53 protein-coding genes and 2 pseudogenes (2 of these 55 only partly in view) are annotated in these 56,567 nt (G+C 69.9%); 18 read left to right on the forward strand and 37 right to left on the reverse strand.

What is annotated here, in order from left to right; translation table 11 throughout:
* Both AB0M48_RS06400 and AB0M48_RS06405 read left to right on the forward strand, forming a co-directional pair.
* On the forward strand, positions 1-1,407 hold the 3' portion of the coding sequence (locus AB0M48_RS06400; RefSeq protein ID WP_363836323.1) for a wax ester/triacylglycerol synthase family O-acyltransferase. 204 nt of this gene lie to the left of the window's left edge; only the last 1,407 of its 1,611 coding nucleotides appear in the window; its start codon lies beyond the left edge, outside the window; its stop codon occupies positions 1,405-1,407.
* Between the two features lie 14 nt (positions 1,408-1,421).
* Positions 1,422-1,961: a hypothetical protein gene (locus AB0M48_RS06405; RefSeq protein WP_363836324.1), complete on the forward strand. Its 540-nt coding sequence runs from the start codon at positions 1,422-1,424 to the stop codon at positions 1,959-1,961.
* On the opposite strand, the gene AB0M48_RS06410 is transcribed toward AB0M48_RS06405, so the two are convergent.
* Genes AB0M48_RS06410 through AB0M48_RS06420 form a run of 3 tightly spaced genes read right to left on the reverse strand, consistent with a single transcriptional unit; the run spans position 1,871 to position 4,213 of the window.
* Positions 1,871-2,785 (reverse strand): alpha/beta fold hydrolase, encoded by a 915-nt coding sequence (locus tag AB0M48_RS06410; protein ID WP_363836325.1) that lies wholly within the window; start codon positions 2,783-2,785, stop codon positions 1,871-1,873. The genes AB0M48_RS06405 and AB0M48_RS06410 overlap by 91 nt on opposite strands.
* A 43-nt stretch (positions 2,786-2,828) precedes the next feature.
* Complete coding sequence (locus AB0M48_RS06415) at positions 2,829-3,638, reverse strand: hypothetical protein (RefSeq protein ID WP_363836326.1); 810 nt, start codon at positions 3,636-3,638, stop codon at positions 2,829-2,831.
* On the reverse strand, positions 3,635-4,213 hold the full coding sequence (locus AB0M48_RS06420; protein ID WP_363836327.1) for a sigma-70 family RNA polymerase sigma factor: 579 nt from the start codon (positions 4,211-4,213) through the stop codon (positions 3,635-3,637). The genes AB0M48_RS06415 and AB0M48_RS06420 overlap by 4 nt, the downstream gene beginning before the upstream one ends.
* A 71-nt stretch (positions 4,214-4,284) precedes the next feature.
* Between AB0M48_RS06420 and AB0M48_RS06425 the strand changes: the two genes are divergently transcribed.
* Positions 4,285-4,812 (forward strand): hypothetical protein, encoded by a 528-nt coding sequence (locus AB0M48_RS06425; RefSeq protein WP_363836328.1) that lies wholly within the window; start codon positions 4,285-4,287, stop codon positions 4,810-4,812.
* 93 nt (positions 4,813-4,905) lie between these two features.
* Here the strand turns inward: AB0M48_RS06425 and AB0M48_RS06430 are convergent, their stop codons facing one another.
* Together AB0M48_RS06430 and AB0M48_RS06435 are read right to left on the reverse strand one after the other, a co-directional pair.
* Entirely contained in the window at positions 4,906-5,766 is an 861-nt protein-coding gene (locus AB0M48_RS06430; protein ID WP_363836329.1) for a patatin-like phospholipase family protein, read from the reverse strand.
* 45 nt (positions 5,767-5,811) lie between these two features.
* Positions 5,812-6,909, reverse strand: a complete 1,098-nt coding sequence (locus AB0M48_RS06435; protein WP_363836330.1) for an alkaline phosphatase family protein — start codon at positions 6,907-6,909, stop codon at positions 5,812-5,814.
* Between the two features lie 49 nt (positions 6,910-6,958).
* Between AB0M48_RS06435 and AB0M48_RS06440 the strand changes: the two genes are divergently transcribed.
* Entirely contained in the window at positions 6,959-9,289 is a 2,331-nt protein-coding gene (locus AB0M48_RS06440) for a Tex family protein (protein WP_363836331.1), read from the forward strand.
* A gap of 53 nt (positions 9,290-9,342) precedes the next feature.
* Here AB0M48_RS06440 and AB0M48_RS06445 read toward each other — a convergent pair whose 3' ends face one another.
* Positions 9,343-10,581, reverse strand: a complete 1,239-nt coding sequence (locus tag AB0M48_RS06445) for an ABC transporter substrate-binding protein (RefSeq protein WP_363836332.1) — start codon at positions 10,579-10,581, stop codon at positions 9,343-9,345.
* A gap of 202 nt (positions 10,582-10,783) precedes the next feature.
* Between AB0M48_RS06445 and AB0M48_RS06450 the strand changes: the two genes are divergently transcribed.
* Complete coding sequence (locus AB0M48_RS06450; RefSeq protein WP_363836333.1) at positions 10,784-11,647, forward strand: NAD-dependent epimerase/dehydratase family protein; 864 nt, start codon at positions 10,784-10,786, stop codon at positions 11,645-11,647.
* Positions 11,644-13,182, forward strand: coding sequence for an NAD(P)/FAD-dependent oxidoreductase (locus AB0M48_RS06455; protein WP_363836334.1), 1,539 nt, complete (start codon positions 11,644-11,646; stop codon positions 13,180-13,182). The genes AB0M48_RS06450 and AB0M48_RS06455 overlap by 4 nt, the downstream gene beginning before the upstream one ends.
* On the opposite strand, the gene AB0M48_RS06460 is transcribed toward AB0M48_RS06455, so the two are convergent.
* The 8 genes from AB0M48_RS06460 to AB0M48_RS06495 all read right to left on the reverse strand — a co-directional run bounded on the left by AB0M48_RS06460 (position 13,176) and on the right by AB0M48_RS06495 (position 18,666).
* Positions 13,176-14,039 carry an ABC transporter ATP-binding protein gene (locus AB0M48_RS06460; protein WP_363836335.1) on the reverse strand — a complete coding sequence of 288 codons (864 nt, stop codon included), beginning with the start codon at positions 14,037-14,039 and terminating at the stop codon, positions 13,176-13,178. The genes AB0M48_RS06455 and AB0M48_RS06460 overlap by 7 nt on opposite strands.
* Before the next feature lie 25 nt (positions 14,040-14,064).
* Complete coding sequence (locus AB0M48_RS06465; protein ID WP_319986978.1) at positions 14,065-14,442, reverse strand: GntR family transcriptional regulator; 378 nt, start codon at positions 14,440-14,442, stop codon at positions 14,065-14,067.
* A 35-nt stretch (positions 14,443-14,477) separates the two neighbouring features.
* On the reverse strand, positions 14,478-15,449 hold the full coding sequence (locus tag AB0M48_RS06470) for an ABC transporter permease (RefSeq protein WP_363836336.1): 972 nt from the start codon (positions 15,447-15,449) through the stop codon (positions 14,478-14,480).
* Complete coding sequence (locus AB0M48_RS06475) at positions 15,446-16,180, reverse strand: ABC transporter ATP-binding protein (protein ID WP_363836337.1); 735 nt, start codon at positions 16,178-16,180, stop codon at positions 15,446-15,448. The genes AB0M48_RS06470 and AB0M48_RS06475 overlap by 4 nt, the downstream gene beginning before the upstream one ends.
* A gap of 51 nt (positions 16,181-16,231) precedes the next feature.
* Positions 16,232-16,669 (reverse strand): SRPBCC family protein, encoded by a 438-nt coding sequence (locus tag AB0M48_RS06480; protein WP_363836338.1) that lies wholly within the window; start codon positions 16,667-16,669, stop codon positions 16,232-16,234.
* 21 nt (positions 16,670-16,690) lie between these two features.
* On the reverse strand, positions 16,691-17,320 hold the full coding sequence (locus AB0M48_RS06485) for a DUF4041 domain-containing protein (RefSeq protein ID WP_363836339.1): 630 nt from the start codon (positions 17,318-17,320) through the stop codon (positions 16,691-16,693).
* Positions 17,321-17,395: 75 nt separating this feature from the next.
* The gene (locus AB0M48_RS06490) at positions 17,396-18,154 is read right to left on the reverse strand and encodes an LLM class flavin-dependent oxidoreductase (protein ID WP_363836340.1); all 759 of its coding nucleotides are present in this window, start codon (positions 18,152-18,154) and stop codon (positions 17,396-17,398) included.
* 41 nt (positions 18,155-18,195) lie between these two features.
* Complete coding sequence (locus AB0M48_RS06495; RefSeq protein WP_266040609.1) at positions 18,196-18,666, reverse strand: hypothetical protein; 471 nt, start codon at positions 18,664-18,666, stop codon at positions 18,196-18,198.
* A 143-nt stretch (positions 18,667-18,809) separates the two neighbouring features.
* Between AB0M48_RS06495 and AB0M48_RS06500 the strand changes: the two genes are divergently transcribed.
* A complete protein-coding gene (locus AB0M48_RS06500) occupies positions 18,810-19,361 on the forward strand; it encodes a hypothetical protein (RefSeq protein WP_363836341.1) in 552 nt (183 codons plus the stop codon).
* Here the strand turns inward: AB0M48_RS06500 and AB0M48_RS06505 are convergent.
* The gene (locus AB0M48_RS06505) at positions 19,351-22,185 is read right to left on the reverse strand and encodes a BTAD domain-containing putative transcriptional regulator (protein ID WP_363836342.1); all 2,835 of its coding nucleotides are present in this window, start codon (positions 22,183-22,185) and stop codon (positions 19,351-19,353) included. The two genes, AB0M48_RS06500 and AB0M48_RS06505, sit on opposite strands and share 11 nt — an antisense overlap.
* 192 nt (positions 22,186-22,377) lie before the next feature.
* Positions 22,378-22,872: a G/U mismatch-specific DNA glycosylase gene (gene mug, locus AB0M48_RS06510; RefSeq protein ID WP_363836343.1), complete on the reverse strand. Its 495-nt coding sequence runs from the start codon at positions 22,870-22,872 to the stop codon at positions 22,378-22,380.
* A gap of 37 nt (positions 22,873-22,909) precedes the next feature.
* Between mug and AB0M48_RS06515 the strand changes: the two genes are divergently transcribed.
* Positions 22,910-23,188, forward strand: coding sequence for a hypothetical protein (locus AB0M48_RS06515; RefSeq protein ID WP_363836344.1), 279 nt, complete (start codon positions 22,910-22,912; stop codon positions 23,186-23,188).
* A gap of 43 nt (positions 23,189-23,231) precedes the next feature.
* Here AB0M48_RS06515 and AB0M48_RS06520 read toward each other — a convergent pair whose 3' ends face one another.
* The 4 genes from AB0M48_RS06520 to AB0M48_RS06535 form a co-directional block, all read right to left on the reverse strand.
* Positions 23,232-23,543 carry a hypothetical protein gene (locus AB0M48_RS06520; protein WP_363836345.1) on the reverse strand — a complete coding sequence of 104 codons (312 nt, stop codon included), beginning with the start codon at positions 23,541-23,543 and terminating at the stop codon, positions 23,232-23,234.
* Positions 23,544-23,553: 10 nt separating this feature from the next.
* Positions 23,554-24,012: a hypothetical protein gene (locus AB0M48_RS06525; RefSeq protein ID WP_363836346.1), complete on the reverse strand. Its 459-nt coding sequence runs from the start codon at positions 24,010-24,012 to the stop codon at positions 23,554-23,556.
* Between the two features lie 74 nt (positions 24,013-24,086).
* On the reverse strand, positions 24,087-25,763 hold the full coding sequence (locus AB0M48_RS06530) for a 5'-nucleotidase C-terminal domain-containing protein (protein WP_363836347.1): 1,677 nt from the start codon (positions 25,761-25,763) through the stop codon (positions 24,087-24,089).
* A 65-nt stretch (positions 25,764-25,828) separates the two neighbouring features.
* Entirely contained in the window at positions 25,829-26,311 is a 483-nt protein-coding gene (locus AB0M48_RS06535; protein WP_363836348.1) for a hypothetical protein, read from the reverse strand.
* Between the two features lie 109 nt (positions 26,312-26,420).
* Between AB0M48_RS06535 and AB0M48_RS06540 the strand changes: the two genes are divergently transcribed.
* From AB0M48_RS06540 to AB0M48_RS06560, 5 genes and pseudogenes are all read left to right on the forward strand, one after another.
* Positions 26,421-27,146: a response regulator transcription factor gene (locus AB0M48_RS06540; RefSeq protein ID WP_363836349.1), complete on the forward strand. Its 726-nt coding sequence runs from the start codon at positions 26,421-26,423 to the stop codon at positions 27,144-27,146.
* Positions 27,124-28,545 carry a HAMP domain-containing sensor histidine kinase gene (locus tag AB0M48_RS06545; RefSeq protein ID WP_363836350.1) on the forward strand — a complete coding sequence of 474 codons (1,422 nt, stop codon included), beginning with the start codon at positions 27,124-27,126 and terminating at the stop codon, positions 28,543-28,545. Before AB0M48_RS06540 ends, AB0M48_RS06545 begins: the two co-directional genes overlap by 23 nt.
* 18 nt (positions 28,546-28,563) lie before the next feature.
* A pseudogene (locus AB0M48_RS06550) lies at positions 28,564-30,283 on the forward strand (glycosyltransferase family 39 protein).
* Between the two features lie 281 nt (positions 30,284-30,564).
* Positions 30,565-30,969 carry a hypothetical protein gene (locus tag AB0M48_RS06555; protein WP_363836351.1) on the forward strand — a complete coding sequence of 135 codons (405 nt, stop codon included), beginning with the start codon at positions 30,565-30,567 and terminating at the stop codon, positions 30,967-30,969.
* On the forward strand, positions 30,966-32,774 hold the full coding sequence (locus tag AB0M48_RS06560) for a glycosyltransferase family 39 protein (RefSeq protein WP_363836353.1): 1,809 nt from the start codon (positions 30,966-30,968) through the stop codon (positions 32,772-32,774). The genes AB0M48_RS06555 and AB0M48_RS06560 overlap by 4 nt, the downstream gene beginning before the upstream one ends.
* Before the next feature lie 3 nt (positions 32,775-32,777).
* Here AB0M48_RS06560 and AB0M48_RS06565 read toward each other — a convergent pair whose 3' ends face one another.
* From AB0M48_RS06565 to AB0M48_RS06600, 8 genes are all read right to left on the reverse strand, one after another.
* Complete coding sequence (locus AB0M48_RS06565) at positions 32,778-33,551, reverse strand: SGNH/GDSL hydrolase family protein (RefSeq protein WP_363836356.1); 774 nt, start codon at positions 33,549-33,551, stop codon at positions 32,778-32,780.
* 53 nt (positions 33,552-33,604) lie between these two features.
* Positions 33,605-34,777, reverse strand: a complete 1,173-nt coding sequence (locus AB0M48_RS06570) for a hypothetical protein (protein ID WP_363836359.1) — start codon at positions 34,775-34,777, stop codon at positions 33,605-33,607.
* A gap of 285 nt (positions 34,778-35,062) precedes the next feature.
* Positions 35,063-36,862: an aspartate--tRNA ligase gene (aspS, locus tag AB0M48_RS06575; protein ID WP_363836363.1), complete on the reverse strand. Its 1,800-nt coding sequence runs from the start codon at positions 36,860-36,862 to the stop codon at positions 35,063-35,065.
* Positions 36,863-36,928: 66 nt separating this feature from the next.
* Positions 36,929-37,291, reverse strand: coding sequence for a hypothetical protein (locus AB0M48_RS06580; protein WP_363836367.1), 363 nt, complete (start codon positions 37,289-37,291; stop codon positions 36,929-36,931).
* Entirely contained in the window at positions 37,288-38,319 is a 1,032-nt protein-coding gene (locus AB0M48_RS06585; RefSeq protein ID WP_363836370.1) for a hypothetical protein, read from the reverse strand. The genes AB0M48_RS06580 and AB0M48_RS06585 overlap by 4 nt, the downstream gene beginning before the upstream one ends.
* A gap of 62 nt (positions 38,320-38,381) precedes the next feature.
* Entirely contained in the window at positions 38,382-39,560 is a 1,179-nt protein-coding gene (locus AB0M48_RS06590) for a S8 family peptidase (RefSeq protein ID WP_363836373.1), read from the reverse strand.
* Between the two features lie 110 nt (positions 39,561-39,670).
* On the reverse strand, positions 39,671-40,744 hold the full coding sequence (locus AB0M48_RS06595; protein WP_363836375.1) for a S8 family peptidase: 1,074 nt from the start codon (positions 40,742-40,744) through the stop codon (positions 39,671-39,673).
* A gap of 76 nt (positions 40,745-40,820) precedes the next feature.
* Positions 40,821-41,981 carry a S8 family peptidase gene (locus tag AB0M48_RS06600; protein WP_363836377.1) on the reverse strand — a complete coding sequence of 387 codons (1,161 nt, stop codon included), beginning with the start codon at positions 41,979-41,981 and terminating at the stop codon, positions 40,821-40,823.
* A gap of 180 nt (positions 41,982-42,161) precedes the next feature.
* Here AB0M48_RS06600 and AB0M48_RS06605 point away from each other — a divergent pair, with 180 nt between their 5' ends.
* Positions 42,162-43,067 carry a hypothetical protein gene (locus AB0M48_RS06605; protein WP_363836379.1) on the forward strand — a complete coding sequence of 302 codons (906 nt, stop codon included), beginning with the start codon at positions 42,162-42,164 and terminating at the stop codon, positions 43,065-43,067.
* Here the strand turns inward: AB0M48_RS06605 and AB0M48_RS06610 are convergent.
* The 8 genes and pseudogenes from AB0M48_RS06610 to AB0M48_RS06645 all read right to left on the reverse strand — a co-directional run bounded on the left by AB0M48_RS06610 (position 43,007) and on the right by AB0M48_RS06645 (position 52,315).
* The gene (locus tag AB0M48_RS06610) at positions 43,007-43,810 is read right to left on the reverse strand and encodes an alpha/beta hydrolase (RefSeq protein WP_363836381.1); all 804 of its coding nucleotides are present in this window, start codon (positions 43,808-43,810) and stop codon (positions 43,007-43,009) included. The two genes, AB0M48_RS06605 and AB0M48_RS06610, sit on opposite strands and share 61 nt — an antisense overlap.
* Positions 43,811-43,823: 13 nt before the next feature.
* Positions 43,824-44,963, reverse strand: coding sequence for an acyl-CoA dehydrogenase family protein (locus tag AB0M48_RS06615; RefSeq protein ID WP_363836384.1), 1,140 nt, complete (start codon positions 44,961-44,963; stop codon positions 43,824-43,826).
* Entirely contained in the window at positions 44,960-46,807 is a 1,848-nt protein-coding gene (locus AB0M48_RS06620) for a biotin carboxylase N-terminal domain-containing protein (RefSeq protein WP_363836386.1), read from the reverse strand. The genes AB0M48_RS06615 and AB0M48_RS06620 overlap by 4 nt, the downstream gene beginning before the upstream one ends.
* Positions 46,808-46,812: 5 nt before the next feature.
* Entirely contained in the window at positions 46,813-48,363 is a 1,551-nt protein-coding gene (locus tag AB0M48_RS06625; RefSeq protein ID WP_363836389.1) for an acyl-CoA carboxylase subunit beta, read from the reverse strand.
* Positions 48,363-49,475, reverse strand: a complete 1,113-nt coding sequence (locus AB0M48_RS06630) for an acyl-CoA dehydrogenase family protein (RefSeq protein WP_363836391.1) — start codon at positions 49,473-49,475, stop codon at positions 48,363-48,365. The genes AB0M48_RS06625 and AB0M48_RS06630 overlap by 1 nt, the downstream gene beginning before the upstream one ends.
* Positions 49,472-50,955, reverse strand: a pseudogene (locus AB0M48_RS06635) (acyclic terpene utilization AtuA family protein). Before AB0M48_RS06635 ends, AB0M48_RS06630 begins: the two are co-directional and overlap by 4 nt.
* Positions 50,956-51,002: 47 nt before the next feature.
* Positions 51,003-51,737 (reverse strand): TIGR03084 family metal-binding protein, encoded by a 735-nt coding sequence (locus AB0M48_RS06640; RefSeq protein ID WP_363836394.1) that lies wholly within the window; start codon positions 51,735-51,737, stop codon positions 51,003-51,005.
* Entirely contained in the window at positions 51,734-52,315 is a 582-nt protein-coding gene (locus AB0M48_RS06645; protein WP_363836397.1) for a TetR/AcrR family transcriptional regulator, read from the reverse strand. The genes AB0M48_RS06640 and AB0M48_RS06645 overlap by 4 nt, the downstream gene beginning before the upstream one ends.
* Before the next feature lie 81 nt (positions 52,316-52,396).
* Here AB0M48_RS06645 and AB0M48_RS06650 point away from each other — a divergent pair, with 81 nt between their 5' ends.
* The 3 genes from AB0M48_RS06650 to AB0M48_RS06660 are packed head-to-tail and all read left to right on the forward strand — an operon-like array spanning position 52,397 to position 54,037.
* Positions 52,397-53,128, forward strand: coding sequence for a putative protein N(5)-glutamine methyltransferase (locus AB0M48_RS06650; RefSeq protein WP_363836399.1), 732 nt, complete (start codon positions 52,397-52,399; stop codon positions 53,126-53,128).
* Positions 53,129-53,147: 19 nt separating this feature from the next.
* Positions 53,148-53,492 carry a nuclear transport factor 2 family protein gene (locus AB0M48_RS06655; protein WP_363836402.1) on the forward strand — a complete coding sequence of 115 codons (345 nt, stop codon included), beginning with the start codon at positions 53,148-53,150 and terminating at the stop codon, positions 53,490-53,492.
* A gap of 17 nt (positions 53,493-53,509) precedes the next feature.
* Positions 53,510-54,037 (forward strand): DUF4865 family protein, encoded by a 528-nt coding sequence (locus AB0M48_RS06660; protein WP_363836405.1) that lies wholly within the window; start codon positions 53,510-53,512, stop codon positions 54,035-54,037.
* Here AB0M48_RS06660 and AB0M48_RS06665 read toward each other — a convergent pair.
* On the reverse strand, positions 54,024-56,045 hold the full coding sequence (locus AB0M48_RS06665; RefSeq protein WP_363836408.1) for an intein-containing Rv2578c family radical SAM protein: 2,022 nt from the start codon (positions 56,043-56,045) through the stop codon (positions 54,024-54,026). The genes AB0M48_RS06660 and AB0M48_RS06665 overlap by 14 nt on opposite strands.
* Between AB0M48_RS06665 and pnuC the strand changes: the two genes are divergently transcribed.
* Positions 56,046-56,567: the 5' portion of a nicotinamide riboside transporter PnuC gene (gene pnuC, locus AB0M48_RS06670; RefSeq protein ID WP_363836410.1), read on the forward strand. 48 nt of this gene lie beyond the right edge of the window; the window shows 522 of its 570 coding nt (coding positions 1-522); it begins with the start codon at positions 56,046-56,048; its stop codon lies beyond the right edge, outside the window.

A 56,567-nucleotide genomic window follows, 5' to 3' on the forward strand; every position in this document is an offset into this window, starting at 1 on the left:
GACGACCACTTCAACATCCTCTACCACGTGCGCCACACCGCGGTGCCGTCGCCGGGCGGGGAGGACCAGCTGCGCAACCTCGCCGGCCGGATCTTCGCGCAGAAGCTCGACGACTCCAAGCCGATGTGGGAGGCCTGGCTGGTCGAGGGTCTCGAAGGCGGTCGCTGGGCGATCATCTCCAAGGTCCACCACTGCATGATCGACGGAGTGTCCGGTTCGGACATGCTGCAGCTCATCCTCGACTTCAGGCAGGAGACAGTGCTGCCGGAGCCGAAGGAGTGGCAGCCGCAGCCGCAGCCCTCCACGCTCGACCTGGTGGTCGACGGCGTGCGTGACGCCATCGTGACGCCGGTGCAGCACCTGTCCGCATTGCCCGCCGTCGCGCGGAACGTGCGTTCCTTCAGCGAGATCATGGACTTCGGCAAGTCCGTTCTCGGCTCTCTTCCCGGTACGGCACGGCGCCTGGTCACGCGTGCGGCGACGTCGCTGAACGGTCCTATCGGGCCACACCGCCGCTGGGTGTGGGCGCGCGCGAACCTGGCTGAGATCAAGCAGATCCGCACCGCGGCGGGCGGCACCGTCAACGACGTCATCCTGACCGCGATCACGCGGGGTTTCCGGGATCTGCTGGAGAAGCGCGGCGAACTGACCGAGGGCATGGTCGTGCGGACCATGGTTCCCGTGTCGATGCGCAAGGCCGATCAGCACAACGAACTCAACAACCGCGTCAGCGCCGTGCTCGTGAACCTGCCCGTGGGCGAGGCCGACCCGGTGAAGCGCCTCGCGTCGATCCGCGCGCAGATGGACGACCTGAAGCACTCGCGCCAGGCCGCCGGTGCCGACGTCCTCACGAACCTGTCGAACTTCGCCGCGCCGACGCTGATGGCGCTGGGCTCGCGGACCGCGATGCGGTTCCCGCAGCAGATCCTGCAGACCGTCACCACCAACGTGCCCGGCCCGCGCATCCCGCTCTACATGCTCGGCCGCCCGCTGGTCGAGCTGTTCCCGTACGTGCCGATCGCCTCGACGATCCGGATCACCGTCGGCATCTTCTCCTACCTCGACAGGTTCACCTTCGGCATCAACGCCGACTTCGACGGCGTGCCGGACGTCCAGCTGCTCGCGGACGGCATCCGCGCGGGCTTCGACGAGATGGTGGCGCTGGCCGCCGAGGCGGCGGAGAGGACCGAGGCGGCCCAGAAGGTCGTTGACGCCGCGCCTGCCGCCAAACCCGCTCCCCAGGCCGCCGTGACGCCTGCTGCGAAGCCTGCCGCGACGCCTGCCGCGAAGCCCGCTGCGAAGCCTGCCGCCAAGCCGGTGGCCAAGAAGGCCGCTCCCAAGCCCCGTGCCGTCCGGACGACCTCCAAGGCCGCCACGAACGGCGTGAAGCCGGAGACGACGGCCTGAGACACGATCTGACGGTGCAGGCGGGCGCGCACGAGCTGCGCCTGACCGTGGTGGGACTCGACGCGAGGCTGGGCGCCCTGGGGCTGGCTCTCGGCCAGGTCGACGACGTCCGCGTCGAGCTGGAGAACGTGCGGTGGTCACGCTGGCGCGCGCGTCGCGCGACCGTCGTCTGCCACGACGTGCACGTGAACCCGCCCGCGGTCCTGGTGGCCTCGCCGGTCGAGTTCCGCGTCGAGGTGGACTTCGCGGACATCCCGGAGTTGCAACCGTTCAGTTGGTTCCCGTTGACCGTCCGGTTGGTCGGCTCCGAACTGCACGTGCGGCTGCACAAGTGGCTGCCCGCACGCGTGTTCGCGGTACCGGAACTGCCGCGCGGCATCGAACTCACGGGCGTCGAGCAGCGCGACGACCACTTCGTGCTGACCGGAGCCGCCCCCGTGCTGCGGGAGCGGCTCACCCTGGGTCAGCTCGCGGACGTGCTCAGGCGGTTGGCGTCCATCCACTCGAGGACCCGCTCGGACACGACGTCGGGGATCTCCATCTGGGGCACGTGACCGACGTTCGCGTACTCGTCGTAGCGCCAGTGCGGGAACCTGCGCGCCACGTACCGGGCGGCGGCGACGTTGACGAGCCGGTCCCGGTCGCCGCTCATCAGGAACACCGGCACCCGGACCTTGGCCATCGCCGCGTAGTAGGCGCCCCGCTTCGACGTCGTGAACACGACGCTGCGCGCGGCCGCGAGGAACGCCTTGTCCAGGCCCTCGACCTTGGCGCGCTCGCCGATCAGGTGCACGCTGGCCTGCTTGAGCTCCTCGGGGATGCCGGACGGGTCCACGCAGACCAGCTCCAGCAGGCGTTCGACCTGCCGGTGGGCGGGAACCGCCCTCGACCTGGCCAGGTACCGCTCGCCCAGGCCCGGCACCGCGTACAGGAAGAACGTGCTGAGCATCGTCGGGTCCGGCCGGGTCCCGAACACCATCGGCAGCGCCGGGTCGACCAGCACCAGGCCCCGGACCAGCCCGGGGTCGTAGGCGGTCTGGAAGAGCGAGATCAACCCGCCCATCGAGTTGCCGACCAGGATCGCCGGCTCCCCCACCACCTCCCGCAGGAACCGGCCCAGGAGCCTCGTGTTGGCCTGGACCGTGGTCTGCCGCCCCTCGGGGTTCGTCAGGCCATGCCCGGCGAGGTCGACGGCCGTGACGCGGGCCTTGCGCGCGAGCAACGGCGCCAGCAGCACCCAGTTGAGGTGCGAGCCGCCGAGCCCGTGCACGAGCACGATGCGCGGACCGTCCGCCGGTCCGCCGAAGTCGACCCAGTGCACGGGCCCGTCGAGGTCGGCGTGGTGACTGATGCCGCCGAAGTTCGCCACAGTCGTCATACCAACCAGTATGTCGCTTGGACCAACCGGTCGGTAGTGGCGTTCAGCGCCACGGTTCGGCGGGCTTGCAGAAGTCCGGGACCGGCAGCGGGTCGAAGGAACCGGAGATGATCGAGCCCTCCCGGTCGACGTAGCACCAGCTCAGGTCCACCCGCGTGTCACCGAGCACCTTGCCCTCGGCGTCGTAGGCCTTGAGCGACTCGCTGCCGTCGCGTTCCTTCGGGAAGTCCCAGTCGGTCGGCTGCAGGATCCGCGCCACGAAGGTGCCGTCGACGATCTCGGCCTCGACGGTCCTGCCGAAGTAGGTCCAGGTCATTCGCTTGACCTGCGAGTCCACCCGCCCGGCCACCGTCTGGCTGCCCGGCCGTCCGGCACGGTCGCCGCTCATCTGGTGCTGGTGGTCGATCGAGAAGTGCCCGTTGAGCCAGCGCGTGTCGAACGCCTTGCGGTTGGGCAGGTGCGCGTTCGAGTAGTAGCTCCCCGGCGTGCTCAGGTCGCACGCCAGCGCGTCGGTCGGGGTGTAGAGCAGGGCGAGCGTGCCCGCGGCGTCCTGGTGGTAGCGGTGCAGCACCGGCCGGGCAGGGGTCCGCGACGCCTTCCAGCACCCCTCCTCGATGTCCTCGACCTGTTCCCGGCTCAGCCCGTGGATCGTGGGCTGCGTCGAGAAGTACCCGCTGGTCGGCTGGTCGGGCAGTACGAGCACCACGGCGGTGACGACCGCGGTGAGCGCCGTGGCCGTGGTGGCGAGGCGCATCCCGCGCCGGCGCCGGACCACCGACCGTTCGAGCCGGGCGCGGATCTGGATCTGACGGCCGGGGGGCAGTTCGCGCGCCGGCGGAAGCGTGGTAGTCATCGGTCCTCCCCTGTGTGCACGAGCACCGGCTGCTGCTGGAGCTTCGCCTTCGCCTTGCTGACCCGCGCCCGCACGCTCACCGCGGCGATGCCGAGCACGGCGGCGGCATCCTCGTAGGACACCTCGGCCCACACGCAGAGAGCGAGCGCCTCACGTTCGTTGCGCGGCAGTTTCTCCACGGCAGCGAGCAGCTCTTTCATCCGTTGCTGGTCATCGAGCCGTTCGGCGACCATGTCCGCGTGGTCGGGCACAGCGCGCTCTTCCCCGACCCTGCGCAGGTTTCTGACCCGTCTGGTGAACGACCGCTGCTCGTTGCGCACGACGTTGGTCGCGACGGTGAGCAGCCACGGCAGCGCGGACTCCCGTTCGAGGCGCGCCACCTGGCTCTTCTTGCGCCAGGCCAGCAGGAATGTGGCCTGCAGGTGGTCCTCGGCCTCCGCCCAGGACGCGGTCAACCGGAAGCAGTGGTTGTAGACCGCCTTGGCGTGCCGGTCGAACAGCACCCCGAAGGCGTGCGCACTGCCCCCAGCCGCCTGCGACCACAGCACGCGGTCGTCAGGGTCTTCGGTTGTCATGTCTGTTCGTGTCCGCTCGCCCCAGAAGTGTTGGCACCAGTTTCACGCGCCCACCACTAGCGTCCCGCGGCGTGGCACATCTGGGGGTGGCCGGCCTCGCGGACATCGCGCAGGCGGCGTACGGCCGTGAACTGCGCGACGTGGTCCGCCTGCACGGCGGCAGCAAGAAGGGCGTCTACCGCCTGACGCTCGACGACGGCACGACGGGCATCGCCTACGTGTGGCGCACGAGCGAGGACTACTGGCCCGAGCACGAGCAGGACCCGTTGTTCGGCAACGCGAGCGGGCGCGACCTGTTCCTCACGGCGCACACGGCGCTGTCCGAGGCCGGGGCGTGCGTGCCGAGGCTGGTGCTGGTCGACAGCGAGGGCGTGATGTTCTTCGACGTCGAGTGGGAGCACGTGTTCCTGGAACTGCGCTTCGGCCCCCACTACCGCCCGGTCCCCGGTCTCGACCCGGCACGGATGTCGCTGTACCGGCTGGCACAGCACCTGTCCCTTGTGGAGGGTCCGCTGCGGCTGCTGGAAGGCGACTTCCCGCACCGGGACGCGATGCGGGAGATCGCCGAGCACAACGTCGGGCGGGTGCTGACCTGTTAGCGGTCGTGGTCGCGGGCAGGTCGATGAACCGCACGCCGCGGTGGTTGGCCAGTGAACCGGACTTGACCTTCGTCCTGAGGTCGTTGCATCGCGCTACCCGTGTGACGGGTGCCCGTAAAGGCCCACGCCGGCGAACTCCAGCGTCGTGAGGAACGCGGCCGAGGCCTGGTAGGAGGCCTCGACCAGTTCCGCGGTGTGCGAGAAGTCCAGCGGCGTCACGGCCTGCACGGGCGGGCCCGGCAGGTAGAGCACCGGAGCGGTCTGCGAGGCGAGCTCCACCTCCAGCACGGCCTGGTTGCGCATGCCCAGCGTCGCCCAGAACAGCAGGGTCTCGGCGAGCGTCTCCGGCACGGTCGGCAGGTGGCCGGGGAACGCGCAGTCCAGCACCACCAACGACTTCGCGCCCATCGCCAGGGCCTGCCGGATCGGCACGTTCGCCAGCACACCGCCGTCGTAGAGCACCTGGTCACCGATGCGCACCGGCGGGTAGACGCCCGGGATCGCCGCGCTGGCGAGGATCGCGGGGACCAGCTCGCCCTCGGTGATGTTCACGGCCTCGCCGGTCACGCCGTTCACCGACACCGCGCCGAACGGCAGTGCCAGGTCCTGAAAGGACGAACAGCCGCCGAGCCCCTCCGCCAGCACGTGTGCGAGACCGGTGTTCGGGAAGAGGTAGGTCTTGTTGGTGCGCAACGACCTCAGCTGCGCGATCGGCCCGCCGGGGAACACCCGCTGCCGCGTCATGCCCTCCCACAGCACGCCCAGCCGCTCGGCCGCCCGATCCGGGTCCAGCGCGAGCAGCGAGCCGTTGACCGAACCGACCGAGGTGCCGACGACGAGGTCGGGCCGGACCCCGTGCTCGCGCAGGGCGCGCAGCATGCCGACCTGCGCGGCGCCGAGGCTTCCCCCGCCTCCGAGCACGAACCCGACTGGTCCTGGCAGTTTGATCGTCACGTCCGGTGATCCTAAAGCGAGACAACGGAAAGGACTGACTTCAACCTACACTGAAGCTACTGAGTGAACCAGGATCGGGATCGCCAGCTCCGCGTGGGTCCGCGACCCGTGGAACCCGTTCATACCGGTCCACATGGGCTCCGCCTGACTGCGCACGACCACCGCGGAGCCCTTCATCGCCACCACGACGTCTCCGATGCGGTCCGCCGCCAGCGGGCTGATCGGGCCGAACCACCCGGCGTCCACCGCGTCCGCACGCGTCAGCACGTCGGCGCGGCCGCCGAGGTACTCGCGCCACACGTCCAGGACCTCGTCGCTCTCGGTGTGCAGGTACCGCACCCTGGGTTCTCCGGCGATCACCCGGACCCCCTGCCACAGCAGGGGTTCGGTGTCGAAGTCGATCCGCTCTCCCGCGGTGATCATGCCGTGGTCCGCCGTGACGGCGAGCACCGAGTCCGGCGGCATGCGCTCGGCGATCCGCGACACCAGCGCGTCGATGAACTCCAGCTGCAGCAACCACTCCTCGGAACCCGGCCCGTAGATGTGCCCGATCGTGTCGAGGTCCGCGTGGTAGGCGTAGCAGAACGAACGGTCCTCCCGCACGGCCGCGAGAGCACCGAGGGCGAGGTCGCCGAACCCCGCCGCGCCCCGGAACCACGAGCCGCGCAGCACCGCCCTGGTGAGGCCGCTGCCGCGGTGGAACAGCGGGGCGACCACGCTGACCGCGACACCGGCCGCCGCCGCGCGTTCGAACAGCGTCGGATGGGGCTGCACGACCTCGGGCACGAGCGTCTTGCGCAGGTCGTGGTGGCGGTCGTCGGCGCGCGACCAGGTCAGCGAGTTGAGCACCTCGTCCCCGACCGCGAACGTGTAGCCGACGATGCCGTGCTCACCCGAGAGCAGCCCGGTGCCGATCGAGGCGAGGCTGGTCGCGGTCGACGACGGGAAGCCCGCGGAGATCTCCCGGCCGGCCATCGACGACAGGAACGGTGCGTGCGAGGCGTGCGCGCGCAGCAGTTCGTGGCCCAGGCCGTCGACGAGCAGCAGGACGACACGCCGGGCCGGTGGCAGGCCGAGCGTGTTGTCGGCACCCGGCACTCCCAGGCCCGACAGCAGTGATGGGACGACCTCCGCGATGGTCATGAAGGACACCGTGCCACGTCGGATCGGACAACGGGCAGAATGGCGCGCTGTGACAACGCTCATCCACCAGAAGATCGCTGACGAGCTCGGAGTGGCCGCGGGCCAGGTCGGCTCTGCTGTCGAACTGCTCGACGGTGGCGCGACCGTCCCGTTCGTCGCCCGCTACCGCAAGGAGGCGACCGGCGGTCTCGACGACGCCCAGCTGCGCACGCTCGAGGAACGCCTCGGCTACCTGCGCGAACTGGAAGAGCGCCGGGCTGCCGTCCTCAACTCCGTCCGCGAGCAGGGCAAGCTCACCGACACCCTCGAAGCGCAGATCCTCGCCGCTGAGTCCAAGGCGCGGCTCGAGGACCTCTACCTGCCCTACAAGCAGAAGCGCCGCACGAAGGCCCAGATCGCGAAGGAGGCCGGTCTCGAACCGCTGGCCGACGCACTTCTGGGTGATCCTGGCCTGAACCCGCAGGAGGAGGCCGCGAAGTTCGTCGACCCCGCGAAGGAGGTCGCGGACGCCGCGGCCGCCCTGCAGGGCGCGCGGGCGATCCTGGTCGAGCGGTTCGGCGAGGACAGCGACCTGATCGGCGACCTGCGCGAGCAGATGTGGACGCGCGGCCGCGTGGTCTCCAAGGTCCGCGAGGGCAAGGAGACCGAGGGCGCCAAGTTCTCCGACTACTTCGACTTCGACGAGCCCTTCGCGAAGCTGCCCTCGCACCGCATCCTGGCGCTGTTCCGCGGCGAGAAGGAGGAGGTCCTCGACCTCGTCCTGGAGCCGGAGGAGCCGCGTGAGGAGGGTCCCTCGTCGTTCGAGGTGCGCATCGCCTCGAAGTTCGGCATCGACGACCAGGGCCGGCCGGGCGACAAGTGGCTCACCGACACCGTGCGCTGGGCGTGGCGGACCCGGATCCTCGTGCACCTGGGCATCGACCTGCGCGGCCGGCTGCGGTCGTTCGCCGAGGACGAGGCCGTGAAGGTGTTCGCGTCGAACCTGCGCGACCTGCTGCTGGCGGCCCCGGCCGGCACGCGCGCCACGATGGGCCTCGACCCCGGCTACCGCACCGGCGTGAAGGTCGCGGTCGTCGACGCCACCGGCAAGGTCGTCGCGCACGGCGTCATCCAGCCGCACGTGCCCGCGAACCGCTGGGACGAGTCGATCGCGAAGCTCGCGATGTGGGCCAAGCAGCACAACGTCGACCTCATCGCGATCGGCAACGGCACGGCCTCGCGGGAGACCGACAAGCTCGCCGCCGACCTGATCAAGCGCCACCCCGAGCTCAACCTGACCAAGATCGTGGTGTCCGAGGCGGGCGCGTCGGTGTACTCGGCGTCGGCCTACGCGTCGGCCGAACTGCCGGAGCTCGACGTGTCGATCCGCGGCGCGGTGTCGATCGCCCGCCGCCTGCAGGACCCGCTGGCCGAGCTCGTGAAGATCGACCCGAAGTCGATCGGCGTGGGCCAGTACCAGCACGACCTCGCGGAGTCGAAGCTGTCGCGGTCGCTGGACGCGGTGGTCGAGGACTGCGTGAACGCGGTCGGCGTCGACCTGAACACCGCCTCCGTGCCGCTGCTGAGCCGCGTCTCCGGCATCACCGCCGGTCTCGCGGAGAACATCGTGCTGCACCGCGACGCCAACGGCCCGTTCCGGTCGCGCAAGGCGTTGAAGGACGTGGCGCGGCTCGGCCCGAAGGCGTTCGAGCAGTGCGCGGGCTTCCTCAAGATCCGCGGTGGCGACGAGCCGCTGGACGCCTCCTCGGTGCACCCCGAGGCGTACCCGGTCGTGCGGAGGATGCAGCAGGAGGCGGGCACCGAGCTGATCGGCAACACGGCCGTGCTGACGAAGCTGCGGCCGGAGAAGTTCGTGGACGAGCAGTTCGGCCTGCCGACCGTCACGGACATCCTCCGCGAACTGGAGAAGCCCGGCCGCGACCCGCGCCCGGCGTTCAAGACGGCGACCTTCGCGGACGGCGTCGAGAAGATCGCCGACCTCAAGCCCGGCATGGTGCTGGAGGGCGTCGTGACGAACGTGGCCGCGTTCGGCGCGTTCGTGGACATCGGCGTGCACCAGGACGGTCTCGTGCACATCTCCGCCCTGTCCAACACCTACGTGAAGGACCCGCGCGACGTCGTGAAGTCCGGTGACGTGGTGCGGGTGAAGGTGCTGGAGGTCGACGAGGCGCGCAAGCGCATCGGCCTGACGCTGCGCCTGACCGACGAGCCGGGCAAGCCCGCTCCGAAGCAGCAGGGCGGTGGCGGCGGTCGTGACCGCGGCGGTCGTCCGCAGCAGCGCGGCGGGCAGCCCCAGCGCGGCGGCCAGCAGCGCGCCGCCGCGCCGCCCGCGAGCGGTTCGATGGCGGACGCGCTCCGCAAGGCCGGTTTCGGCAAGTAGGGCGACGGAAACGGCCCCTCCCGAAGCCGGGAGGGGCGTTTCTCATTTGGTCACTACTTGGCGCGGGTGCCCTTGGCCTTCACGAGCTCGGACTCGAACAGCTCCTCGACGGTCGTGAGACCGCCGGGCGCCTTCGAGTCGACCTTGGTGATGTACGACTGCGTCGCGGACGGCCGTCCGACGAGCGAGTAGTGCAGCGCGCTGGTCAGGCCCTGGGTGTCCAGGCCGTTGGTGTTGTGGAACGCCTTCAGCACGCCGTCCCGCGTCAGGTCGCCGTCCTGGCAGGCCTTCTCCACGACGGAGAGGAACACCTTCGCGACGGTGTAGCCGTGGTCGACGTAGATCGCGGGCTTGTCGTTCGGGTAGTACTTGTTGAACGCCGCCGCGACCTCGCGCGGGCCTGGCTGGCTGCCGGTGAACGGGGCCACCGACGTCACCACGGACACCTGCTTCTCGACGGCCGGGCCGACCGGGGAGTCGAGGATCGCGGTGTCGAAGCCGACCACGTTGACCATGAACGGCACCTCCCACTTCAGCGCCGCGGCCACGCCGACGGCGGCGGCGGTCTGGGCGGGGGTGGTGCTGAGCACGACGGCCTTCGCGCCCGCGGCCTTCAGCGCGCCGATCTGCTGCGCGAGGTCCGCGGTGGTCTCGCCGATCGGCTGCTCGGCGATCTTCATGTTCCACTGCGTCCCGACGAACCGGCTGCCCTCCACGGCGTTGTCGCCGTAGCTGCCCTGCACGTAGACGTGGCCGACGGTGTCGCCGTCCTTGATCACGCCCTTGCGCTTGTAGTGGTCGAGGCCGTTGATCACGTCGAGGTCGTAGGTGGTGCCGACGATCATCATGTGCGGGTTGCCGAGCAGCGACGCGGCCCACGAGGCGGGAGCGGTCAGCGTGCGGGTCTGCATGATGTCGGGCTCGATCGCCGCGGTCATCGGCGTGCCGGCGAGCTCCAGCAGGCCGAGGATCTGGGGCTCGAGGTCGAAGTACGCGTCGAGCGCCTTCTGCACGTCGTACGCGTGGTCCTTCTGCTTGAGCTCGATCCGGCGGCCGCAGATGCCGCCGCGGTCGTTGACCTGCTTGAGGTACAGCTCGTAGCCCTTCATGCGGGTCAGCGCGGAGGCTTTGAACGGCCCTGTCATGTCCGTCAGGATGCCGAGCGAGATCGTGTCGTCGGTAACGCCCGGACCGGTCTTGACCTGGACCTTCTGGTCTGTCTTGGCACCGCAGCCGGCCACCAGGACGGCGAGCGCCAAGGCGGCGGTGGGCAGTACACGGCGGAGGGGCATGCAGGGTCCTTGTCCAGAAGATCGACATACTAAGCGGTAGCTCAGTATTGAGCGGAGCCTCACACAATGGCCCCTTATGTGCTACGGAACACAGGCTCGTTAGGTTCATGTGACTACCGCTCGACTACGGAGTGTGCTAGCTCTTCGGTACCGAACGAAATGAGATACGCGTGATCGCTCACATCGCGGGTATCCCGGCAGGGTGAAAATCGTCGTCACCGGTGCGTCCGGCAACGTCGGCAGCGCGCTGCGCCGCCACCTGGACTTCGAGGACGCCGGCGTCGACGTGCGCACACTGTCGTCCCTGTGCGACGCGTTCCGCGGCGCCGACGTCGTGGTGCACCTGGCGTGGGCGATCAAGCCGACGAATCGAGAAACGAACATCGACGGCACCGAGCACGTGCTCGCCGCGTGCGTCAAAGAAGACGTCGGCCACCTCGTCCTCGCCTCTTCGGTCGCGGCGTACGGTCCGGCGGAACGCTGGTCGAGGGTCGACGAGTCGTGGCCGCTGACGGGCATCGCCGGCAACACCTACAGCGCGCACAAGGTGCGGCTGGAGGAGATGGTCCAGCGCTATCCGTTGCCGTGCACGGTGATCCGGCCGTGCGGCATCGGGCAGGCGTCCGCCGCCGAGAAGATCCGCCGCTGGCTGCTCAGCCCGCTGCTCCCGCCGGGGCTGCTGCCGTTCCTGCCGGTCCCGCTGTGGAACGACCTGCGCCTGCAGCTCGTGCACGCGGACGACGTGGCGCGCGCGATCGTCGAGATCATCCACCGCAAGGCGCTGGGAGCCTTCAACCTCGCCGCCGAACCGGTGCTGACCGCGCCGATGATCGCCGACCGCGTGGGCGCGGTCCGGGTGCCGGTGCCGTACCCGGTGATCGAGAAGCTCGCGGGCGCCACCGCGCTGCTGCGGCTGCAGCCCCTGACCCCGGAGTGGGTCCGGATGGCCGATCAGGCACCTCTCGTGCGCACCACACGAGCACATGAAGATCTGGGATGGTGGCCCGAACACGACGCGCGTGATGTGCTGCGTGAGGTCATCGCTGCAATGGGAGGACGTGCGTGAACGAGGTCGACGCGGTCGTCATCGGCTCCGGCCCGAACGGGCTGGTCGCCGCCACCCTGCTGGCGGACGCGGGCTGGGACGTGCTCGTGCTGGAGCAGCGCGAGACGACCGGTGGTGCCGTGACATCGGCCGAGATCACCGCTCCGGGATTCACGAACGACGTCTACAGCGCGTTCTACCCCCTCGGCCTCGGCTCGCCCGTCATCGGCGCGTTGAACCTCGACGTGCAGTGGCAGCACGCACCTGCCGTGCTGGCCCACGTGCTGCCGGACGACCGTGTCGCGCTCCTCTCTCGTGACGTGGACGTCACCGCGAAGTCCGTTGGCTCCTTCGCTCATTCGGATTCCGAGGCCTGGCAGGCCGAGTACGCACGCTGGCAGCAGGTGCGCGGCGCCGTGCTGGAGAGCCTGCTCCGGCCCTTCCCGCCCGTGCGCGGCGGTCTGTCGTTGCTCAGGACTCTCGGCGCCGGTGACGCGCTGCGGCTGGTGCGACTGCTGACGCTGCCCTCGCGCCGCCTCGGCGAGGAGCTCTTCGCCGGTGAGGGCGCCCGGTTGTTGCTGGCGGGCAACACGATGCACTCGGACCTCGGCCCGGACCAGGCCGGCGGCGCGGGCTTCGGCTGGCTGCTCGCCATGCTCGCCCAGGACGTCGGCAACCCCGTGCCGCGCGGCGGGGCGGGCGAGCTGACCGCGTCGCTGGTCCGCAGGTTCGGTGGACGCATCGAGACCGGTGCTCGTGTCACCGAAGTGCTGCACGCACGTGGTGTCGCCGTTGGCGTGCGTCTGGCAGATGGTTCCGTTGTGCGCGCACGCCGCGCCGTCCTGGCCGACGTGCCCGCGCCCAGGCTCTACCTGGACCTGATCGGCGGCGACGCGCTGCCGTCGAAGCTCGCGGAGGACCTGAAGAGGTTCCAGTGGGACGGCGACACGATCAAGGTCGACTGGGCGCTGTCGGGCCCGATCCCGTGGCGCAACGCGGAAGCCGCGCAGGCGGGCACGGTCCACCTCGGCGGCGACCTCAACGGCCTGGCGGGCGTGGCCCACGAACTGGCGTGCGGCAAGGTGCCGCGCAACCCGTTCATGATCCTGGGCCAGATGACGACGAGCGACCCGACGCGCTCCCCCGCCGGCACCGAGGCCGCCTGGGCCTACACCCACGTGCCGCTGGGCGGGAACTGGACGCCGGACCGGTTGAAGCGCCGCGCCGACCGCCTGGAGCTGATGATCGAGGAACGCGCGCCCGGCTTCCGCTCGCGCATCCTCGGGCGTTCGGTGCTCGGCCCCGCGGACATCGGTTCGGTCAACGGCGGCACGGCGGCGATCCACCAGCAGCTCATCTTCCGGCCCGTGCCGGGTCTCGGCCGCGCGGACACCCCGTTCGACCGGCTGTACCTCACGGGTTCGTCGGCGTGGCCGGGCGGCGGTGTGCACGGTGCGGCGGGCGCGAACGCGGCACGGGCGGCGCTGGCGCGCTGGGGCGTGGCGGGCGGCCTGTACCGCGCGCTGATCCAGGGAGCACAGAAAGCCCTCTACTGACGGGCCAGCCTGCGGGTGCGTGATGCCCGCAGGTACCCCATCACCAGTGCTTCCAGGTCGGGGTGTTCGGTCTGGAAACCTTCAGGGGCACTGCTGCCGCGCACCAGCGCCGTCGTCTGGCGGGACGTGTGCGAGGAGTCGACCACGACCCCGTCGGTCTCCAGGTCCAGTCCGGCGGGTCCGACGACGACCCGGTGGCCGCCCAGGATCTCGTCGATCTCACCAGCCACCTGCACGCGGCCCTCGTCCAGCAGCAACAGGTGGTCGCAGACGTCACCGAGGTCGGTCAGCAGGTGCGACGACAGCAGCACCGTCGTGCGGCGTTCCGCGACGTCGGTCATGACGATCCGCAACGTCTCGTCGCGCGCCAGCGGGTCGAGGTCGGACAGCGGTTCGTCCAGCAGCAACACCTTCGGCAGCCGGCCGAGCGTCAGCGCGAGCGCGACCTGCGTGCGCGCGCCGGCGGACAAGGTGCGCACCTTCGCGTCCTTGTCCACTCCCGCAAGGAGATCCAGCACCTCGTCCGCGCGTTCAGCCGACCAGCGGTCGTTCATCGCCGCGCCCGCCCGCATGAGCTCGCGCACGGTGAACTGGTCGTAGAGCGGCCTTTTCTGGGTCAGCAGCGACACGTCGGGGTGCATCCGGCCGCGCACCGCCGTGCCGTGCACGGTGATCTCGCCGCGGGTGGGCTTCGCGAGCCCGGCGATCAGCGACAGCAGCGTGCTCTTGCCCGCGCCGTTCGGCCCCACCAGCCCGGTCACGCTGCCCTCCGGCAGCGAGAACGAGCAGCCGTCGAGCGCTTTCGTGCGCCCGAAGTGCTTCGCGAGGTCCTCGGCCCGCACCGGACTGGCGTTCATCGTGCTCCCACGTCCACAGTGGACATCAGTAGTGCGTGCCCCGCACGTCGGTGTAGATCGCGTCGACCTCGTCGGCCGAGAGCCCCTCGTCGACCGCGCGGTCCATCCACCGCTCCAGGTCCTGCCGCAGCGGCGCGTCCGCCTTCGTCGCGTCGGTGGCGAGCGAGGCCGTGATGAACGTGCCCATGCCCCGGCGGCCCTCCACGAGACCCTCGTGCTCGAGCTCGCGGTACGCCTTCAGCACGGTGTTGGGGTTGACCCTGGTGGCCTCCACCACCTCCCGTGCCGTCGGCAGCTTGTCGCCGGGTCCGAGCAGCCCCATCCGCATGGCCTGCTTGACCTGCGCGGCGATCTGGAGATAGGTGGACACCCCGGAGTGCCGATCGATGCGAAACTCGATCACGCCGCTCAGCATAGGTGCCCACCCGTCCACTCAAGTCACACCTGCCTGCGCACGGCCCACACCGAGCCCAGCACGAACAGCACCGCGAGTCCCGCGAAGATCGACCCCTCCAGCAGGTGCAGCGTCGTCGCCTGGTCGGTGGGGATGACGTCCGCGTACCGCTGCGCGAGCCCGTTCTCCCGGTAGCAGGCCGCCGTGTCGACGGCGCCCTGCGCGTCGGCCTTGGAGCCGCAGTTCATCATCGGCGTGGGATCGGCGATCACGTTCCCCCTCGCGTCGAGGAATCCGGACTCCACCACCAGGGGCCCGCGACCGGCCAGCGCGGGTCCGTCCAGGTCGCCGGAGAGCAACCGGGTCGGCGTGATCAGGGACTCCCGCACGCCGGAGAGCACGACCCGCACGGCGACGAACAGGCCGAGCGTCAGCGTCATCGCCACGAGCGTGCGCTTGAACAGCGCACCGGTGAACATGCCGAGCGTGTAAGCGAAAAGCGTGTACGCGGCCGGCGACACGCTGTGCGAGTCGAAGGTCGTGAAGTAGAACTCCCCCGTCGCCAGCGGCCCGAGCTTGCCGGCCACGTCCAGCCAGCTGTGCACGACGAGCTGGTAGATGATCACCACGACGAGCGCGGGCAGTGCCGCGACGAGGAACTTGGTGGCCATCCAGCGCGTCCTGCTGACCGACTGCGTGAACGCCAGCGCGTGGGTGCCCTGCTCGAACTCCCGCGCGAACAACGGCGCGCCGACGAAGACACCGATCAGCACGGGCGCCACGAGCACCGTGGCCTGCGCGATGTGCATCTTGTCGAACCAGGCGGTCTGGAACTCGGTGGCCGCCGGGCCCATGCACGCCTCCAGGCCCTTCGCCGCGCAGTCCACGAGGTTGCGCGCGGCGAGGTCCGCCGCCATCCCCGCCCGCAACAACAGGATGGCCGTCACCGCCACGACCAGCCCGGCGACGAGCGTGATGAACACGGGCCGCTGCTGACGCCACACGATCCACGTCATGCCGCGACCTCCATCCGCATGTGGGCGAGCGCGAGCTGACTGAGCGTTCGGTGCTGCGAGTGCGTCCGCAGCAAAGCGCTGACGTCACCCGCCAGCCGCACCCGGCCGTCGGCGAGCAGCACGAGGTGGTCGCACAGGTCCTCCAGCTCCGCCAGCACGTGCGACGACAGCAGCACCGTGATGCCCTGCGTCCGGCACTCCTGCACGAGCGTCTGCAACACGCTCTCACGTGCCAGCGGGTCGAGGTCGGCGAGCGGCTCGTCCAGCATCAGCAGCCGCGGCCGCTTGCCCAGCGCCAGCGCGAGCGCGACCCGCGTCCGCTGGCCGCCCGAGAGGGTCCCGACCTTGGCCGCGAACGGCACCTGCGCCTTCTCGACCAGTTCCTCGGCGTACGCCTGGTCCCACCCCGGATTGGAGTTGCGGCCGTACTTGAGCGTCTCGGTGACCGTGAACTGCGGGTACAGCGGCTTGGCCTGCGTCAGGAACGCCACCGACCGGTGCATCCCCCGCCCGTTCGGCACGTCGCCGAACACCGAGATCCGGCCCGTCGTCGGGCGCAGCAAACCGGTGATCATGCCCATCAGCGTGCTCTTGCCGGCCCCGTTCGGCCCGACGAGCGCGACGATCCGGCCCGCCGGGATCTCCAGCGAGCAGTCGCGCAACGCCCAGCCCCGCGAGTACTTCTTCCCCAGGCTCTCCGCCAGGACAGGCGGATGCTCCCTCTGACTCATGGGAGCGACCATATCACCCTTTCACTAGTTACCTAGTGAAAGGGTGATGAATCAGGCTCGTCCCCTGGCCAGATCGCCGAGGCGGTGCAGCGTCTCCTTGTTGCGGGGCGTCAGCAGCAGGTCCTGCACGACGTTCGGCAGGAGCGTCGACGGCCCGCGCACGGCTCTCTCGGTCATGCGCACCTCCGTCGACGACTCGGACAGCGCCCGCAGGGCGAAGGTGATCCGCGCCGCGCCCGCGGGCCAGAGCCGGGCGTCCAGCTCCAGCAGCGCAGGGGCCTCACACCGGACCACCTCGGTCACGTCCTGGATGACCAGCGGCCACGGGCCCACGCTGTGATGGATGCGCGTGCCGGGCTTGGGCCAGCCGGTGTCGACGTCGCGGATGTGCGACGCCCCCACCACCCAGCCTCCGTACGACCAGCCGTCGGCGAGCACGTCCCACACGTGCGCGACGGGTGCCTCGATGTTCAGCGCGACCTCAGCCATGCCGGGGAATACCCCCGTGGGTCAGGAAGCAATCCGCCGGGTGCGGCGGGTCTCGGCCCTGCGCTGCAGGTGGTCGGCGGTCAGTTCGAGCTCGTACGCGCGCAGGGCCTGGTAACGCGGCGAGATGCGGAGCGCGAACGTCCCGCTGAGGCGTTCGATCGCCGACGCCGAGCGGTCGAGCCGCCTCCTCGCCGCGTCCAGGCCACCGGCTCGCAGCATGCGCAGGCAGTTCTCGGCCTCGCAGTTGTACGAGCGGAGCATCAGCGCCGACCAGTCCTCGACGAGCCTGCGCCCGGTCGCGTCCGATCCGTTGCAGGTGACCTGCCCGCCACCCTCGATCGCCGCGCCGGTCTTGATCAGGGTCTTCATCTCGTCGTGGATGAGGTCCAGCTGCGCCTGGTGGTCCGCGGTGGCGTCGGTGCGGAACACGCCTGCCCGTTGCAGGGTCAGTTCTTCCTTCAACGGCTGCAGTTCGGCGCGTGCGTTGTTGATCCGGTGCCGCAGCGCTACGAGTTCGGCACCGGCTCTGTCGACCTCTTCCAGCGCGTCGGTCTGCGCCGATCGGGCGTCACCGATTCGGGCGAGGAGTTCTTGCAGGCCCTCCACGGCCCGCTCCAGCTCAGCGATCCGGCGGTCTTTGCGCCCGAGCATGCTTACCTCCCCGATCGGCGACAAAAGGCCCATGACCGTTCCATCGCAAGGAGGAATCCGCCGTTATCTACGACGCTATGCGCTCACTCCATCGAGTGATCCCACGAAACGGACGAACCCTTCCGGGTCCTCGCTCGTGGCGGACTGTTGCAGGATCACGCTGGTAGCGCCCGCGGCGGCCACCGAGCTGACGAGATCCGTGACGAACGCGCGGTCCCGCGAGTCCGTCTCCACGTAGACGATGACGGGGTGCTCGCGGGTGGCGCTGACGGCCCGGACGCGGTCGAGGTCGGCCGACGCGTCGAGGATGGTGCCGTCGCCGGCCTCGCCGGCCAGGTCCAGGGTCTTGGCGCCCAGTCCGCCCACGTAGACCGGCATCGGCGCGGACGGCGGCCAGTCCAGCGCGACGCCGGTCAGCTTCACGTACCGGCCTTCGACCGTGACGCGCTCACCGGCCAGCAGCGCCTTCAGCGCGCCGGTGTACTCGCGCAGCAACGTCAGCGGCGACGCCACCCGCGCGCCGACCTGGCCCATCCAGTCCTGCACGCCGTGCCCGACTCCGATCAGGACGCGGCCGGGGAACAACCGGTCGAGCGTCGCCGCCTCCATCGCCGTCAGGGCGACGTTGCGCAACGGCACCGGCAGCAGGCCGACACCGACCTTCAGCCGCGAGGTCCAGGCCAGGGCCGCCGAAGCGCAGGCGATACCACTTTCCAGGAAGCAGTCCTCCCACAGCCACAACGAGTCCACACCGGACTCCTCGGCCGCGAGGACGACGGAACGCAGGTTCTCGGGAGGGAGCTGGGGCCGGTAGACGGCGCCGAGTGTGATCACCCGACAACTACTACCGGCCTCACCTCAGATCAGCAACAACCTCAGCAACCGCAGTTGTGGTACGTGACGTCCCAGTGGTTCGACTCGAGGTAGTAGATGTTGCCCGCGTTCGACTTCCACTTGTTGCCGCCGATGGACGAGAAGCTGCCCTTGATGTAGTTGGTGACGCAGCTGGACAGCCGGTAGTCCACCTTGTAGCCGTTCCAGTGCGAGTACGTGCCCGACGCGTGGCCGGTCTCCGTGCCGCCGGTGATGGTCAGCGCACAGCCCGACGCGCTCTTGAACGTCTTGGCACCCGCGATGGTCGTCTGGTTGATCTGCTCGAAGGACGTGCAGTTCGGGCGGTTGCGGTCACTGCAGCCGCCGCTCGACGTCCAGGTGATGCCGGCCGCGCGCAACTGCGCGGTCGCCTGCGTGTGGGTGTACTTCGCCGGGGCCGCCGACGCGACGGACGCGCCCATGATCAGAGCGGCGAACATCGCGACCACGGCTGCGATCGTGCGAACGAACATGTGCTCTCTCTCCTTATGCCCAAGGTGCGGCGAAACCTAGGAAGGAGCGGTAAAGGAAGGCCTAAATCAGCCTTAGGCCGATCTTTGGCACCACCGTGGACAGTTCCGGTCATCACCGACAGCAAGTCGATCGGAGCTACACCATGCGCATTCGCCACGCAGTCGCGGCGACCGCGATCTCGCTGGGTCTGCTGGGTGGCCTGAGTGGCATCGCCCAGGCCGCACCGGAAGGTCCTGCCGAGCAGGAGACCGCCATCTCGCAGGTCGAGGCGGCGGCCGGGTACGGCGGTGCGATCAGCCGCACCGAGGTCATCAAGCGCGCCAAGGACTGGTGGGACCGCAAGGTTCCGTACAGCCAGTCCGCCTACGCCTGGGACATCAACAAGGGCAAGAAGTACCGCACGGACTGCTCCGGCTTCGTGTCCATGACGTGGAAGCTCACGACGAGCCGCAACACGTCCACTTTGGACGAGGTCGCCACGAAGATCTCCTGGGCGAACCTCAAGCCGGGCGACATGATCCTGCGCAACGGTCACGTGAAGCTGTTCGAGAAGTGGGCCAACTCGGCGAAGACGTCGGCGTGGATCTACGAAGAGGGCAGCACCGCGACGGACATGGACCACGAGACCGTCACCATCTCTTCGCTGAAGAGCGGTGGCTACGCCCCGTGGAAGTACAAGAAGATCACCGGCTGAGTGCGGGCGGGGCCCATTGAGCCGGCCACTGGTGCACCTCTCCCCTCTCCCTGGTGCCCAGTCGGGTGAACACGCCGGCGGCCTCGCGCCAGGAGCGGTCCGCGCCTTCGACGTCCCCCAGACGGGCGTGGACCGCTCCCAGGTCCCGCAGCGTCCTGGCCCGCCACAGCGGCAGGCTCAGGTCGTTCCACACCGGCAGCAGGTCGGTCAGCACCACCCGCGCACCGGCGTGGTCACCCGCCGCGAGCCGCCACTCCCCCAGCGTGCGGCGCACGAGGGCCTCGCCGAACCGGTCACCGACGTCGCGGCAGCCGTCCAGCGCCTGCTGGATCAGTTCCGCGGCCGGGTCGAGAAAGCCTTTGCGCAGCAACACCTTCGCCCACGCCTGCGCCGTGTAGCAGCCGAGCAGTTCGTCACCGGTGCCCGCGACCATCTCGTGGGCGCGCCGGATGTGGTCCTCGGCGAGGTCGAGTTCGCCTCGGGCGCGGTGGACGAGCCCGATCCCGCGGGCGGCCAGCGCCTCACCTCGCCGGCTGCGCGCCCGGCGGTAGACGGTCTCGGCGAGCCGCAGCGTGCCGAACGCGCCCTCGTCGTCGCCGAGTTCCCGTTTGATGGAGCCGATTCCGTACAGCGCGTGCGCTTCGCCTTCGAGGTCTTGTGACTCCAGCAGTTCACGGGCCCGGTCGAGAGCCTCCAGCGCGCACGGGTACAGGCCCAGATCACGGCAGACCATGCCGATGCCGTTCATCGCGACGGCCTCGCCGCGCTTGTCGCCCAGGTCCACGAACAACGTCTGCGCGGTCTCGAACCACGACCGCGCCTGCGCCAGGTTGTCGCGCTTGTAGTGCATCTGACCGAGGCTGCACCGCAGCACCGCCTCCAGCCGCACGTCCCCGGTCTTCCACACGGCCTCCAGCGCCGCTGTGTGTGTTCGTTCCCAGGCCTCATAACGGTTCCTGAGCCCGAACCACGCGAACACCAGCACCTCGGCCAGCTGTGACGCGATCTCCGCGAGCCCCAGCTCGGCGGCCCGTTCCACGAGCCTGGTCAGCAACGGCTCCTCGCGCGCGAACCAGGCGTCCTTGTCGGTCGGGCGCGCCGCGGACGTGACGACACCCAGCGAGTCCTGCATGCGCGGCACGGCCAGGAAGAGCTGCTCGGTCAGCCCGTCCACAGTGGACAGAGCGGCGATCACCGCCCGCCTGACCAGGTCCTCGCGTTCCTGCTGCGGGTCTTCCGCCTCGGCGAGCTCACGGGCGTGCAGCCGCACCAGTTCGTGCATCCGGTACCGCGCGCTGCCGATGACGTCGAGCAGCCGCGCGTCGACGAGCTGGTCGAGCACGTCCTCGTCCAGCAGGTGCATCCACAGGAAGCTCGGCACCTCCGGCAGCCCGAGGAACCCGAAGGTCCGGTACGCGCGGCGGACGTTCTCGTCGAGAGCCCGGTAGGTCAGCTCCAGCCCGGCCCGCACGGCGAGGTCGTCCGCGACGAGCTCGTCGAGCCGGGACCGTTCGTCGGACAGCCTCCTGACCAGCTTCGACACCGGCCAGTGCGCACGTCCGGCCAGCTTCGCGCCGGTGATCCGCACCGCGAGCGGCAGGTATCCGCACAGCCGCGCGACCTCCTGCGCCTGGTCGGGCTCCGCGGACACCCGGTCGTCGCCGAGGATGCGCTGGAGCAGCGTGACGGCCTCGTCGCCGCTCAGCACGTCCAGCGGGACGCGGCGCACGCCTTCGAGCCCGCACAGCCTGCTGCGGCTGGTGATCAGCGTCAGGCAGCCGGGACTGCCCGGCAGCAGCGGCCGGACCTGCGAGACGCTCGTGACGCCGTCCAGCACGATCACCACCCGCCGCCCGCTGACCCTCGCGCGCCACAGCGCCGCCCGTTCCTCGGCGGACTCCGGGATCCGTTCGCTGGGCACGTCCATCGCGCGCAGCAACGCGTCCAGCGCCCCGGACGGCGAGTGCAGGTCCACGAACAGCTGCCCGTCGGGATACCGGTCGGCCAGCCGGTGCGCCGCGTGGACCGCGAGCGCCGACTTGCCGACGCCCGCCGGCCCCTCGATCCACCACACGCCGCCGTCGCTGTCGAGCAGCCTGCCGAGTTCGCGGTCGCGCCCGGTGAAGTCGCCCGCGTCGCGCGGCAGGTAGTTGCGGCGGCTGTCCCGCGAGCCCTCCAGGACGTCGCGGTAGAGCTGTTGCAGCTGCTCGCCGGGCTCGACCCCGAGCTCGTCGACGAGCACCTTGCGCGTCTCGCGGAACACCCGCATGGCGTCCGCCCGGCGCCCGGCGCGGGCGAGCGCGGTCATGAGCTGCCCGCGCAGCCGTTCGGCGAGCGGGTACTCGGCGACGAACGCCCCGAGCCGGTCGATGAGCCCGGCGTGCCGGCCGAGCGCCAGTTCGGCGTCGACCCACGCCTCGGCGGCCGCGAGCCGTTGCACGTCCAGCATCTGCGCGAACACGACCGGCGTGCCGCGCCACAGCTGCAGGGCCTGGCCGAGGAGGTCCGCCTTCACCTTGAGATCGGCCTGGTCGCCCGCTCTGCCGACGAGCTTGCGAAACGCGTGCAGGTCGACGCTCTCGGGCTCGGCGCTGAGCACGTACCCGGCCGCGCGGTGCTCGACCGGCAGCCCTGCCCGGCGCAGGCTGGAGATGTGCACCTGCAGCGACTTGCGCGCCTGCGGCGGCGGCTCCTCACCCCAGATGAGGTCGATGAGCCGTTCGACGGGCACGATCTTCCCGCACTCGACGGCCAAGACAGCTAGGATCTGCGCGGGCTTCGGCGGCACCGACGGCTCCACCGGCCCGAGAATCCTGACCTCCACTGTGCCCCCACCAGTGTTGAAGATTCACCGAGTTCTGCACGGCATTGCCAAATTTTGACGCAGCCTGGCTTTCCGGGGTTCCACTTCTGGGTGAATGCACTCGAACGGACGCAGATCTGGATGCAACCAGACCAGAGCCCACTCCGTCCAGCCCACTTTCAGTGGGCATGAATGTGAACTTATGTTCTGTTTCTACAGGCTGGCTTTGAGTCGCCCGAACTCCTCGGCCAACGCCGGTAACTGCCAGTGCGCGTTCAGCCCGCTCGGATTGGGCAGGACCCACACCCGCACACCGCCCACGGTGTCCTGCTGCGGCCCCACCTGCGCCTTCTTGCGGTTGAAGGCCGCCCGGTACACCGTCACACCGAGTACCGCGAGAACCTTCGGTGAATACCGCTCGACTTTTTCCGAGAGCTCGATCGCACCTTGCCGCGTTTCGTCAATTGTCAACTCGTCGGCTCTGGCACTGGGCCGCGCGACGACGTTCGTGATCCCGAGCCCCAGTTCGAGCAGCTTCTCCTGCTCGGCGGGCGCGAACTGGGACGAAGTGAAACCGGACAAATGAAGTGCGGGCCAGAACCGGTTTCCCGGCCGCGCGAAGTGGTGCCCGGTCGCCTCCGACACGAGGCCGGGGTTGATGCCGCAGAAGAGCACTTCGAGGCCGGGCTTGATCACGTCGGCAATCACGTGGCAAGCCTACGAGGTGCGCCGTAGCGTGCCCGCCATGGCCGACCTGTCGATGACCTGGACCGTCGCCACCTGGCCGGACGACCCGGACACCGAGAACGCCGACGCGCGGCAGGGCCTGCACTGGAAGACCCGCGGCCTGGTGGCGCTGGCGGGCACCAGGCCGTTCGCCTGGGTGGACGACGAGATCAGCGAGCGGGACCGCGCCCGGGTCACCGAGCACCACGGCAAATCCCTGCTGTTCAAGGTGAACCCGCGCCACGGCCTGACGGACGCCGGCTACCTCGAACTCGACGCGTGGCTGCGCGCGAACTAGACGCCCGGACCAAGTCGCGAACTAACACGAACCAGGCCGCGAACTAGGCGCTGGCGGGCACGCGCGGGCGCGGCGTCCACATCGTGTAGCCGGCCCGGCGGGCGTCCTCCGGCGAGTGGAAGAACGCGTCGCCCTTCATGCGCTTGTAGTAAGGGGATTCAGGGGTGTGGAACATCATCGTGCGCGAGTTCGCCTTGATCGCGGGCGCGGAGGCGGCGGGTTCCTCCATGATCGACAACGGCTGGACCTCGGCGGCCGCGGACTCGCGCGAGCGCATGGTCAGCCAGGTCAGCAGGACGCCGGCGAGGAACGCTCCCGCGCACAACAGGAACATCTGGAGAAAGAACCCGAACACCGAACAGCTCCTAGCCCGTAGTCGTGAAGTCCTCGTCGACGCGCAGTCCGGGGGCGGCCGAGCGCAGGGCGTCGCTCAGAGCGCCCGCGCGTTCCGGGTCCGCGACGCGGGCCGACGCGGTCAGGTGTTTCCCGCGCACGACGCCGGTGAAGTCGGTGACGTCGTGGTCGAGCACCGCCGCGAGCAGCGACACGGCCACGGCCGGGGAGACGGGCACGTGTTCGCCCGCGTCAGGGGTGATCACGTCGGTGATCCGGTGGGCGGCGGTCAGTGCGCGCACCGCGTCGACCACCTCCTGCCGTTCCCCGGCGGAGGCGGCGGTGCCCGCCAGCACGATCTCCGACGCGCGCACCGCGAACACCAGCTGACCGGGCGGCACGGCGGGGGTGGGACGCGCCGCGAGACCCACCGAGGCGAGCACGGCCGGCACGACCAATGCACCGACTACAACGCGTTGCGGCAACTGCACGCGCTTGGACTATCCCATCCGGCCGACCGGGTGCCACCGCCTCGGGCGGAACGCCCAGGACAACACGGCCTAATTCACTCGTTCGTGGACACCACGACGGGCTCGCCGCCCGCCACCAGCCGCCAGTCCGCGCCGGCGAACGAGGCGGGGTCCAGCACGCCCGCGGCCTTGACCCAGTCGATCAGCAGCTGCCGGACCTCCTGCTGCTGGTTGTGCAGCACGGGCGCAGAGGCGATGTGCGGGAAGTCGCCGCCGCCCGCCTGCCGGTAGTTGTTCACGGCCACCGCGAACTCGAACGAGTCCGCGACCGGCTCCCCGCCGTACGACAGTCCCAGGATCCGCGACCCGGCCGGCCGCGAGATGTCGATGTCGTAGGTCAGCGGCGCGGTCAGCCCGTAGGCGATGTCGAAGTTGTAGTCGGGCACGTCGTCCGAGATCTCGGCGGCGGAGAACGGTCCCGGCGAGGACACCTGCCGGAAGTACCGCGCCGACTCCTCCAGCAGGTCGCGCACCTGGCCGCCGGTCATCCGCACGCCCACCAGCGTGTTGTCGAAGATGTAGAGCCCGGCGACGTCCCGGATGGACACCTCTCCCGCCGGGATCGCCGCCGCCCGGTTGTAGGGCGCGCACAGCGACAGCACGGGCAGCGAGGTGGACTTCGCGACCTCCAGCGCCTGCACGTGGTTGATGAACCGCAGCGCGGGCGTGTCCTCGAACCGCGACCGCGCGGCCGACATCGCCGAGGCGCAGGTCCCGACCCGCGCGTTGACGTACGACACGACCCGTTCGTGGTCGTGCCGCAGCAGCCGCACGATCCGCGGGTCCTCCTCCACCGAGGCCGACGACAGCACGGACGACCGCGACGTCACCAGTTCCCAGTGCTCCTCGTGGCGCAGGTCGAACTCCATCACCGACAGCCGCTTGCCCGAGAACAGCGGCTCGGTGAGCAGCACGGGCCGCCCGGTCACCTTGTTCGTCACGAACCGCGAGGGGATCTCCACGTGCGCGTGCCCGACGAGGATCGCGTCGATGCCCGGCACGGTCTCGGCCAGCAGTTCGGAGCAGTTCTCCGGGAACGGCACCTGGTCGCCCAGCGACGACGACAGGTCGGCCCCGGAGTGCGCCACCACGATCACCAGGTCGGACTTGCGCCGGAGCTCCGGCACCCAGTGCAGCGCCTGCTCGACCAGCCCAGGGAACGTCAGCACCCCGTCGACGTGGGCGCGGTCCCACACGGCGATGCCGGGGTTCGTCAGCCCGAGGATGCCGACCCGCAACGGCGGACCGCCCGTGCGCCACAGCGTCTTCACCACGTACGGCTGGAACGCGGGCAGGCCGGTCGCCACGTCCAGCGCGTTGGCCGCCAGCAGCGGGAACTCCAGCTGACGCTCGAAGGTCCGCAGGACGGACAGCCCGTAGTTGAACTCGTGGTTGCCCAGCGCGGCGGCGGTGTAGCCGATGGCGTTCATAGCGGCGGCCATCGGGTGCGTGTGCGCGCCGCGTGTGATCGGCTCGACCTTCGCGTAGTAGTACGCGAGCGGCGTGCCCTGGATGGTGTCACCGGCGTCGAGCAGCAACGTGCGATGCCGCCCCACGGTCGCACGCACGTCGTTCACCAGGGTCGAGATCTTCGCGAGCCCGACGTCGTTGTGCGCGAAGTCGTCGTACTCGCGGTTGAGGTAGTAGTCCCAGTTGAACAGGTTGCCGTGCAGGTCGGTCGACCCCATCACAGTCAGTGTGAACGTGCGCACGCCGCTCACCTCCGGTTGTGGTCGGGCTGATCACCCGACCATAACCGCTCACACTTGACCCCAAATCACCTCGTGGGAGGGGCCTGTCCGTTCCGCTGGCCGCGCTGACCAGGCTCGACGACGCTGGCGGCGACGGACCTGCCGTCCGCTGTGGTCGCGATCACCGTGACGGTGTCCCCCTTCTCGACACCTTCGGCCACGGTGTCCGCGTCGATCACGTACGTCTTCGTGTACCCGTCGGTGGACTTCACCTCGACGGAGGAGTCGCTGATCGCGGTGACCTCACCGGTCTGGAACTCGCCGTGCGTCGTGGTGCCGGTCCCGAGGCTGAAGCCGCCGCGCATGCCGTCCGGCGGTGCGCCGGCCATGCCCCCGGCGCCGGTCTGCTGGTTCGTGCCGCTGGCGGCGTAGATCGCGACGCCACCGGCACCGGCGATCGCGACGGCGATGGCCACGGCCGCCACCGTCTTCTTCGCGGTCCACGCCGGGCGCCCGGCGGGTTCGGCGGGCTGGGGTGCGCCCCACTCCGGGGACTGTTGTTCCGTCATGGGAGCCACGGTGTCGGTGCCGGCTGTGCCGAACCTGTGAGCGCAGTAGGCCTGAGCTGTGCACATCGCTCACAGCTGGTACACAGGGTCGGCGTTCACGATGGGAGCCATGCGCGCCGTGAAGACCGAACTCCGCAGGCCGGACGGGCAGCCCGTCCGGGTGCTCGTCGTCGACGACGAGTCCACTCTGGCCGAGCTGATGTCGATGGCGCTGCGCATGGAGAAGTGGGACGTGCGCACGGCGCTCGACGGCACGACGGCGGTGCGGACCGCACGCGACTTCCGCCCGGACGTGGTGGTGCTCGACGTGATGCTGCCCGACTTCGACGGCTTCGAGGTGCTGCGGCGGATGCGCGCGGAGGCGCCGATCCTGCCGGTGCTGTTCCTGACGGCGAAGGACGCGGTGGAGGACCGCATCGCCGGGCTCACCGCGGGCGGCGACGACTACGTCACCAAACCGTTCTCGCTGGAGGAGGTCGTGCTGCGACTGCGCGCACTCCTGCGGCGCACCGGTGTCACCGACGCGGACGCGGGCACCCGGCTGGTCGTCGGCGACCTGTCGCTGAACGAGGAGACCCGCGAGGTCGAACGCGGCGGCACCTCGATCGACCTGACCGCGACGGAGTTCGAGCTGCTGCGCTACCTGATGCGCAACCCGAAACGCGTGCTGAGCAAGGCCCAGATCCTGGACCGCGTGTGGAGCTACGACTTCGGCGGCCAGGCCAACATCGTCGAGCTCTACATCTCGTACCTGCGCAAGAAGATCGACGCCGGGCGCACCCCGATGATCCACACGATGCGAGGCGCCGGTTATGTCCTCAAGCCCGCGTCCTAGGACGCTGCGTCCTAAAACCCTGCGGGCGAAGCTCGTCTCGGGCCAGATCGTCCTGCTCACCGCGCTGTGCCTGGTGATCGGCGGGATCTCGGTGCTCGCGCTGCACTCGTTCCTGATGAGCAACCTCGACCGCGAGGTCACGACGCTGCGGCCGGCACCGCCCGGTTCGCCGTACGGTCCCCCCGGCATCAACGCGAGGATCTTCCCCGACGGCAGCATCAGCGGCACGGTCGAACTGCCCGGCTGGCAGGCGCCGCGCCGGCTCACCGACGACGAGATCGCGGTGCTGGCGGCCGCGCCGTCGGCCCTGCACACCGTCGACCTCGGGGAGGCAGGGGAGTTCCGCGTGGTCACCGACCGGATGGGCATCAAGGGCCTGCCGCTGTCGAACGTCACGGACATCGTGTGGCAGATGGTCTGGATCCTCGCCGGTCTCATCCTCGCGGGCGCGGCGGTGGTCGCGCTGGCGGGCAGGGTGATCGTGCGGCGCGCGCTGGTGCCGCTGGACCGGGTCGCCGAGACCGCCACGCGCGTCTCGGAGCTCCCGCTGCACGAGGGCGAGGTCGCGCTCGCCGAACGCGTGCCGGAGGAGGACACCGATCCGGCCACCGAGGTCGGCAAGGTCGGTCTCGCGCTGAACACGATGCTCGGTCACGTCGACCAGGCCCTGAAAGCCCGGCACGACAGCGAGACCAGGGTCCGGCAGTTCGTCGCCGACGCCTCCCACGAGCTGCGCACACCGCTGGCCGCGATCAGGGGCTACGCCGAGCTGACCCGCAGGACCGGCGCGGACCTGCCGCCCGAGGTCACGCACGCGATGAGCCGGGTCGAGTCCGAGGCGGTGCGGATGACGTCGCTGGTCGAGGACCTGCTGCTGCTCGCCAGACTCGACGCGGGCCGCCCGTTGGAGAGCAAGGACGTCGACCTGTCGCGGCTGGTGCTGGACGTGGTCGGCGACGCCCGGATCGCGGGCCCGGACCACAACTGGAAGCTGGCGCTGCCGGAGCGGCCCGTCACGGTTCCCGGTGACGTGCAACGGCTGCACCAGGTGCTCGGCAACCTGCTGTCCAACGCCCGCGCGCACACCCCGCCGGGCACCACCGTCACGACCGGGCTGTCCGTCCACAACGGACGCGTCGACCTCAGCGTCACCGACGACGGTCCGGGCGTCCCCGAGGGCCTGGAGGTCTTCGAACGGTTCGCGCGCGGCGACTCCTCGCGTTCGCGGGCGGCGGGCAGCACCGGCCTGGGGCTGTCGATCGTGGCCGCGGTGGTCGGCGCGCACGACGGCGAGGTGTCGGTCGCGAGCAAGCCGGGCCACACGACGTTCACGGTCTCCCTGAAAACATCTCCGGACACAGCTCGTTCACAGCGGGAGCACACGACCGACCCAGGCTAGGCCGCGACTCTCGTCCCCATGAGACGAGAACGCCTGGCGCTGGCGGTCCTGCTGATCGCGACCGGCGCGCTGTACCTGTGGCGGCTGGGGGACTCGGGCTGGGCCAACGCCTACTACTCCGCCGCCGCACAGGCCGGTGCGACGAGCTGGAAGGCGTGGTTCTTCGGCTCGTCGGACGCCTCGAACGCGATCACCGTCGACAAGACGCCCGCCTCGCTGTGGGTGATGGGCCTGTCCGCGCGGTTGTTCGGCGTCCACGCGTGGAGCATCCTGGTACCGCAGGCGCTGATGGGCGTGGGCAGCGTCTGGCTGCTGCACGCGACCGTGCGCCGCTGGTTCTCCCCCGCGGCCGCGCTGATCTCCGGTGCCGTGCTCGCGCTGACCCCGGTCGCGGTGCTGATGTTCCGCTTCAACAATCCGGACGCGCTGCTGGTGCTGCTGCTCATCGGGGGCGCCTACTGCGTGACCCGCGCCGTGGAGAACGCCAGTCCGTTCTGGCTCGCGCTCGCCGGTGTGGCGATCGGGTTCGGCTTCCTCACCAAGATGATGCAGGCGTTCCTGGTGCTGCCCGCGTTCGCGCTGGTGTACCTGGTCGCCGCACCGGCATCGGCGGGCAGGAAGGTCCTGCACCTCTTCGGCGCGCTGGGCGCGATGATCGTCGCGGGCGGTTGGTGGATCGCCGCCGTCGAACTCACCCCGGACCGGCCCTACATCGGCGGCTCGCAGAACAACAGCGTCCTCGAACTGATGTTGGGCTACAACGGTTTCGGCCGCCTCACCGGTGACGAGGTCGGCAGTGTCGGCGGCGGGCGCGGCTGGGGGTCAGCCGGGTGGAGCCGCCTGCTGGGCGCGGAGATGGGCAGTCAGATCGCCTGGTTGCTGCCGGCCGCCGTGGTGCTGCTGGTCGCCGGGCTGTGGCTGACGAAGGGCCGCGCCCGCACGGCTCTCGCGCTGTGGGGTGGCTGGCTCGCCGTCACCGCCGGGGTGTTCAGCTTCATGAACGGGATCATCCACTCCTACTACACCGTGGCGCTGGCACCCGCGATCGCCGCCGTCGTCGGCATCGCGGCCACCGAGCTGTGGGACCGGCGCGGTGAACCCGTTGCGGCAGCGGTGCTCTCGGGCTCCGTCGCGCTGAGCGCGCTGCAGTGCCACGCGCTGATCAACGAGTTTCTCCACACCCGTCGCGGTGCTGGTGCTGATGACGGGGCTGATCGCGGCGGTGGGGCTGGTGCTGTCGATGCGCTGGGCGATTCCGGTCGCGCTCATCGCCGCGCTGCTCGGCCCCACCACGTACTCCTTCGCCACCGTCACCACCCCGCACACCGGCGCGCTGCCCGTCGCAGGCCCGTCCGACGGCCGGATGGGCGGCATGGGCGGACTGCTCGACGCCACGACGCCGGACGCCGAGGTCGTGACACTCCTGCGGGACGACGCGGGCACCTACCGGTGGGCCGCCGCGACCATCGGCTCCAACAACGCGGCCGGGCTCCAGCTCGCGAGCGGGCAGCCGGTCATGGCGCTCGGCGGCTTCAACGGCACCGATCCCGCGCCGACCCTGGCGGAGTTCCAGGAGATGGTCCGAAGTGGACAGATCCACTACTACGTCGCCGCCGGCCGGATGATGCGGGGCGAGACCGGCAGCGACGCCGCCCACGACATCGCCGCGTGGGTCGCCGAGAACTACACCGCGACGACCGTCGCCGGTGCCACCCTCTACGAACTGGACGCGTCTTGACCTCTCTCCCAGCAGAAGCGGGAAGATTCGCCCCTCACGAGTTGAGTTTTCTGCTTCACCGCCCGTTGCCGACCCGCTTTCACGGCGAGGGTCGGAGTACCGACCATCGGTCCTACACAAGCTCCACAGACTTCACGTCCCGCCAGCCCGGCGGTAGGCCGGTTCGCAGCTTGGTTTTCGCCACGAACCGGCTCCGCGAGCGTACACGATGGACTGTCGTCCTCTGGGCGGCCCCTCGCTTCCGGCCTTGCTCGGCGCCGGACGCGGAAGTGCTGGCGCACATGCACTCGGACCTCGCCATCGGCAGCAGGCTCGCGCACGGCGCCCGCGTCGTGCGCGGCGTCAAGCGGGAGGTGATCTCCCGCTGCTACAACGTGTTGCTGCGCGCCAGCCTCGGCACGCACGTCACCGACGCGCAGTGCGGGTTCAAGGCGATCCACTCCCGCGCCGCGCACCGGCTGCTCCCCCACGTCGAGGACACCGGCTGGTTCTTCGACACCGAACTGCTCGTGCTCGCCGAACGCGCGGGCCTGCGCGTCCACGAGGTTCCCGTGGACTGGGTCGACGACCCGCACTCCAGCGTCGACGTCCTCGCCACCGCCCTGGCCGACCTGCGCGGCATCGCGCGGTTGCGCCGTTCATCGCCGGCCCTGCCGGTCACCGCACCGGAAAGGGTCACGGCATGACCACCACTCTCGCCCCCACGCCCGTCGCGCCCCCGCAGCCGCGGGAGCGCCGGGACACGAAGGTGTTGCACCGCATCGCCTTCCTCGGACTGCTCGCGGCGACCGCCGTGCTGTACCTGTGGAACCTCACGGCGTCCGGCTACGGCAACGAGTTCTACGCGGCGGCGACGCAGGCGGCGTCGCAGAGCTGGAAGGCGCTGCTGTTCGGTTCGCTCGATCCGGGCAACACGATCACGGTCGACAAGCCGCCCGCGTTCCTGTGGGTGAGCGGCCTGTTCGCGAAGGTGTTCGGCTTCTCCAGCTGGACCGTGCTCGCCCCGCAGGCGCTCGAAGGCGTCGCGGCGGCCGGACTGCTGTACGCGACGGTGAAGCGCACGTCCGGCCCGGCGGCGGCGCTGTTCGCCGGGACGGCCTTCGCCCTCACGCCGGTCGCCACGCTGATGTTCCGGTTCAACCTGCCGGACGCGCTGCTGGTGCTGCTGATGGTCGCGGCCGCGTACTGCACGGTGCGGGCGCTGGAGAAGGCGAGCCCGCTGTGGCTGGCGCTCGCGGGCTCGGCGATCGGGTTCGCGTTCCTCACCAAGATGCTGCAGGCGTTCCTGGTGCTGCCCGCGCTCGCGCTGGCCTACCTGATCGCGGCACCGGCGTCACCGCTCAAGAGGCTGCTGCACCTGCTGGGCGCGGGTGTCGCGGTCGTCGTGTCGGCCGGGTGGTTCATCGCTCTGGTCGAGCTGTGGCCCGCGGACAGCCGCCCGTACATCGGCGGCTCCACCAACGACTCGCTGTGGGAACTCGCCATCGGCTACAACGGTCTCGGCCGCATCTTCGGCAATTCGGGCGGCGGTCCCGGCGGCGGCGGAATGGGCGGCAGCGGGAACATCGGCTTCGGCGGTGAAACGGGCATCGGCCGGTTGTTCGGCGCCAGCATGGGCCCGGAGATCTCGTGGCTGCTGCCCGCCGCGCTGATCGGGCTCGGCGCCGGACTGTGGTTCCTGCGCCGCGCGCCCCGCACCGACCGCACCCGTGCGGCGCTGGTGCTCTGGGGTGGCTGGGTGCTCGTGAGCGGCGCGGTGTTCAGCTTCATGAGCGGCATCACGCACCCGTACTACACGGTGGCGCTCGCCCCCGCGATCGCGGCGGTCGCCGGCATCGCGGGAAGCGAGCTGTGGCGCGGCCGCGGGCACTTCCCGGCGCGGATGGCGCTGACGGTCATGGTCGCGGCGACCGGTGTGTGGGGCTTCATCCTGCTCGACCGCACACCGGACTGGACGCCGTGGCTGCGCTGGGTCCTGCTGGCCGTCACCGCGATCGCCGTGCTGGCACTGGTGTTCGGCCTGCACGGGCGCCGGCTGGCGGGTGTGCTGGTCGTGGCGGCGCTGCTGGGCACCTCCGGTTATGCCGTGGCGACCGCGTCGGTCACGCACAGCGGCTCGATCCCGTTGTCGGGCCCGCGTTCCCAGCAGGGCGGTGGCATGCGGGAGGGCACGTCGTCCACGGAGGTCGTGCAGCTGCTCAAGGCCACCGGCACCGAGTGGGCGGCCGCGACGACCGGCGCCCAGAGCGCGGCGTCGCTCCAGCTGGCGTCCGGCCGGCCGGTGATCGCGATCGGCGGCTGGAACGGCGGCGATCCCGCGCCCACGCTCGACGAGTTCAAGGCGCTCGTCGCGGCCGGAAAGGTGCGCTACTACGTCGAGGGCGGCCGGGGCGGTGGCCCCGGCGGTGGCGGCAGCGACATCGGCGAGTGGGTCGCGGCGAACTTCGAGGCCACCACGGCCGGCGGCCAGACGCTCTACGACCTGGGCTGATCGTCAGAGGCGGCCGGTGTCGGCGGGGAACACCTCGCCCGGCACCGGCCACGCCTCGACCGGCGTCTCGTCGTTCCACAGCAACGGAACCAGGTCGGCGCCCCGCCGGAACAGCCACGGGATCCCCTTGAGCGCCAGCCACGCCACGTGGTGCCACACCGTCAGCTCGCGCCCGCCGGAGCACTCCAGGCTGACCTCGCCGAACTGGTGCCCCAGCGCGCGCAGCTCGCCCGCGAACGCCCGCGCCAGCATCCGGTGCCCCAGTTCGGACGGGTGCAGCCGGTCGACCGCCCACGTCGCCAGCTCGTAGGCGCCGGGCATCGTGTGCAGGTCGACGCACCGCACGCCGTGCCGTGCCACCACCACGTCGACCACGCGGTTGTACTCGTCGATGCGGTCCTTCAGGACCCGCCGCAGCCTGCCGGGCAGCTTGAACACGCGGCCCTGGTCGTGGAACCGCACGGTGACGACGGAGACCCCGGCCGCGGTCAGCTCGCGGCAGATGTGGTCGAGGTCCTCGTGCATCCGCCGCACGGAGAAGTCCGACCTCAGCGTGTCGTTGACACCGGCGATGACCACCGCGGCACTGGGCCTGTCCCGCAACGCCTGCGGCAGCTGGCTGCGTCTGACGTCCGCCAGCCGCGCGCCGGAGACGGCGTAGTTGCGGTAGCCGTTGTCCGAGTAGGCGGCGGAGAGCATCGGGCCGAAGCCTCGCCAGCCGCCGGGCACGAGGTCGCCGATCCCGACCGCTGTCGAGTCACCGAGTAACACCAGCACGCGAAACAGCATCAGGTGGCACGGTGATCCGCGAATGACCGTGTGGGAACGGTTCAGCGAAATGCAGGGTAAAGCGGGAGTTCGAGCACCTCAGGGCCGTAGCGGTCGGCCAGTGCGCCGATCACCGCGTCGGCGTGCGACGCGACGGTCTTCTCGCCCAGCAGCAGCGCGTCGGCACGCAACCGGATCCACCGGCCCGTCAGCACGACGCTGCGCGGCGGAGCGTCGACGACGATGGGCATGGGCTTGGACAGCGCCCTCCACGTCGCGAGCCACACCCACAGCAGCTGGGCCTCCAGCAGCCGCGGTAAGAGCACCGCGTCGTCGTCCATCTCGGGCCACACCGACCCGACCTCCGCGCGCCAGGCGGCGACCATGGCCTCGGACATCCCCGGCGGCAGGCCCCATCCGCACCAGCAGGACGGGAACGGCACGCGCAACGCGGCGGCGTCGAACACGATGTCGCGGACGCAGCCGCCCTCGAAGTCGACGAACCGGACACCGCGCGAGGTGACCAGGTGGTTGTCCGGGCAGGACGTCGACGGGCTGAACGCGCGCCGCCGCGAGGTGCTGAACGCCCGTGCGGCACCGGCGGCGTACTCGATGGCCTGCGTGGACGTGCCCACGCCCACAGTGGACTCCAGCAGCGCCGGTAAGCCCGCGATCGCCGCGTGCACGTCGACCGCGATCGGGTCCTGGCAGCACTGCGCTCCGGCGCGGCGCATCAACGCGTCGAAGTCCGCGTCACGGCCCGCCGTCGTGGCGTGCAGGCGGCCCATGGCGTGTGCCCACGAGAGCAGGCCGCGTTCGGCCGCGCGCGCGTCGTTGGCTTGCAGCTTCTCGGACAACCTCGGCGCACGGCCCAGGTCTTCCAGCACGACGAGACGCGCCGCCGCGTCGTGCGCGAAGAGTTCCGGTGTGGCGCGCTCTTCGGCCGGCAGCGCCGTCAGCAGCTGGTGGCTCACGGCCTCGTGCGCCCACGGATCGCGGTCGCCGGAGCCGGCGGGATAGCGCTTCACGACCAGCGTGCGGGGCATGGAGAACGGCGAGGAGGCGACTCTCACGCGAATGACGACGGAACGACCGGTACCCCCGAGAGCCTCGGGGTCAGCGAGGCGCACCTGTGCGCCCAGTCGCTTGGTCAGTACCCGCTCAGCCGCCACGACAGCGTCCGCGATCTCAGGTGAAGTCGTGTCAGGAGGGCCCGCGGTGATCTCCACGCTCATCCCCTCCGACCCTACTCCCCATGTCCGTGAGCCGGACCGACGCTAATCGGGCGAGGCTGCGACCACCACCACTCGTTGGTAACGGCTCACACAGTCCCCGGACACCCCTCCGAGGTGTGGACGTGTGGAAACACCTTCCGTTGCCCACTGAGGACCGATCAAGCCGCACGATCGGCCCGCGTTCCTCAATACCGATCAAGTAGGTGCTCGATCGGGCGAACCGGTCTCATGTTCTGGGACGCGCGGAGGCATCCAGCAGGTTGCCTCCGCGCTGGCGGCAGATCGTCAGGCCTTCGGCTCGGCCTTCTCGGCCGCCTTGTCCTGGGGCTTGGCGTCCACACCGGCCTCCTTGCGCTGCAGCGCCGTGATGGGCGCCGGAGCGGCCGTCAGCGGGTCGTAGCCGCCGCCCGACTTCGGGAACGCGATGACCTCGCGGATCGAGTCGGCACCCGCGAGCAGCATGCAGAGGCGGTCCCAGCCCAGCGCGATGCCGCCGTGGGGCGGGGCGCCGAACTTGAACGCGTCGAGCAGGAAGCCGAACTTCTCCTGCGCCTCCTCGGCACCGATGCCCATGACGTTGAACGCGCGCTGCTGCACGTCCGCGCGGTGGATACGGATCGAGCCACCGCCGAGCTCGTTGCCGTTGAGGATCACGTCGTAGGCGTAGGCCAGCGCGTTGCCGGGGTCGGACTCGAAGTTGTCGATCCACTCCGGGGTCGGCGAGGTGAACGCGTGGTGCAGCGCCGTCCAGTTGCTGCCGCCGACCGCGACGTCACCGGCCTCGAGCTTGTCGACCGACTCGAACATCGGGAAGTCGACGACCCAGCCGAACGCCCAGGCGTTCTCGTCGATGAGGCCGACGCGGTGCGCGATCTCGACACGGGCCGCGCCCAGCAGGGCACGTGCGTCACGCGGGTCGCCCGCGCCGAAGAAGATGCAGTCGCCCGCGTTGGCGCCGACGGCCTTCGCGAGACCCTCGCGCTCGGCGTCGGTGAGGTTCTTCGCGACCGGGCCGCCCAGCGTGCCGTCCTCCCCGACCAGCACGTACGCGAGACCCTTGTGGCCGCGCTGCTTGGCGAACTCCTGCCACGCGTCGAGCGTGCGGCGCGGCTGCGAGGCGCCACCCGGCATGACGACGGCACCGACGTACGGCGCCTGGAACACGCGGAACGTCGTGTCCTTGAAGTACTCGGTCAGGTCGGTGAGCTCGAGCTCGAAGCGCAGGTCCGGCTTGTCCGAGCCGTACTTCGCCATCGCGTCGGCGTAGGAGATCCGGCGGAACGGCAGCGGGATGTCGACGCCCTTGGTCTCCTTCCAGATCGCGGCGAGCAGCTTCTCGGTCAGGCCGATCACGTCGTCCTGCTCGACGAAGCTCATCTCGATGTCGAGCTGGGTGAACTCCGGCTGGCGGTCGGCGCGGAAGTCCTCGTCGCGGTAGCAGCGCGCGATCTGGTAGTAGCGCTCCAGGCCACCGACCATGAGCAGCTGCTTGAACAGCTGCGGCGACTGCGGCAGCGCGTACCAGCTGCCCGGACGCAGCCGCGCCGGCACCAGGAAGTCGCGCGCGCCCTCGGGGGTGGAGCGGGTCAGGGTCGGCGTCTCGATCTCGACGAACTTCTCGCCGTGCAGCACCTCGCGGGCGATGCGGCTGACCTCGCTGCGCAGCCGGATCGCCTGCGCGGGACCGGAGCGGCGCAGGTCGAGGTAGCGGTGCTTGAGGCGGGCCTCCTCGCCGGGCTCCACGTCGCTCTCGACCTGGAACGGCAGCGGCGCGGCCTCGTTGAGGACCTCGAGGTCGCTCACGTAGACCTCGATGGCGCCGGTGGCCAGGTCGGGGTTGTCGCTGCCCTCGGGACGCTTGCTCACCTCGCCGGTGACCTTGATGACGTACTCGCTGCGCAGCCGGTGCGCGCGCTCGGCCATCTCGCCCTCGCGGAACACGACCTGGGCGACACCGCTGGCGTCGCGGAGGTCGATGAAGATGACACCGCCGTGATCCCGCCGGCGAGCGACCCACCCGGTGAGGGTGACGGACTGCCCGGCGTGCTCGGCCCGGAGTGATCCGGCCTCGTGCGTGCGCAACACGGTGGTGGCTCCTTGTAGACGAAGTCAGCTTTGCCGTCAAGGCTAGCCGGAGCCACCGACAGATTTTCAGGCAGGGCGGATCGCGGGCCCCGCCTTCGCCCAGGCCGCGTGCCAGCCGGGGTCGACCTGCTCGGCGTTCTCGCCGTCGTCCGCGATCTGTTCGATCATGTCCCGCAGCCGCGCCCGGTGCTCCGGAGCAAGGGAGGGCATGACCTCGACCAGGAACGGCAACACCGCCGTGGCCGCCGGGCACACGAACCCGCCTTCTTCGCGCACGGTCCGGTCCAGATCCGTGATGGCCTGAGCGACCACCTCGGGATCCTCGGACCACAGGGCCCGCAGATGACCGGGCGTGTCCAGCGCGGGACCGAAGGCGTGGTCGATCGAGTGCCACGCGATGTCGTCCACTCCCTCCAGCGCGGGCTTCACCGCAGTTCCAGCAGCACCGACGTGGCGAGCGTCGAGACCCGCTGGCCCAGCGACGTCACGGCGTGGTCGTGCACCGCCGCGGCGACGAGGTCCCGGTACTCCCGCGCCTGCGCGACACCGACCAGCCACACCGCGAAGGCCCGCAGCCGGACGTCCGGGTCGGCCGCCCACACCGGCACGAACGGCACGACCAGGCCCACGTCCGTCGTGTCGCGTTCGAAGAGCCTGCGCAGGTAGTCGAGCGCTTCCGTCCGCCACGGCAGCACGTCCACCAGCGCCAGCACGAGGTCCATGCCCTCGAAGTTTTTGGGCCCCACCAGCCAGAGCACGTGTTCCAGCACCTCGTCGTAGCCCATCTCGAACGACCCGGTGCCCAGGAACAGCTCCAGGTCCCCGGTCAGCCCGCGCAGGATCACGTCGGCGTCCGGCGTGGTCGCCGCGGACACGAGGAGCCGGGCCTGCGGCTCGTCGTCCGGCACCTCCAGCTCTCGCAGCCACGAGACCGCGGCCTCGTCACCGCGCCCGGCGAACTCCGTCGCGACGAGCACGAGGCACAACCGCGTGGCCGGATCGGTCTCCTCTTCCCACCGCCGGGTCAGGGCGGGCAGCACCGGCGCGCTGTCCCCGCGTCCTTTGCCGAGCAGGAACAGCACACCCCGCCGCACCGCCGCGGAACCGTGGTCGAGCAGGGCCAGCAGGGCGGGCTTCGAAGCCTCCCACGCGGGTGGCCAGCTCGGGTGGACACCGTCCGACCCGCTGCCCCCGGCGACGGCGATCGCGCCGCAGAGGTTCTCCAGGAGCCACTCGCGGCTGGGGGTGTTGTCGTGGGCGACGAGGTCCAGCAGGAACGGCCACGCCGCCGCGGTCGCCTCGCTGACCTCGGAGGGGTCGCCGCTCAGGTGGCGCACCAGTTCCTCGTGCGGTTCGACGGAGGTCCGCGCCTGCCGCAGCAACCTGGGAAGGTCGTCGGCGTACCCGTCGTGACCGCGCAACCGGTACCAGTCGATGCCCTTCAGACCCTCCACCATGGATCCAACAATAGGAAAAGGCCGCGACCAGGGGGGTCGCGGCCTTCTCGGGAGGAGCTAGCTCACGCGGTCGGCGCGAGGTACAGCAGGCGGTTCGGCGAACCGGTTCCGGGGTTCGTCACCTTCGACGGCGTCGACTGCCCGATCAGGTACGAGGCGACCTGGGCCGGGGTGGCCGACGAGTTCGTCGAGAGGTAGCGAGCGGCGGCACCCGCGACGTGCGGGGTGGCCATCGACGTGCCCGAGATGGTGCTGGTGGCGCTGTCGGAGGTGTGCCAGGACGACGTGATGTCGCGGCCCGGAGCGAAGATGTCGAGCACCGAGCCGAAGTTCGAGAACGACGAGCGGGCGTCGGTGCGGTCGGTGGAGCCGACGGTGATCGCCTCAGTCACGCGGGCCGGCGAGAAGCCGGACGCGTTGGCGTTGGAGTTGCCCGCGGCCACGGCGAACGTGACGCCCTTGGCGACGGCGTTGCGGACGGCCGTGTCGAGCGTGGCGTTGGCGCCGCCGCCCAGCGACAGGTTGGCGACGGCCGGTTTGACGGCGTTGGCGCCCACCCAGTCGATGCCGGCCGCGACGCCCGCGAGGGTGCCGGAGCCGTTGTTGTCGAGCACGCGGACGGCGACGATCCTCGCGGCCTTCGCGACGCCGTACTGCGAGCCCGCGATGGTGCCGGCGACGTGCGTGCCGTGGCCGTTGCCGTCCTGCGCGACGGCGTCGTTGTCCACGAAGTCACGGCCGTTGGTGGCGCGGCCGCCGAACGTGGAGTGGCTGATGCGGACGCCGGTGTCGATGACGTACGCGGTCACGCCGGACCCGGTCGAGGTGTAGCTGTAGGACTGGTTGAGCGGCAGGTTGCGCTGGTCGACGCGGTCGAGACCCCACGACGGCGGGTTCGTCTGCGTCGCCTGCGTGCGGACGACCTGGTCGGCCTCCACGAAGTCCACCGACGGGTCGGCGGCCAGGCGCTTGGCCTGCTTCTCGGTCAGCTTCACGTTGAAGCCGCCGAAGGTCTTGTACTCGCGCTCGACGGTGCCGCCGAAACGGGAAGCGAGGGCGTGCCCGTTCGCCTTGCCTTCCTTCAGCTTCACGATGAAGCTGCCGGCGATCTTCTCCGGAGCGTTGAGCGACAGCACCTCGCCCTCGGCGGCGGAGGCGTTGGGGACCATCAGAACCGACATGGCGAGAGTCGCCGCGCCGGCACCGGCCAGGAACCGGATCTTTCGCGTCATGATGTGCATTCCGTTCTTTGCAGGGGAACGAAGCGCTTTCGACGTTATGGAGAGATCCGGTTCCTGCCAAGGGTGTCTTACGGATTAAGACGCGGTTGTATTGCCCGACAATTCACCTTTCACAGGGATGGCGGCCAGTACAGGATACGAGTGACGGGTGGCGTGCCCGGAGTGCCCGTGGTAACCAGCGCGCGCTCGACCTGCGCGGGCGTGGCGGCGCGGTCGCGTTCCAGGAACCGGGCCGCGACACCGGCCGCGTGCGGTGCGGCCATGGAGGAACCGCTCAGCGTCGCGGTCGCCGTGTCGGAGGTGTTCCAGGCCGAGGGAATGCTCACGCCCGGCGCCCAGATGTCCACCAGGGGCCCGAAGTTCGACGAAGAGGACTTGGTGTCGTTCTGCGTCAACGCGCCCACGCAGATCGCGGCCGAGACCCGTTGCGGCGACGAGTTCCCCGGATCGGTGTTGCCGCCGCCGGCCGCGACCGCGTACGAGACGCCGGAGTCGATCGACTTCTGCACCGCCGCGTCGAGCGCCGCGGAAGCGCTGCCGCCCAGCGACATGTTCGCCACCGCGGGTTTCACGGCGTTGCGCGTCACCCAGTCGACGCCCGCGATGACACCGGAGATCGTGCCGGAACCCGAACCGTTCAGCACGCGCACGCCCCACACCGTCGCCTGCTTGGCGACGCCGTTCGTCGTGCCCGCCGCGATGCCGGCGACGTGCGTGCCGTGGCCGTTGTCGTCCTGCGCGACCGCGTCGTTGTCGACGGTGTCCCAGCCGTTGCGCGCACGGCCGCCGAAGTCCGCGTGCGTCACGCGGAGCCCGGTGTCGATCACGTAGATGTTCACGCCACGGCCGGTGGTCGTGTACTCGTAGCGCTGGTTGAGCGGCAACGAGCGCTGGTCGATGCGGTCCAGGCCCCACGGCGGGTTGAGCTGGACCCCGTTGGCGTGCACGATCCCGTCACGCTCCACAGAGGACACGTTCGGGTCGGCCTTCAGCGTCCTCAGCTGCGCCGCCGTCAGCCGGGCGCTGAAACCGTTGAGAACAGTGGAGTACCGGTGCTCGACGGCACCGCTGAACGACGAGACGGTGCCGTCCTTCAGCACGACGATGTACGACGACGTGGCCGCGGACGCCGGGGCGACCACGACCGTTGCCGCGAGGGCGGCGACTGCCAGCAGGGCTCTCACGGGCAGGTTTCCTTTCTCTTGCAGGGAAACGGCCCCGGCTCGCAGGGAGCCGGGGCCGCACATCTCAGGGCCGTGTTCAACTGGTCGGGGGCCAGTACAGGAGCCTCGTGGTCGTGTTCGCGCCGGGGTTGGTGACCTTGCCGTTGGTGGCGTTGGTCGTGATCGCGGTCGCCACCTGGGCGGGCGTCACGTTGAAGTTGCCCTGCAGGTACCTGGCCACCACGCCGGCGACGTGCGGGGCCGCCATCGAGGTGCCGGAGATGGTGTTCGTGGCCGTGTCACTGGTGTTCCACGTGGACGTGATGCCACCACCGGGCGCGAAGACGTCCACCACGGGGCCGTAGTTGGAGAAGGAGGAACGGGCGTCGGTGCGGTCGGTGGAGCCCACGGTCAGCGCCGCGGCCACCCGCGCGGGCGAGGTGTTCGCCGCGTTCGTGTTGGAGTTGCCCGCCGCGACGGCGAACGTCACGCCGCGCGTGATCGCGCCGGACACGGCGTTGTCGAGCGAGGTGTTGGCGCCGCCGCCGAGGGACATGTTGGCGACAGCGGGCTTGACGTGGTTCGACGCCACCCAGTTCACGCCGGCGACGACACCGGCGATGGTGCCGGAGCCGGAGTTGTTCAGCACGCGGACGCCGATGATGTTCGCCTGCTTGGCGACACCGTGCAGCGTGCCCGCGACGGTGCCGGCGACGTGCGTGCCGTGACCGTTGCCGTCCTGCGCGACGGCGTCGTTGTCGACGAAGTCGTAGCCGTTCTTCGCACGGCCGCCGAAGTCGCGGTGCGTGACGCGGACACCGGTGTCGATGATGTAGGCGTTCACGCCGGAACCGGTGGTGTTGTAGGTGTAGCGCTGGTCGAGCGGCAGGTTGCGCTGGTCGATGCGGTCGAGCCCCCACGACGGCGGGTTCGTCTGCGTCGCCTGGATGCTGACGACCTGGTCGCGTTCGACGTACTCGACCGAGGGGTCAGCGGCCAGTCTGCGCGCCTGGGCGTCGCTCATCCTGACCGAGAAGCCCTGGAAGACCGTGTCGTAGACGTGTTCGATCCGACCGCCGAACCGGGAACCGAGGGTCTGGGCGCTCGCGGTGACCCCGTTGTCCTTCAGCTTGACGATGAAGCTGCCGGCGATGTTCTCACCGGGCGAGACGCGGATCTCGCCCACGGCGGCGGTGGCCGGTGCCGCGAACGCGGCGATCATGACCGCCGAACCCAGCAGGGTTGCAGTCTTGCGCATTGTGCAGTCCTGTTCGTCGCAGGGATGCTCAGGAACCTGACCGGGGCTATTGGCGGCGTAATAGTCCCGAGATCTGAACCTGCCGAGTTTCGAACCGGGACAAAACCGCCGATCGGCTGTACCGCGTTCCCTTTGCTGCCGATAGCCTTCCGAACTTGACTCCGTGAAACGGAGGAGTGGATGCTCACGATCTACCCACCGCGCGAGGAGCTCGCCGATCTTCTCGTGACGGGTCCGTTCGCGGACGCGTTGCGGGTCGCGATCCAGGTGCGGGGACTCAGTCTGGAACGGCTGCAGCACCGTCTGAAGGTGCGGGGCGCGCCGATCAGCGTGACGGCGTTGAGCTACTGGCAGTCGGGCCGGCGCAGACCCGAGCGTCCCGAGTCGCTGATGGCGCTGGCACACCTGGAAGACGTGCTCGGGTTGCCGACCGCCGCCCTGAGCCGCCTGCTGGGGCCGCCGCGGCCGCGTGGCCGTTCTCGCAGACGGGACAAGTCGGCGCGGGCGGCCTGGGACGGTTCCGGGCTGGTGCTGACCGCCCAGCACGACCGGGTCGACGTCGCGCCCTGCGGTGGTGTGCGCGGTATCCGGTCACGACAGGTCATGCAGGCGAGCACCGCCGACGTGGACCGCTGGATCCTCTGTCAGGAAACGGGTTCCGCGCAGCCCGCGCTCACGGCCGTCCGTTCCTGCCGGGTCGGCCGGATCGCCAGGGAACGCACGAACGGCGTGCTCGTCGCGGAGATGTTGTTCGACGAACCGATCTCCACCGGCGAGTCGATCGCGATCGAGTACGAATTGATCTATCCACATCCGACGGTCGAGCACACGCATTTCCGGCGGTTCGGCGAACGCGTGCACGACTACGTGCTGGAGATCAGATTCGCGGCCGAGTCCCCGCCCTCCTCGTGCGAACAATTCTCGTCCGGCCCGGCCGGAACGGAAATGTCCGGCGGCACCCGGCCGGCACCCGTGGACGACGGGGGCTACGCGCACGCCGCCGCGCTCGACTTCGGTCCCGGTCTCTACGGAATGCGCTGGACGGTCGCGGCGAACGCGTCGGGGTCGTCCACCCAGGGGAAGTGACCGGCGCCGGGCTGCACGACCAGCGTCGCTCGTGCGAACAGCCCCGCGTACTCCCGCGCGCACTTCGGCGGCAGTGACACGTCCAGCTCACCGGCGACCAGAAGTGTTGGCACGTCGAGGTTCTGGAGCGCATCGCGCACCTGCCGCGGATCGAAGGCGCCCTCGGCGTAGTACTCCCTGGCGGCCTCGTCGTTGCGGGGGTGGTCGTCGAGTGCCCGCGCCTCGGCGTCCCAGCGGCCGTGCATGAACGGCGCGATGCCCTTGAACGCCTCCCGGGTGAAGTCGCCCGCCCAGATCCGCTGGAACGCCGCGAACGCCTGCTCGAACCACGGTTCGGCCCGGCGCTGCTCGGCGGTCTCCCTGCGGTCGTCGTCGGTGACGTCGATGCCGACGACCCGCGGGGTGGGCGTGATCAGCACGAGTTCCCCGACGTGCCGCGGAAAACGCGTCGCGTAGAGGATCGCGAGGGACGCACCCGCCGAGTGGCCCATCAGCCTGATCTTCTCCAGGCCGAGGTGCGCGCGCAGCGCCTCCACGTCGGCGACCTGGTGATCGACGCGGTACCGGCCGGCCTTCTCCGAGTCGCCGGTACCGCGCAGGTCCAGCCGGATGACGTCGTCCAGCGGCAGCCCGCCCAGGTACGACGACGCCTGCATCGGCCCGCCGGGCAGGCAGATCAACGGATCGTCGGCCTCGCCGTGGTAGACGAGGCCGACGCCGTCCGAAGTCGTGAAAGTCCCCATGCCCGGCAGTGTGTCAGTACGAGCGCGGCAACTTCAGCGAGTTTTGCGCGACGAAGTTGAGGACCATCTCCCGCGACACCGGCGCGATGCGGGACAACCGGGACATGGCGAGCATCGACGCCAGCCCGAACTCGGAGCTCAGCCCGTTGCCGCCGTGCGTCTGGATGGCCTGGTCGACCGCGGCCGCGATGGCCTCGCCCGCCGCGTACTTGGCCATGTTCGCGGCCTCGCCGGACTCCTTGTCGCGACCGGAGTCGTAGAGCGCGGCCGCCTTCTGCGTCATCAGCCTGGCCAGCTCGATCTCGATGTGGATCTTCGCCAGCGGGTGCGAGAGGCCCTGGTGCGCGCCGATCGGGCTGTCCCACACCTGGCGCTGCCGCGCGTAGGAGACGGCCTTGGCGATCGCGAGGCGGGCCGAGCCCGTCGCCATGCTCGCGCCCATGATCCGTTCGGGGTTGAGACCGGCGAAGACCTGCAGCAGGCCCTGGTCCGGCGAGCCCACGACGGCGTCCGAGGGCAGCCTGACGTCGTCGAAGAACAGGGTGAACTGCTTCTCCGGCGCCACCAGGTCCATGTCGATCTGGTGCCAGGTGAAGCCCTCGGCGTTCGTCGGCACGACCACGAGGACCGGCCCGGTCTTCTGGATCGCGACCACGAGCACGGCGTCGACCTCGTCGACGCCGGAGATGTAGGTCTTGGTGCCCTTGAGGATCCAGTCGTCGCCGTCGCGCTGCACGTGCGTCTTCAGCTTGTGCGAGTTGGACCCCGCGTCCGGCTCGGTGATCGCGAACGCCATCTTCAGCGTGCCGTCCGCGAAACCGGGCAGCCACTTGGCCTTCTGCTCCTCGGTGCCGAACCGCGCGATCACCGTGGCGCAGATCGCCGGCGAGACCACCATGAGCAGCAACGGGCATCCGGCCGCCGCCAGCTCCTCGCACACCGCCGCGAGGTCGCCGATGCCGCCGCCACCGCCGCCGTACTCCTCCGGCACGGCCACGCCGAGGTAGCCGAGCTTGCCGGCCTCCTCCCACAGTTCGGTGGTCTTCTCTCCCGCCCTGGACTTGGCGATGAAGTAGTCGTGGCCGTACTTCGCACCGAACTCGGCGACGGCCTTGCGCAGCGCGATCCGCTCTTCGGACTCGACGAAGCTCACGATCCGTCTCCATTCTGTTCGGCCACCACGGCCAGGACGTCGCCCGAGTTGACCTGCTGGGCGTTCTCGACGAGGAGCTCGGTGACGGTGCCCGCGCTGCTCGCGAGCACGCGGTGTTCCATCTTCATGGCTTCCAGCACCAGGAGTTCGGCACCGGCTTCGACCACGTCGCCCTGCCGGACCGACACCCTCACCACGGTTCCGGGCATCGGGGCGACGGTCGCGCCCGGCACGAGCTTCGTCTCCGGTTCGGGAAAGCGCGGCACGACCTTCAGCGACACCGAACCGCGCGGCGAGTCGACCTCGACCAGATCGCCGTACTTCGCGACGTGGAACGGAACGCGCACGCCGTCCAGGTCGAGCGTGACCACGCCGGGAGTCGCCTGCTTCGGGTCGTACTCGACCTCGATCAGCTCCTCACCGAACAGGAACCTGGCCTTCGGCTGCTGAGAACGCACGTTGCGCCAGCCGAGCGGTAGGTGACCGATCTTGCGACCGGCCGCGCTCGCCAGCGCCGCCGCGAGCGCAAACGGTTGCGGGTCAACGGTCCGGGTGAGGTCGTGCTCGGTCAGGAACCCTGTGTGCGTGTCACCGTCGAGGAAAGCCTCGTTTCCGAGGATGTCCACGAGCAGTGCGCGGTTCGTGACGAGGCCGTGGACCTGGGCGCTCTCCAGCGCCGTGGCGAGCTTGCGGGCGGCGGCCCGGCGCGTGGGCGCGTGGGCGATCACCTTGGCCAGCATCGGGTCGTAGTGCACGGAGACCACCGAGCCGTCCTCGACGCCGCTGTCGATCCGGACGTCACCGGGCACGTGGAACCGGTGCAGCGTGCCGCTCGCCGGCCTCCAGTCGTTCGCCGGGTCCTCGGCGTAGAGGCGGACCTCGATCGCGTGGCCCCGCGGCTGCGGCACCTCCACCGGCAGCCTGGCCCCCTCGGCGATGCGCAGCTGCCACTCGACGAGGTCCACGCCGTGGACGAGCTCGGTGACGGGGTGTTCGACCTGCAGGCGCGTGTTGACCTCCAGGAAGTGGAAGTCCTCGCCCTTCAGCATGAACTCGACGGTGCCCGCGCCGACGTACCCGATCGACTCGGCCGCCGCCGTCGCCGCGGCGAACAAGCGCTTGCGGACGTCGTCGGTGACCGCCGGGCTGGGCGACTCCTCGACGATCTTCTGGTGCCTGCGCTGGATCGAGCACTCGCGTTCGCCGAGCGCCCAGACCGTGCCGTGCGCGTCGGCGAGGATCTGCACCTCGACGTGCCGGGCGTGCTCCAGCAACGGTTCGCAGAACACCGTCGGGTCGCCGAACGCCGACTCGGCCTCGCGCCGCGCACTCGCCAGCGCGTCCGCGAACTCCGCCTTCTCCCGCACGATCCGCATGCCGCGGCCACCACCACCGGCCGACGCCTTGATCAGGACCGGGAACTCGGTGACGGTCTCGGGATCCAGTTCCGGCAGCGTCGGCACCCCCGCGGCCGCCATCCGCTTCTTCGCGGCGACCTTGGACCCCATCGCCTCGATCGAGTCCGGTTCCGGGCCGACCCAGGTCAGGCCCGCGGCCTGCACCTTGCGCGCGAAGTCGGCGTTCTCGCTGAGGAATCCGTAGCCGGGGTGGACGGCGTCCGCGCCCGCCTTCACCGCCGCCTCGACCAGCAGGTCCGCACGCAGGTAGGTCTCGGTGGGCGAGGCACCGGGCAACCGCACCGCGAAGTCGGCCTCCCGGACGTGCGGCGACTCGGCGTCCGGGTCGGAGAAGACGGCGACCGTGCGGATTCCGTTGTCCCGGCAGGTGCGAATGATCCGGCGGGCGATCTCGCCGCGGTTGGCGATCAGGAGGGACTTGATCACGGGGCTCACATCCGGAAGACGCCGAAGCCGTCGGCGCCCTTGATCGGTCCGCTGTGGACAGCGGAGAGGCAGAGGGCGAGCACGGTCCTGGTGTCGCGCGGGTCGATCACGCCGTCGTCGTAGAGCTTCCCGGACAGGAACGGCGCGAGCGACTGCTCCTCGATCTGCGCCTCCACCATCTTGCGCATGGCGGCGTCGTGCTCCTCGTTGTACTCCTGCCCCTTCGCCGCGGCGGCCTGCCGTCCGACGATCGAGAGCACCCCGGCGAGCTGCGCGGGGCCCATCACGGCCGACTTGGCGTTGGGCCAGGTGAACAGGAACCTCGGGTCGTACGCCCTGCCGCACATGCCGTAGTTGCCGGCGCCGTACGAGGCACCCATGGTGATCGTCAGGTGCGGCACCCGGCTGTTGGAGACGGCGTTGATCATCATCGAGCCGTGCTTGACGATGCCGCCCTGCTCGTACTGGGCGCCGACCATGTAGCCGGTGGTGTTCTGCAGGAACACCAAGGGGGTGTCGCTCTGGTTCGCCAGCTGGATGAACTGGGTGGCCTTCTGCGACTCCTCGCTGAACAGCACGCCGCGCGCGTTGGCGAGGATGCCGACCGGGTAGCCGTGGATGCGGGCCCACCCGGTGACGAGGCTGTTGCCGTACAACGGCTTGAACTCGTCGAAGTGCGACCCGTCGACGAGCCGCGCGATGACGTCACGGGGGTCGAACGGCACCCGCTGGTCCTCGGAGACGATGTCGAGGATGCTCTCGGCGTCGAACAGCGGCTCCTCCACCGGTGCCGGCTCCGGCCCGAGCTTCCGCCAGTTCAGCCGGGCGACGACCCTGCGCGCCAGCCGGATCGCGTCGGTCTCGTCCTCCGCCACGAAGTCCGCGAGGCCGGACGTCACGCCGTGCATGGTCGCGCCGCCCAGCGACTCGTCGTCGGAGTCCTCGCCGGTCGCCATCTTCACCAGCGGCGGACCACCCAGGAACACCTTGGAGCGGTCCTTGATCATGATCACGTAGTCGGACATGCCCGGCACGTACGCACCGCCGGCCGTCGCGTTGCCGAACACCGCCGTGATCGTCGGGATCCCGGCCGCGCTCAGCCGCGTCAGGTCGCGGAACGCCCGGCCGCCGGGGATGAAGATCTCGCTCTGCGTCGGCAGGTCCGCGCCGCCCGACTCGACCAGGCTGACCAGCGGCAGCCGGTTCTGCAACGCGATGTCGTTGGCCCGCAACGACTTGCGCAGCGTGTACGGGTTCGACGAGCCACCGCGCACCGTCGGGTCGTTCGCGACGATCACGCACTCGACGCCCTCGATGCGTCCGATGCCCGTGACGACCGACGCTCCCACCGGGAAGTCGGTGCCCCACGCCGCGAGCGGGGACAGCTCCAGGAACGGGCTGTCCTCGTCGATGAGCAGCTCCACCCGTTCGCGGGCGAGGAGCTTGCCGCGCTTGTGGTGCCGTTCGACGTACTTCGGCCCACCTCCCGCGAGCGCCTTGGCGTGCTCGGCGTCCAGTCCCGCGATCTTCGCGAGCAGCGCCTCCCTGTTGCCCATCAGGCGAACCCCAATCGTCGTGCCGCGAGCTCGGTCATCACTTCACTCGCCCCGCCCCCGATGCCGAGGATGCGGGCGTCCCGGTAGTGACGCTCCACTTCGGACTCCCGCATGTAGCCCATGCCTCCGTGCAGCTGCACGGCTTCGTCGACGACCTCGGAGCAGGCGTCCACGGCGGCGTTCTTCGCGAAGCAGACCTCGGTGACGCAGTCGTCGCCGCGGTCGATCCTGGCCGCGACCTCGCGCGTGTACGTCCGCGCCAGGTCGATCTTCTGCGCCATGTGTGCGAGCTTGTGCCGCACCACCTGGTTCTTGATCAGCGGTTTGCCGAACGTCTCCCGGTTGCGCACCCACTCGACGGTCAGGTCCAGCGCCCGTTGCGCCGTCGCGTAGGCCTCGACCGCCATCGTCACGCGTTCGACCTGGAACTGCTGCATGATCAGCGCGAAGCCCTGGTTCTCCTCGCCGACCAGGTTCGCCACCGGCACGCGCACGTCGTCGAAGTGCAGTTCGGCGGTGTCGCTGCAGTGCCAGCCCATCTTGTCGAGCTTGCGGCGGGTGAACCCGTCCTGGATCACCAGCAGTGAGATGCCCTGGTAGCCCTCGCCGCCGGTGCGCACCGCGGTCGTGACGAAGTCCGCCCGGCAGCCCGAGGTGATGAAGGTCTTCTCGCCGGTGACGACGTAGTGGTCGCCGTCCCTGACCGCCTTGGTCCTGATCGCCGCGACGTCGGATCCGGCGCCGGGTTCGGTGACCGCGAGGCCGCCGATCTTCTCGCCCCGGATCGCGGGCTTGGCGAACCTCTCGATCAGGTCCTCGTTGCCGCTCTGCCAGATGTGCGGGATCGCGATGCCGAGCGTGAACAGCGCCGCCATCAGGCCCGACGAGCCGCCGTTCTGGATGATCTCCTCGGTCAGCGCGACCGTGTCGAGCAGGTCGCCGTGCTCGAACCCGATGCCGAGCAGGTCGAGTTCCGCCGCCTTCTTGTGCAGCTCGCGCGGCACCTCGCCGTCGCGTTCCCACTGGTCGAGGTGCGGCGCGATCTCCCTGCGGGTGAAGTCGCGGACGAGCTGCCGCAGCTCTTTCCGCTCGTACAGGTCCTTCGTGATCACAGGAGCTCCTCCGGGATCTCTACTTCCCTGCCGCGCAGCCACTCGCCCAGCGCCTTGGCCTGCGGGTCGAACCGCGTGCTGCTCGCCACCCCGTCGCCGAGCAGGCCGTGCAGCACGAAGTTGAGCGCCCTGAGGTTCGGCAGCTCGTACCTGCTGACGTCCTGGGCTTCCGGCAGCAGTTCCTTGAGCTTCTCGGTGGTGAGGAAGCCGTTCAGCCACTCGAAGGCCTCGTCGCTGCGCACCCACACACCGAGGTTCGCGTCCCCGCCCTTGTCACCGCTGCGCGCACCGGCGATCGTTCCCAGCGGCCTCTTCACAGCAACACCGCCTTGGCACTGACCTCGTCACGATTCACGTACGCGGCCTGGTAGATCCCGAACGGCGTCCCGTCGCCGGGTGGCGCCGTGACGTGGAAACCGGGATAGCTCGCCAATGCGAGCTCGATCGCCGCCCTGCTGAATCCCTTGGCGCGCTTGGGGTCCGCCGTCTTGATGGTGACGTGCAACAACGCGCTGGCCTGTTCCTCGGTCGCCGCGTCGCGCTGATCGGTCCGCGCCAGCGTCCAGGTCAGCCCTTCCTCACCGATGGCGTCGTGGAGCTGCCGCCGGACCAGGTCGGCCTTCTGCTGGACGTCGAGTCCGGTGAGGACGAACGTCGTGGAGTTCCTGAAGCCGCCCAGCGTGTTCAGGCAGACCTTCAGTGTGCTGGGAGGCGGACTCCCCTTCGTGCCGCTGATCCTGACCCCGCGCTCGTGCGCGTCGAGCCGGATCGTGTCGAAGTGCGTGGTGACGTCCGGCCCCAGGTACTCGGGCGCCCCGATCTCGTACAGCAGCTGCGCCGTCACGGTGTCGACGGTGACCGCGCCACCCGTGCCCTCGTGCTTGGTGATCAGGCACGAGCCGTCCTCGTCGATCTCCGCGATCGGGAACCCCGGCCGGGTCACGTCGATCTCGGTGAAGAACGAGTAGTTGCCGCCCGTGGCCTGCGTTCCGCACTCCAGCACGTGCCCGGCGACCGTGGCCCCGGCCAGCCGGTCCCAGTCGTCGCGCGCCCACCCGAAGTGCGCCGCGGCAGGCCCGACCACGAGGCTCGCGTCGGTGACGCGGCCGGTGACCACGACCTGCGCGCCCTGCTTCAGACACTCCGCGATCTCCCACGCGCCGAGGTAGGCGTTGGCGGTCAGCGCCTCGGGGAACCGCTCCTTGAGGTCGTCACCCGTGACGTACCCGACCTTGGCGCCGACCTTGGCGCCGAGCTGGCGCGCCAGCCCCTCGGGGTTCAGGCCACCGGCGTTGACCACGATCTTGACGCCCTTGTCGAGCGCCAGCGCGAGGCAGTCCTCCATCTGCCGCAGGAACGTCTTCGCGTAGCCCAGCGACGAGTCCTTCATGCGGTCGCGCCCGAGGATCAGCATGGTCAGCTCGGCGAGGTAGTCGCCGGTCAGGACGTCGAGCTCGCCGCCCTCCAGCTGTTCGCGCATCGCGGACAGCCGGTCGCCGTAGAACCCGGACGCGTTGCCGATCCTGATCAACGGCCACCTCCGGGCGGCCCCGCGAACGCCTGCGCGATCGGCACCCACTCCTGCGCCACCGGGCCGGAGGCCTCGATCGCGAGCTCCTTGCGGTTGCGGCGCTGCGTCACCAGCCACGCGAAGTCCAGCGCCGGCCCGGAAACCCGGTTCTCGGCGTTCTCCGGCCCCCACGTCCACGACTCGCCGCCGGGCCCGGTCAGCTCAACGCGCACCTCGTCCGTCGGCACCGCCAACCCGTTGAGCAGGAACGCGAAGCCCATCGTCCGCACGCCGATGTGGCACACGTGCCTGATGCGCGCGGTGGGCTCCCTGACCACCCCGAGCGCGTCCGCCACGTCCTGCCCGTGGGCCCAGGTCTCCATGATCCGCGCGGTGGCCATCGACGCCGGGCTCATGGGCGGTCCGAACCACAGGATCTTCCCGGACGCCTGGGCGAGGTGCTCCAGCAACGACTTCCGGCTGTCCCGCCACAGCTCCAGCAGGTCCGGCGACGCCGCCGCCTCCGCCGCGGTGCGGTCGACGATGTCGGCGGTCAGCGGCTGCGCCTGGAACGCCTCGGGGTCGGTGATGGCGAGGATCGACGCCTTGTCCGTCCACATGAGATGGCCGATCTGGTGCGCCACGGTCCAGCCCTGGGCGGGCGTGGGCACCGACCAGTCGTCCACCCCCGCGACGATCTCGTCCAACGAGCGCGACTCGGCGTCGAGGTCGGCCAGCAGTTCCGTGATCACAGCTGTTCCTCCAGCATCCGCGCCCAGTAGCGCACGACGTGCGCCCGGCGCTTGGCGTCATCGGCGAGCTGGTTGGCGAGCGCCAGCCCGCGCACAAGATCAAGGGTTGCCTGCACCGCGTCCCTCACACCCGGCTGCGAGTCGTCCACGTCCAGCAGTTCCAGCGCCAGCCCGTACACCTCGCGGCCCAGGCGGGCCTGCAGTTCCAGCACCTGCTCGCGCAGCTCCGGGTCGGTGCGCGCGGCCACCCACAGTTCGAGGGCCGCGGTGAACAGGTCGCTGGCGTGGAAGTCCGCGATCAGCTCCACCACGGCGTGCGTGCTCTTCTCGGCGATCTCCGCGCGCCGCTTGAGCACCTCGACGCTCTCCGCACCCACGTGCTCCACGGCCGCCGCGACCAGCTCACCGCGCGTGCGGAAGTGGTGCAGCTGCGCGCCGCGCGACACCCCCGCGCGTTCGGCCACCTCGGTCGTCGTGGTGCCTGACCAGCCTCGTTCCACCAGGCACTCGACGGTCGCCTCCATCAGCTTCCGCTTCGTCTCGCGCGTGCGGTCGGCCTGGCGCTGCCTCGTCTCCACGCTCCGAGTGTTCCGGCGAACAAACAAACAGTCAAGCCTGCTTGTAAATCGGCCAGGAAGAGTTGCTACCGTCCGCGAGCGATGAGCATCGTGGAACGACTGCGGGCCGCCGGCTGTGTTTTCGCCGAAGAAGAGGCCGCACTGCTGCAAGAAGCCGCTCGCGACGCCGAGCACCTCGAAGACCTGGTCAGGCAACGGGTCGACGGCCTGCCGCTGGAGCACGCCGTCGGCTGGGCGTTGTTCTGCGGACAGCGGATCGTGGTCACCAAGGGCGTCTTCGTCCCCCGCCACCGCACCGAACTGCTGGTGGACCTCGCCACCGACCTGAAGCCCGCCACCGTCGTCGACCTGTGCTGCGGCTCCGGCGCGGTGGGCGCGGTCCTGCAACACCGGCTGCCGGACGCCACGGTCTACGCGGCCGACATCGACCCCGTGGCCGTGGCGTGCGCGCGCAAGAACCTAACGCGCGTGTTCGAGGGTGACCTGTTCGACGCCCTCCCCGCGCACCTCAAGGGCGCCGTCGACGTCATGGTCGCCAACGTGCCGTACGTGCCGACCGACGACATCCGGTTCATGCCGCCGGAAGCCCGCGACCACGAGGCACGGGTGGCGCTCGACGGCGGCGAGGACGGCCTGGAGGTCCTGCGCCGCGTGGCGGCCCAGGCGGTGACCTGGCTCCGCCCCGGCGGGCACCTGCTGAGCGAGACCAGCGAGCGCCAGGCACCGGCCGCGCTCGCCGCCTTCACCGCCGCGGGACTCGACGCCAAGCTCGTGACCAGCGAAGACGCAAATGCGGTGGTCGGCAGGCGTTAACTTCCGTACAATGTACGGTATGGCGTACGACGAGATCATGCAGTGGTTTGCGCGGTGGGACGAGCTCGCGGTCAAGGGCGACGTCGAGGCGATGGCCGACATGGCCCTGTTCCCGGTCAACACGGTCACCGACGGCTCGGCGACGTCGTGGGACCGCGAGACGTTCCTGAAGGAGATGGGCGCCCAGCTCGGCGGCGAGGTGCAGATGGAGTCCACCAGGACGCCGCACTTCATCAACGACAACCTGGTCTTCGTGATCACGGACGGCACGATCAACGGGATCACGGTGCGCTACGGCGACCTGCTCACGAGGGTCGGCGGCGAGTGGAAGTTCCAGACGATGGCCCAGGGCGGCTGGGCGTAACGCGGTACAACAGAAGCATGATCGCAATGCAGTACGAGATCCGGCTGCCCTCGAACTACGACATGGAGATCATCCGCGAACGCGTCCGCACCCGCGGTCACGCGCTCGACGGGTTCGAGGGCCTGGGGTTCAAGGCATACCTGGTGCGCGACACGCAGTACGCGCCGTTCTACGTGTGGAACACCTCGGCCGGCATGGCGAACTTCCTCTACCGGGGCGGTGGCTTCCAGGGGATTCTCGCCGACTTCGGCCGGCCGGTCGTGCGGCACTGGCCGGGCGTGGCGTTCGTCAGGGGCGACGCGGCGACGGCGAGGTTCGCGACGCGCCGGATCACCAGGCTCGCACCCGAGGCGAACCCGATCGACGCGGTGGCGGAGATCGAACTGGAGAAGGCGCCCGGCCTGCACTCGGCGGTCGCGGGCGTTGATCCGCGCACGTGGGAAGTCGTGCGCTTCGAACTGTGGGAGGAACACCCCGGGGAAGAGGGTGCCTACGAAGTCCTCCACTTCTCCGAGCCGGGGCTCGAAGAGATCACAGCAGGGTGAGCTGTTCCTGATCGACGCGCGGTGCCGGCACACCCACCGGCAGGCTGCCGTCGGGCCACACGCCGTCGTCGTCGCCGGGCACACCGGTGACGGCGTCGGTGGACCGGCCCCGCGGTGCCAGCCCGTGCTTCTCGATCAACGGGACCACGCGCGCCGCGAGCCGGGCGCGATACCGCTTGTCCACATAGGACCGGTTGCCGTACAGGTACCGGTACGTCTCGACGAGGTCCGGGTGCTCGCGGCGCAGCCAGGCCGCGAACCACTCCTTCGCACCGGGACGCAGGTGCAGCGGCAGCACGGTCACACCGGTCGCACCGGCGGCCGCGATCTGCTCCAGCAGGAAGTCCAGCTGTTCCGCGGAGTCCGTCAGCTCCGGCAACACCGGGGCCACGAACACCCCGCACGGCAGGCCCGCCTCCCGCACCTTCCGCACCAGGTCGAGCCGGGCGGCGGGCGTCGGCGTGCCGGGCTCCAGCGACTTGTGCAGATCCCGGTCCATCAACGCGAGCGACACCGCGATCCCGACCGGCACGACCTCGGCGGCCGCCGTCAGCAACGGCAGATCACGTGCCAGCAGCGTGCCCTTCGTGAGGATCGAGAAGGGCGTGCGGGAGGCGGTCAGCGCCTCGATGATCCCTGGCATCAAGGCGTACCGCCCCTCCGCCCGCTGGTACGGATCGGTGTTCGTGCCGAGCGCCACGTGCTCCTGCTTCCAGCGCGTGGACCGCAGCTGGCGCGACAGCACCTCCCCCGCGTTGACCTTGACGATCAGCTGGTTGTCGAAGTCCTTGCCGGTGTCGAGGTCCAAATAGGAGTGCGTCTTGCGGGCGAAGCAGTTGTGGGACACGATCCCGTTCGCGATGAAGTCCGCGGTGCCGGTCGAGATGTCGTAGAGGGTCATCTCCCCCAGCGGTTCCACGGACACGACACCCAGCGGCTGCTTCGACTTGATCGCCACGCCGTCGATGTCGCGCTTGCGGGTGATCGCCGGGTCGACGGTGTGGAAGAAGCGCAGGTTCTCGCGCAGCCCTCCGCGCAGCCGCACGACCCGCACGCCGCGCCGGCGGCGCAGCTCCTCGATCGCGAAGTCGAAGTGGAAGTGCTTGAGCGCCAGGCAGATCGCTTCCAGCACGGTGGCGTTGCGCGTCGACATCCGCAGGATGCTGCGCGAGCAGGTCCCGAGGTAGTCGAACGCGCCGGCCAGGAATCCCTTGAGCCAGTCGGGGTTCGGGGCTATCTGCCAGTGCGCGAGCTCGCGCACTTGGTGCAGAAATCCCCTCCCTTCTCGCACACCGAAGTAGTCGAGATACTCCTGTGTGCGCTCCATGGCCTCGATGTCGGCCAGGGGGATGTGGAACTCGGTCTCGTCGTCCACCATGCCGCGCAGGTACCCGCGGCGGTAGTCGTCGGTCACGGAGGGCTGCTCGACGAACGCCCCCGTGCCCATCAGCTTGTTGCCGGTCGTGAGGTGCGGACGCCGGCCGACGCCCGCCGTTTCGCCCGTCACGTGCTTCCAACCGCGGTCGGTGAGGAACCGGTGATCACCGGACGCGACGACGGACGTGCCGTCCTCCAGCGTCAGCCGGTACGCGGTCTTGCGCGTCTCCCAGTGGGCGAGAACGGTCGTGAGCTTGTAGCGCCGGTAGTTGCCGACGAGCTCGGTGCCGTAGATCTCGTCGCCTTCACGCAACTCCGCCAACGGTTTCGTGCGACCGTTGCCCATGAGGATCGGCGTGTCTCCGGCCAGGCAGTAGGTGCAGGCGTGTGAGCAGCCGCGATACGGGTTCACCGTCCACGAGAACGGCAGCGACGAACCCGGCACCCCGTTGAGCACGGATTTGGCGCGGACCTCGTGGAACACCACGTCCGCGAACTCAGGAGTTCGTACGCTGCGCACCAGTCCCGGTAGCCCCGGTAGCGCCTGCTGCGGCTCTGCCTCGAGTTTCTGTCCGTCCCATCGCACACCGTCGATTCGAACACATGTTCGAACAGCGGTCAAGGAGTGCACGTGTCACCCATTGAGGTAGCAGGCTTCGTCACCGGCGCACTTTGTGTGTGGCTGGTCGCCCGGCAGAACCCCTGGAACTGGCCCATCGGGATCGCCAACAACATCGCGTTCCTCGTGCTGTTCTGGGGCAGCGGCCTCTACGCCGACTCGGGCCTGCAGATCGTCTACATGGCACTCGCGGTCTACGGCTGGTGGGCGTGGGTGCGCGGCGGTGACCAGCACAGCGTGCTGCACGTCAGCCGCACCACCGGCTCTCAGTGGCTGTGGCTCGCGGTCGCCGGCGTGCTCGGAACCGGTCTGCTGCACTGGGTCCTGGTGACGTTCACCGAGTCGACCGTGCCCTTCTGGGACGCCATCACGACGGTGCTGTCGCTGCTCGCCACGTGGGGCCAGGCGCGCAAGAAGGTCGAGTGCTGGTGGCTGTGGATCGCCGCGGACGTGATCTACGTGCCGCTCTACGCGTACAAGGAGCTTTATCTGACAGCAGTGTTGTACGTGGGGTTCATGTTGCTGTGCGTGATC

The sequence above is a fragment of the Lentzea sp. NPDC051208 genome (genome assembly GCF_040682435.1).
Taxonomy (GTDB): Bacteria; Actinomycetota; Actinomycetes; order Mycobacteriales; family Pseudonocardiaceae; genus Lentzea; species Lentzea kristufekii.

Bases quoted from the DNA above. Each gene is read 5' to 3' on its own strand.
- AB0M48_RS06410 (WP_363836325.1), bottom strand. From the start codon at position 2,785: ATGACGACTGTGGCGAACTTCGGCGGCATCAGTCACCACGCCGACCTC.
- AB0M48_RS06415 (WP_363836326.1), bottom strand. From the start codon at position 3,638: ATGACTACCACGCTTCCGCCGGCGCGCGAACTGCCCCCCGGCCGTCAG.
- AB0M48_RS06420 (WP_363836327.1), bottom strand. From the start codon at position 4,213: ATGACAACCGAAGACCCTGACGACCGCGTGCTGTGGTCGCAGGCGGCT.
- AB0M48_RS06435 (WP_363836330.1), bottom strand. From the start codon at position 6,909: ATGACCATCGCGGAGGTCGTCCCATCACTGCTGTCGGGCCTGGGAGTG.
- AB0M48_RS06445 (WP_363836332.1), bottom strand. From the start codon at position 10,581: ATGCCCCTCCGCCGTGTACTGCCCACCGCCGCCTTGGCGCTCGCCGTC.
- AB0M48_RS06460 (WP_363836335.1), bottom strand. From the start codon at position 14,039: ATGAACGCCAGTCCGGTGCGGGCCGAGGACCTCGCGAAGCACTTCGGG.
- AB0M48_RS06470 (WP_363836336.1), bottom strand. From the start codon at position 15,449: ATGACGTGGATCGTGTGGCGTCAGCAGCGGCCCGTGTTCATCACGCTC.
- AB0M48_RS06475 (WP_363836337.1), bottom strand. From the start codon at position 16,180: ATGAGTCAGAGGGAGCATCCGCCTGTCCTGGCGGAGAGCCTGGGGAAG.
- AB0M48_RS06480 (WP_363836338.1), bottom strand. From the start codon at position 16,669: ATGGCTGAGGTCGCGCTGAACATCGAGGCACCCGTCGCGCACGTGTGG.
- AB0M48_RS06485 (WP_363836339.1), bottom strand. From the start codon at position 17,320: ATGCTCGGGCGCAAAGACCGCCGGATCGCTGAGCTGGAGCGGGCCGTG.
- AB0M48_RS06495 (WP_266040609.1), bottom strand. From the start codon at position 18,666: ATGTTCGTTCGCACGATCGCAGCCGTGGTCGCGATGTTCGCCGCTCTG.
- AB0M48_RS06500 (WP_363836341.1), top strand. From the start codon at position 18,810: ATGCGCATTCGCCACGCAGTCGCGGCGACCGCGATCTCGCTGGGTCTG.
- AB0M48_RS06515 (WP_363836344.1), top strand. From the start codon at position 22,910: ATGGCCGACCTGTCGATGACCTGGACCGTCGCCACCTGGCCGGACGAC.
- AB0M48_RS06535 (WP_363836348.1), bottom strand. From the start codon at position 26,311: ATGACGGAACAACAGTCCCCGGAGTGGGGCGCACCCCAGCCCGCCGAA.
- AB0M48_RS06540 (WP_363836349.1), top strand. From the start codon at position 26,421: ATGCGCGCCGTGAAGACCGAACTCCGCAGGCCGGACGGGCAGCCCGTC.
- AB0M48_RS06545 (WP_363836350.1), top strand. From the start codon at position 27,124: ATGTCCTCAAGCCCGCGTCCTAGGACGCTGCGTCCTAAAACCCTGCGG.
- AB0M48_RS06555 (WP_363836351.1), top strand. From the start codon at position 30,565: ATGCACTCGGACCTCGCCATCGGCAGCAGGCTCGCGCACGGCGCCCGC.
- AB0M48_RS06560 (WP_363836353.1), top strand. From the start codon at position 30,966: ATGACCACCACTCTCGCCCCCACGCCCGTCGCGCCCCCGCAGCCGCGG.
- AB0M48_RS06570 (WP_363836359.1), bottom strand. From the start codon at position 34,777: ATGAGCGTGGAGATCACCGCGGGCCCTCCTGACACGACTTCACCTGAG.
- AB0M48_RS06585 (WP_363836370.1), bottom strand. From the start codon at position 38,319: ATGGTGGAGGGTCTGAAGGGCATCGACTGGTACCGGTTGCGCGGTCAC.
- AB0M48_RS06590 (WP_363836373.1), bottom strand. From the start codon at position 39,560: ATGCACATCATGACGCGAAAGATCCGGTTCCTGGCCGGTGCCGGCGCG.
- AB0M48_RS06600 (WP_363836377.1), bottom strand. From the start codon at position 41,981: ATGCGCAAGACTGCAACCCTGCTGGGTTCGGCGGTCATGATCGCCGCG.
- AB0M48_RS06605 (WP_363836379.1), top strand. From the start codon at position 42,162: ATGCTCACGATCTACCCACCGCGCGAGGAGCTCGCCGATCTTCTCGTG.
- AB0M48_RS06610 (WP_363836381.1), bottom strand. From the start codon at position 43,810: ATGGGGACTTTCACGACTTCGGACGGCGTCGGCCTCGTCTACCACGGC.
- AB0M48_RS06625 (WP_363836389.1), bottom strand. From the start codon at position 48,363: ATGGGCAACAGGGAGGCGCTGCTCGCGAAGATCGCGGGACTGGACGCC.
- AB0M48_RS06650 (WP_363836399.1), top strand. From the start codon at position 52,397: ATGAGCATCGTGGAACGACTGCGGGCCGCCGGCTGTGTTTTCGCCGAA.
- AB0M48_RS06655 (WP_363836402.1), top strand. From the start codon at position 53,148: ATGGCGTACGACGAGATCATGCAGTGGTTTGCGCGGTGGGACGAGCTC.
- AB0M48_RS06660 (WP_363836405.1), top strand. From the start codon at position 53,510: ATGATCGCAATGCAGTACGAGATCCGGCTGCCCTCGAACTACGACATG.